The sequence below is a fragment of the Kocuria sp. KD4 genome (assembly GCF_011769905.1).
Lineage (GTDB): Bacteria > Actinomycetota > Actinomycetes > Actinomycetales > Micrococcaceae > Kocuria > Kocuria marina.
Map to the genome: position 1 here is coordinate 1661322 of NZ_CP050449.1, position 57671 is coordinate 1718992.

47 protein-coding genes, 1 tRNA gene and 1 pseudogene (2 of these 49 cut by a window edge) are annotated in these 57671 nt (G+C 69.5%); 18 read left to right on the top strand and 31 right to left on the bottom strand.

What is annotated here, in order from left to right; all coding sequences use genetic code 11:
- The 3 genes from acnA to HBK84_RS07460 form a co-directional block, all read right to left on the bottom strand.
- Positions 1-1340 carry the 5' end (the start) of an aconitate hydratase AcnA gene (acnA, locus tag HBK84_RS07450; protein ID WP_167318562.1) on the bottom strand. 1468 nt of this gene lie to the left of the window's left edge, so only the first 1340 of its 2808 coding nucleotides appear in the window; its start codon is at positions 1338-1340; the stop codon falls past the left edge of the window.
- Positions 1341-1510: 170 nt separating this feature from the next.
- Positions 1511-2941 carry a class I SAM-dependent RNA methyltransferase gene (locus HBK84_RS07455; RefSeq protein ID WP_167318563.1) on the bottom strand — a complete coding sequence of 477 codons (1431 nt, stop codon included), beginning with the start codon at positions 2939-2941 and terminating at the stop codon, positions 1511-1513.
- A complete protein-coding gene (locus HBK84_RS07460) occupies positions 2938-4911 on the bottom strand; it encodes an APC family permease (protein ID WP_206069138.1) in 1974 nt (657 codons plus the stop codon). The genes HBK84_RS07455 and HBK84_RS07460 overlap by 4 nt, the downstream gene beginning before the upstream one ends.
- A 63-nt stretch (positions 4912-4974) precedes the next feature.
- Between HBK84_RS07460 and HBK84_RS07465 the strand changes: the two genes are divergently transcribed.
- Both HBK84_RS07465 and HBK84_RS07470 read left to right on the top strand, forming a co-directional pair.
- Entirely contained in the window at positions 4975-5694 is a 720-nt protein-coding gene (locus tag HBK84_RS07465) for a TrkA family potassium uptake protein (RefSeq protein ID WP_064846787.1), read from the top strand.
- Positions 5694-6440: a TrkA family potassium uptake protein gene (locus HBK84_RS07470; protein ID WP_098056176.1), complete on the top strand. Its 747-nt coding sequence runs from the start codon at positions 5694-5696 to the stop codon at positions 6438-6440. The genes HBK84_RS07465 and HBK84_RS07470 overlap by 1 nt, the downstream gene beginning before the upstream one ends.
- Here the strand turns inward: HBK84_RS07470 and HBK84_RS07475 are convergent.
- Genes HBK84_RS07475 through dut form a run of 4 tightly spaced genes read right to left on the bottom strand, consistent with a single transcriptional unit; the run spans position 6358 to position 8696 of the window.
- Entirely contained in the window at positions 6358-7065 is a 708-nt protein-coding gene (locus tag HBK84_RS07475; protein WP_167318564.1) for a DUF3159 domain-containing protein, read from the bottom strand. The genes HBK84_RS07470 and HBK84_RS07475 overlap by 83 nt on opposite strands.
- Entirely contained in the window at positions 7062-7424 is a 363-nt protein-coding gene (locus tag HBK84_RS07480) for a hypothetical protein (protein ID WP_085105961.1), read from the bottom strand. Before HBK84_RS07480 ends, HBK84_RS07475 begins: the two co-directional genes overlap by 4 nt.
- Positions 7425-7429: 5 nt before the next feature.
- The gene (locus HBK84_RS07485) at positions 7430-8194 is read right to left on the bottom strand and encodes a DUF3710 domain-containing protein (protein ID WP_167318565.1); all 765 of its coding nucleotides are present in this window, start codon (positions 8192-8194) and stop codon (positions 7430-7432) included.
- A gap of 49 nt (positions 8195-8243) precedes the next feature.
- Entirely contained in the window at positions 8244-8696 is a 453-nt protein-coding gene (dut, locus tag HBK84_RS07490) for a dUTP diphosphatase (protein ID WP_131333054.1), read from the bottom strand.
- Between the two features lie 85 nt (positions 8697-8781).
- Here dut and HBK84_RS07495 point away from each other — a divergent pair, with 85 nt between their 5' ends.
- Complete coding sequence (locus tag HBK84_RS07495) at positions 8782-9333, top strand: DUF3093 domain-containing protein (RefSeq protein WP_239321972.1); 552 nt, start codon at positions 8782-8784, stop codon at positions 9331-9333.
- Positions 9334-9418: 85 nt separating this feature from the next.
- On the opposite strand, the gene HBK84_RS07500 is transcribed toward HBK84_RS07495, so the two are convergent.
- On the bottom strand, positions 9419-9718 hold the full coding sequence (locus HBK84_RS07500) for a DUF4193 domain-containing protein (protein WP_064847393.1): 300 nt from the start codon (positions 9716-9718) through the stop codon (positions 9419-9421).
- 318 nt (positions 9719-10036) lie between these two features.
- Here HBK84_RS07500 and sepH point away from each other — a divergent pair, with 318 nt between their 5' ends.
- The gene (gene sepH / locus HBK84_RS07505) at positions 10037-11464 is read left to right on the top strand and encodes a septation protein SepH (RefSeq protein ID WP_167318566.1); all 1428 of its coding nucleotides are present in this window, start codon (positions 10037-10039) and stop codon (positions 11462-11464) included.
- A gap of 705 nt (positions 11465-12169) precedes the next feature.
- Here sepH and HBK84_RS07510 read toward each other — a convergent pair.
- From HBK84_RS07510 to HBK84_RS07525, 4 genes are all read right to left on the bottom strand, one after another.
- On the bottom strand, positions 12170-13240 hold the full coding sequence (locus tag HBK84_RS07510) for an alkaline phosphatase family protein (protein ID WP_167319164.1): 1071 nt from the start codon (positions 13238-13240) through the stop codon (positions 12170-12172).
- A 71-nt stretch (positions 13241-13311) separates the two neighbouring features.
- Entirely contained in the window at positions 13312-14022 is a 711-nt protein-coding gene (locus tag HBK84_RS07515; protein ID WP_035961403.1) for a DUF5998 family protein, read from the bottom strand.
- Positions 14023-14110: 88 nt separating this feature from the next.
- Positions 14111-15691, bottom strand: coding sequence for a serine/threonine-protein kinase (locus HBK84_RS07520; RefSeq protein WP_167318567.1), 1581 nt, complete (start codon positions 15689-15691; stop codon positions 14111-14113).
- A gap of 18 nt (positions 15692-15709) precedes the next feature.
- Entirely contained in the window at positions 15710-18400 is a 2691-nt protein-coding gene (locus tag HBK84_RS07525; RefSeq protein ID WP_167318568.1) for a GNAT family N-acetyltransferase, read from the bottom strand.
- 70 nt (positions 18401-18470) lie between these two features.
- Here HBK84_RS07525 and HBK84_RS07530 point away from each other — a divergent pair, with 70 nt between their 5' ends.
- Positions 18471-21011 carry a DNA topoisomerase (ATP-hydrolyzing) subunit A gene (locus HBK84_RS07530; RefSeq protein WP_167318569.1) on the top strand — a complete coding sequence of 847 codons (2541 nt, stop codon included), beginning with the start codon at positions 18471-18473 and terminating at the stop codon, positions 21009-21011.
- A 163-nt stretch (positions 21012-21174) separates the two neighbouring features.
- On the opposite strand, the gene HBK84_RS07535 is transcribed toward HBK84_RS07530, so the two are convergent.
- Positions 21175-23283: a type IIA DNA topoisomerase subunit B gene (locus tag HBK84_RS07535; RefSeq protein WP_064847256.1), complete on the bottom strand. Its 2109-nt coding sequence runs from the start codon at positions 23281-23283 to the stop codon at positions 21175-21177.
- Between the two features lie 228 nt (positions 23284-23511).
- Here HBK84_RS07535 and HBK84_RS07540 point away from each other — a divergent pair, with 228 nt between their 5' ends.
- Positions 23512-23712: a hypothetical protein gene (locus tag HBK84_RS07540; RefSeq protein ID WP_035961388.1), complete on the top strand. Its 201-nt coding sequence runs from the start codon at positions 23512-23514 to the stop codon at positions 23710-23712.
- 117 nt (positions 23713-23829) lie between these two features.
- Here HBK84_RS07540 and HBK84_RS07545 read toward each other — a convergent pair whose 3' ends face one another.
- The 5 genes from HBK84_RS07545 to HBK84_RS07565 form a co-directional block, all read right to left on the bottom strand.
- Positions 23830-24555, bottom strand: coding sequence for a ubiquinone/menaquinone biosynthesis methyltransferase (locus tag HBK84_RS07545; protein WP_240918870.1), 726 nt, complete (start codon positions 24553-24555; stop codon positions 23830-23832).
- Complete coding sequence (locus tag HBK84_RS07550) at positions 24555-26174, bottom strand: RNA polymerase sigma factor (protein WP_085105950.1); 1620 nt, start codon at positions 26172-26174, stop codon at positions 24555-24557. Before HBK84_RS07550 ends, HBK84_RS07545 begins: the two co-directional genes overlap by 1 nt.
- A gap of 207 nt (positions 26175-26381) precedes the next feature.
- Positions 26382-27815: a DUF4192 family protein gene (locus HBK84_RS07555; protein WP_064845179.1), complete on the bottom strand. Its 1434-nt coding sequence runs from the start codon at positions 27813-27815 to the stop codon at positions 26382-26384.
- A 232-nt stretch (positions 27816-28047) separates the two neighbouring features.
- Complete coding sequence (locus tag HBK84_RS07560) at positions 28048-29343, bottom strand: nitrate/nitrite transporter (protein ID WP_064845178.1); 1296 nt, start codon at positions 29341-29343, stop codon at positions 28048-28050.
- Positions 29344-29401: 58 nt separating this feature from the next.
- Positions 29402-30331, bottom strand: a complete 930-nt coding sequence (locus HBK84_RS07565; protein WP_179861265.1) for a proteasome assembly chaperone family protein — start codon at positions 30329-30331, stop codon at positions 29402-29404.
- Positions 30332-30537: 206 nt separating this feature from the next.
- On the opposite strand from HBK84_RS07565, the gene HBK84_RS07570 reads away from it, so the two are divergent.
- From HBK84_RS07570 to HBK84_RS07585, 4 genes are all read left to right on the top strand, one after another.
- Positions 30538-32061, top strand: coding sequence for a leucyl aminopeptidase (locus HBK84_RS07570; RefSeq protein ID WP_167318571.1), 1524 nt, complete (start codon positions 30538-30540; stop codon positions 32059-32061).
- A gap of 171 nt (positions 32062-32232) precedes the next feature.
- Positions 32233-33600 (top strand): dihydrolipoyl dehydrogenase, encoded by a 1368-nt coding sequence (lpdA, locus tag HBK84_RS07575; protein ID WP_098054531.1) that lies wholly within the window; start codon positions 32233-32235, stop codon positions 33598-33600.
- A 119-nt stretch (positions 33601-33719) separates the two neighbouring features.
- On the top strand, positions 33720-35597 hold the full coding sequence (gene sucB, locus HBK84_RS07580; RefSeq protein WP_167318572.1) for a 2-oxoglutarate dehydrogenase, E2 component, dihydrolipoamide succinyltransferase: 1878 nt from the start codon (positions 33720-33722) through the stop codon (positions 35595-35597).
- A gap of 124 nt (positions 35598-35721) precedes the next feature.
- On the top strand, positions 35722-36072 hold the full coding sequence (locus tag HBK84_RS07585) for a hypothetical protein (RefSeq protein ID WP_035961358.1): 351 nt from the start codon (positions 35722-35724) through the stop codon (positions 36070-36072).
- Positions 36073-36349: 277 nt separating this feature from the next.
- Here HBK84_RS07585 and HBK84_RS07590 read toward each other — a convergent pair whose 3' ends face one another.
- On the bottom strand, positions 36350-38308 hold the full coding sequence (locus HBK84_RS07590; protein ID WP_167318573.1) for a protein kinase: 1959 nt from the start codon (positions 38306-38308) through the stop codon (positions 36350-36352).
- A gap of 74 nt (positions 38309-38382) precedes the next feature.
- On the opposite strand from HBK84_RS07590, the gene lipB reads away from it, so the two are divergent.
- From lipB to HBK84_RS07605, 3 genes are all read left to right on the top strand, one after another.
- Positions 38383-39120 carry a lipoyl(octanoyl) transferase LipB gene (lipB, locus tag HBK84_RS07595; protein ID WP_167318574.1) on the top strand — a complete coding sequence of 246 codons (738 nt, stop codon included), beginning with the start codon at positions 38383-38385 and terminating at the stop codon, positions 39118-39120.
- Positions 39121-39235: 115 nt separating this feature from the next.
- Positions 39236-40243, top strand: a complete 1008-nt coding sequence (lipA, locus tag HBK84_RS07600; RefSeq protein WP_085105942.1) for a lipoyl synthase — start codon at positions 39236-39238, stop codon at positions 40241-40243.
- A gap of 174 nt (positions 40244-40417) precedes the next feature.
- The gene (locus HBK84_RS07605; RefSeq protein WP_167318575.1) at positions 40418-41167 is read left to right on the top strand and encodes a DUF4191 domain-containing protein; all 750 of its coding nucleotides are present in this window, start codon (positions 40418-40420) and stop codon (positions 41165-41167) included.
- A gap of 35 nt (positions 41168-41202) precedes the next feature.
- On the opposite strand, the gene HBK84_RS07610 is transcribed toward HBK84_RS07605, so the two are convergent.
- Complete coding sequence (locus HBK84_RS07610) at positions 41203-41649, bottom strand: RDD family protein (protein WP_064845162.1); 447 nt, start codon at positions 41647-41649, stop codon at positions 41203-41205.
- Positions 41650-41884: 235 nt separating this feature from the next.
- Between HBK84_RS07610 and glnA the strand changes: the two genes are divergently transcribed.
- Positions 41885-43309 carry a type I glutamate--ammonia ligase gene (gene glnA / locus HBK84_RS07615; protein ID WP_064845161.1) on the top strand — a complete coding sequence of 475 codons (1425 nt, stop codon included), beginning with the start codon at positions 41885-41887 and terminating at the stop codon, positions 43307-43309.
- 55 nt (positions 43310-43364) lie between these two features.
- Here glnA and mptB read toward each other — a convergent pair whose 3' ends face one another.
- A complete protein-coding gene (mptB, locus tag HBK84_RS07620; RefSeq protein WP_240918873.1) occupies positions 43365-44846 on the bottom strand; it encodes a polyprenol phosphomannose-dependent alpha 1,6 mannosyltransferase MptB in 1482 nt (493 codons plus the stop codon).
- A gap of 269 nt (positions 44847-45115) precedes the next feature.
- Between mptB and orn the strand changes: the two genes are divergently transcribed.
- The gene (gene orn / locus HBK84_RS07625; RefSeq protein WP_098054541.1) at positions 45116-45739 is read left to right on the top strand and encodes an oligoribonuclease; all 624 of its coding nucleotides are present in this window, start codon (positions 45116-45118) and stop codon (positions 45737-45739) included.
- Between the two features lie 107 nt (positions 45740-45846).
- Positions 45847-45922, top strand: a tRNA-His gene (locus HBK84_RS07630).
- A gap of 260 nt (positions 45923-46182) precedes the next feature.
- On the opposite strand, the pseudogene HBK84_RS07635 reads toward HBK84_RS07630, so the two are convergent.
- The 3 genes and pseudogenes from HBK84_RS07635 to HBK84_RS07645 form a co-directional block, all read right to left on the bottom strand.
- Positions 46183-47109 (bottom strand): annotated as a pseudogene (locus HBK84_RS07635) (transposase).
- Positions 47110-47405: 296 nt separating this feature from the next.
- Entirely contained in the window at positions 47406-47717 is a 312-nt protein-coding gene (gene yidD, locus HBK84_RS07640; protein ID WP_231885405.1) for a membrane protein insertion efficiency factor YidD, read from the bottom strand.
- A gap of 48 nt (positions 47718-47765) precedes the next feature.
- Entirely contained in the window at positions 47766-48950 is a 1185-nt protein-coding gene (locus tag HBK84_RS07645) for a zinc-dependent alcohol dehydrogenase (RefSeq protein ID WP_098054543.1), read from the bottom strand.
- Positions 48951-49037: 87 nt separating this feature from the next.
- Here HBK84_RS07645 and HBK84_RS07650 point away from each other — a divergent pair, with 87 nt between their 5' ends.
- Complete coding sequence (locus tag HBK84_RS07650) at positions 49038-49973, top strand: SDR family oxidoreductase (RefSeq protein WP_167318577.1); 936 nt, start codon at positions 49038-49040, stop codon at positions 49971-49973.
- A 129-nt stretch (positions 49974-50102) separates the two neighbouring features.
- Here HBK84_RS07650 and HBK84_RS07655 read toward each other — a convergent pair whose 3' ends face one another.
- The 7 genes from HBK84_RS07655 to HBK84_RS07685 all read right to left on the bottom strand — a co-directional run bounded on the left by HBK84_RS07655 (position 50103) and on the right by HBK84_RS07685 (position 57317).
- Positions 50103-51350, bottom strand: coding sequence for an APC family permease (locus tag HBK84_RS07655; RefSeq protein ID WP_167318578.1), 1248 nt, complete (start codon positions 51348-51350; stop codon positions 50103-50105).
- A gap of 114 nt (positions 51351-51464) precedes the next feature.
- Positions 51465-52373: an SDR family oxidoreductase gene (locus HBK84_RS07660; protein WP_085105936.1), complete on the bottom strand. Its 909-nt coding sequence runs from the start codon at positions 52371-52373 to the stop codon at positions 51465-51467.
- Between the two features lie 84 nt (positions 52374-52457).
- Positions 52458-53111 carry a response regulator transcription factor gene (locus HBK84_RS07665; RefSeq protein WP_167318579.1) on the bottom strand — a complete coding sequence of 218 codons (654 nt, stop codon included), beginning with the start codon at positions 53109-53111 and terminating at the stop codon, positions 52458-52460.
- A gap of 21 nt (positions 53112-53132) precedes the next feature.
- A complete protein-coding gene (locus HBK84_RS07670) occupies positions 53133-53981 on the bottom strand; it encodes a glycosyltransferase family 2 protein (protein WP_167317862.1) in 849 nt (282 codons plus the stop codon).
- On the bottom strand, positions 53978-55054 hold the full coding sequence (locus tag HBK84_RS07675) for a glycosyltransferase (RefSeq protein ID WP_167318580.1): 1077 nt from the start codon (positions 55052-55054) through the stop codon (positions 53978-53980). The genes HBK84_RS07670 and HBK84_RS07675 overlap by 4 nt, the downstream gene beginning before the upstream one ends.
- Positions 55051-56112: a glycosyltransferase gene (locus HBK84_RS07680; RefSeq protein ID WP_098054551.1), complete on the bottom strand. Its 1062-nt coding sequence runs from the start codon at positions 56110-56112 to the stop codon at positions 55051-55053. Before HBK84_RS07680 ends, HBK84_RS07675 begins: the two co-directional genes overlap by 4 nt.
- Positions 56109-57317, bottom strand: coding sequence for a glycosyltransferase (locus HBK84_RS07685; protein ID WP_167318581.1), 1209 nt, complete (start codon positions 57315-57317; stop codon positions 56109-56111). The genes HBK84_RS07680 and HBK84_RS07685 overlap by 4 nt, the downstream gene beginning before the upstream one ends.
- Positions 57318-57442: 125 nt before the next feature.
- On the opposite strand from HBK84_RS07685, the gene def reads away from it, so the two are divergent.
- Positions 57443-57671: the 5' end (the start) of a peptide deformylase gene (gene def, locus HBK84_RS07690; protein WP_035961308.1), read on the top strand. It continues 341 nt past the right edge of the window; the window shows 229 of its 570 coding nt (coding positions 1-229); the start codon lies at positions 57443-57445; its stop codon lies off the right edge, out of view.

Genomic DNA, 57671 nt, shown 5'->3' on the forward strand with positions numbered 1-57671 from the left:
CGGTGCTCGGGGCGCTCCTTCATGTCGTCCGCGGAGCTCTCGCGCGGCGCGTCCTGGGGGTCCTGCTCGTCGGTCGCGTCGTGGGAGGGGGCGTCGGAGGCCGGGAAGGACTCGACGACGTCCGGGTCCACCTCCACGGACTTGTCCTCGGCCACGTAGTTCACGAGGTCGTCGCGGAACTGTCCCTTGGATCGGGTCAGCTCGATGCGGTCCTGGGGACGCTTGGGCCCGGAGATCGAGGGGACCACGGTGGACAGGTCCAACTCGAGGTACTCGGAGTAGGCGACCTCGTGCTCGGGGTCGTGCCACATGCCCTGTTCCTTGGTGTACGCCTCGATCAGGGCGATCTGCTCCTCGGAGCGGCCCGTGAGCGCCAGGTAGTCCAGGGTCACCTGGTCGATCGGGAAGATCGCCGCGGTGGAACCGAACTCCGGGGACATGTTGCCGATCGTGGCGCGGTTGGCCAGCGGCACCGCTGCCACGCCCTCACCGTAGAACTCCACGAACTTGCCCACGACACCGTGCTCACGCAGCATCTCCGTGATGGTCAGCACCACGTCCGTGGCGGTCGCACCGGAGGGGATCTCGCCAGTGAGCTTGAAGCCCACCACGCGCGGGATCAGCATGGAGATGGGCTGACCGAGCATCGCGGCCTCGGCCTCGATGCCACCCACACCCCAACCGAGCACGCCGATGCCGTTCTCCATGGTGGTGTGGGAGTCGGTGCCCACACAGGTGTCCGGGTAGGCGCGCAGCGTGCCGTCAACCTCGCGGGTCATGACCACGCGGGCCAGGTTCTCGATGTTGACCTGGTGGACGATGCCCATCCCGGGCGGGACCACCTTGAAGTCATCGAACGCGGTCTGACCCCAGCGCAGGAACTGGTAGCGCTCGCCGTTGCGCTGGTACTCGATGTCCATGTTGCGCTCGATCGCGTCCGCGGAACCGAACGCGTCGATCTGCACGGAGTGGTCGATGACCAGCTCGGCCGGGGCGAGCGGGTTCACGCGGGAGGGGTCGCCGCCGAGATCTGCCACGGCCTCACGCATGGTGGCCAGGTCCACGATGCAGGGAACGCCGGTGAAGTCCTGCATGATCACGCGACCAGGGGTGAACTGGATCTCCGTGTCGGGCTGGGCCTCGGGGTCCCAGTTGCCCAGGGCTTCAATGTGCTTGCTCGTCACGTTGGCACCGTCCTCGGTGCGCAGCAGGTTCTCGAGCAGGACCTTCAAGCTGTAGGGGAGCTTCTGGGCTCCCTCCACGGCGTCCAGTCGGAAAATTTCGTAGTCGGTGCCCTTGACGTTGAGAACGTCCTTGGCTCCAAAGCTGTCCACAGTCATGGTGTGGAACTCCTCTCGCCACCGTCGGTTGCGTTCGGCGCGCGCGGCACACTACAGGTGTCCCCCGCGCGTGGAACAGTCCCTGTCAGTGTAGCCCGTGCGCTCCGTCACTCCAGGGATTCCCGGGCGTCCGCGTCACGATGACGTGGGCCGTCGTTCGGCCGCCCGGTTCAGCCCTCGCAGTTGAGCACCGCGACGGCTTCCACGTGGTGCGTGTTCGGGTACAGATCGAATGCCTCGACGCCCTCGATCCGCCAGCCCCGGCGCCGCAAACGCCCCAGGTCCCGGCCGAGCGCGGCGGGATCGCACGCGACGTACACGATCGAGCGCGGTGCGGCACGGTCCACCGCGGCCAGGACCTCCTTGGCCGCACCGGCGCGCGGCGGGTCCAGGACGACGACGTCCGGGCGCGGTGGCCGCGGTGTGGAACCACGACCCCGCCGGGACGACGCCGCTGCGGCACCCCGGCCCCGGTGTCCACCCCGCCCGCCCGGTCCAGTGAGCACGCGCGCCACGTCCCCGCGCACGCTCGTGACGTGTGGGGCGCGGGCGAGGTTGTGGGCGGCGTCGGCGGAGGTCACGGGCGAGCCCTCGACCGCGAAGACGCACCCCGTGGGGCCCACGGCGCGCGCGGCCACCGCGGTGAACAGACCGGCGCCGCTGTACAGGTCCCACACGCTGTCCCCGGGGCGCAGACCGGCGCCGTCCAGTACCGCGCGGGCGAGGGTCCCGGGAGCGCCGCGATGGATCTGCCAGAAGCCCGTGGGACTTACGCGCCAGCGCAGCGGCTCGGGATCGGTAGCGCCGGGCAACTCGAGGGTCTCCTGGACGTGGTCGGTGCCCGCCCACAACTGGGTGTCCCGCTCGTGCGGCGAGCGCGCGGTGACGCTCACCCCGCGGTCCCCCGCCCATGCGCTCAACCGATCCCGCAGGGCGGTGACCTGCTCCGGCGCGGCATCCGGGCGCAGCCCCACGTGCAGCAGCGGTGCCGCTCCCCCTGCCGGCGCGGCGACGTCCACGCGGGCCGCACCGGGGTACTCCAGCGACCACGGGGCCAGGGCGCGGATCGCGTCCGTGGCCAGGGGCATGTCTGTGACGGGACCGAGCTCGGTGCTGCGGTGGGGGTACATCCCGGGTGTGCCGTCGGGGGCCACGTCCAGGTGCAACCGGGTGCGCCACCCGGTGCCGTCGGGGCTCTCCCCCGCGACGGGTTGCACCTCGCCGTCCCAGTCGTGGCCGGCCAGGTGGCCCAGTTGCTCGGCGATCACGTGGCGTTTGAGTTCGCGCTGGGTCGTCAGATCCGCGTGCCCGAACTCGGCCCCGCCCAGCGGTGACCGGTCCGCGCGCGCCGCGACGAGCGCGTCCGCCTGCTCCCACGGGTGTACCTCCCGGCGCCCGGGGACGGGTTCGAGCACGTCCGTGACGTCAGCGCGCCAGAACGACGCCGCGGGGTCCCGGTCGGTGAGCCGCACCCGAACCAGCTCCCCCGGCAGCCCGTGGCGCACGAAGACCACGCGCCCCTCGTCCGTGCGGGCCACCACGTGGCCGCCGTGGGCCACGGCGCCCAGGCGCAGCTCGAGGTGATCGGGGGACTCGGTCATTCGTTGTTCTCCGTGAGTCGTAGTTCGCGCACCGATTCGAGGTGCCAGGGTACGGAGGCGATCATGACTCCGCGTTCGTAGTGCAGCCGCGTCCGCAACGGGCGGATGGCCTGGTTGTGCAGGAAGCGTTCCCATCCGCGGCCCACCACGTACTCGGGCAGGTACACGATCACGAGGTCCCGCGGGGACTTGCGGCGGATGCCGCGGATGTGGGCGACGACGGGTCCCACGGTATCGCGGTAGGGCGAGGCGAGGACCGTGATGGGTACGGGGATCTCCAGGGCCTCCCACTGCTTCACGATCTGTTCGGTGCGCGCGCGGTCCGTGTCCACCACCACGGCCTCGAGGCTGGACGGACGGGAGGCCCGCGCATAGGTCAGGGCGTGCACCACGGGCTTGCGCACCGAGGTGACCACGATGATCGAGTGCACGCGGGACGGCAGGGCCCGCACCGCCGAGTTTTGGTGCACCTCGAGTTCGGTGTCCACCGAGCGGTAGTGGTGCCCGATGGCGCGCATCAACACGGTGATCAGGGCGATCGCGACGATCGTGAGCCACGCGCCCTGGGCGAACTTGGTCACGAGTACCACCACGAACACCGCCGCGCACGCGATCAGGGCGATCACCGCCACGGCCCAGCGCCCGGCGATCTGGCGGTGCGGACTCTGCGACGTGCTCGTGCGGCGCACCCTGGCCCAGTGCCGCACCATGCCCGCCTGGGTCAGCGTGAACGCGAAGAACGCCCCCACCACGTAGAGCTGGATGAGCCCGTTGACGTTCGCGCCGAACACGATCGTGAAGACCGCCGCGACCACGGACAACAGGATGATGCCGTTAGTGAACGCGAAGCGGTCCCCCCGGCTCTGCAACTGCCGGGGCAGCAATGCGGCGGACGCGAGGCGTGAGGCCAGCACGGGGAAGCCCGAGTACGCCGTGTTCGCGGCCATGAACAGCACGCCCACGGTCACGAGAACGAGGATCACGAACCACACGGAATCCGCCCCCGCCACGGCCTGCGCGATCTGGCCCAGGATGGGCACCTGGTAGAAGTCGGGCTCCGGTGCGCGGCCGTCGATCAACAGTTGCCGCGCGGGGTCCATCACGACCACCGCGCCCGTGCGCCGGGTCAGGTAGAGCACCCCGAGCAGCAACACCGCCGACAGCGCTCCGAGCACCGCGAGCGTGCGCGCCGCGTTGAGGGCCTTGGGCTTGCGGAAGAACGGCACGGAGTGCGTGATGGTCTCCACGCCCGTCAGGGCCACGGCACCCGAGGAGAACGCGCGCAGCACGAGCATGGCCCCGGCCAGGCCCATGAGCCCGCCGTCCATGCCCGCGGCCGGGACGACGTCGTAGTCCGCCGACGGCGCGCGCTGCAGTGTTCCCGTGAGGTCCTGGACGAAGCCCACGAGCACGAGGATCAGCACGACCCCCACGAACGCGTACGTGGGCACCGACGACGCGCGACCCATGAACTTGAGTCCGCGCAGGTTGAGCAAGCCCACGAGCGCGATCCCCGCGACGGCCACGACCGTCTGGTGGCCCACGAGCCACGGGACGGCGGCGGCGAGGTACTGCGCGGCGGCGGCCATGGACACGGCCACGACGAGCGTGTAGTCCACCATCAGAGCAGCACCCACCGCGGCACCGGCGGGCCGACCGAGGTTCTTGGACGCGATCTCGAAGTCCGCCCCGCCCGAGGGGTACGCGCGCACGTTCTGCCGGTACGCGGTGATGATCACCGCGAGCACGGCGAGGACCGCGAGGCCCACCCACGGGGACAGCAGGATCGCCGCGGAACCCGCGAGGGCGAGCGTCAGGACGATCTCATCCGGGGCGTACGCGACCGAGGACAGGGCATCGGACGCGAACACCGGCAGGGCGGTGCCCTTGGAGAGCACCGTGCCCGCGGCGCGCTCGTTGTGGATCGGTTTGCCCACGAGCGCGCGGCGCAGCATTTGGGACACATACACGTGGGAACACGCTAGTCCCTCGGCCGGGCCTTGTCCCGTGCCGCGGGCCCTATGCTGTGGCTCATGGCGCATTTCGTGATCATGGGCGTGGGCCGGGTGGGGATCACCCTCGCGCACGCCCTCGAGGACTCAGGGCACACGGTTGCCGTGATCGACCAGGACGACCGGGCGTTCCGCAAACTGCGGCCCTCGTTCAGCGGCAAAAAGGTCACGGGCCACGGTTTCGACCGCGAGGTGCTGCAACGCGCGGGGATCGCGGACGCCTACGCGTTCGCCGCGGTCTCCTCCGGGGACAATTCCAACATCATCGCCGCGCGCGTGGCGCGGGAGACCTTCAAGGTCAAGCACGTGGTCGCCCGGATCTACGACCCCACCCGCGCGGAGTTCTACCAGCGCATGGGCATTCCCACGGTCGCGTCCGTGCGCTGGAGCGCGGACCAGGTGCTGCGCCGCATCCTGCCCGAACACGCCATCACGGGTGACTTCCGGGAGGCCTCCGGCCGCCTGCAGCTCGGGGAACTGCCCCTGGACGACGCGTGGTCCGGACTGCACCTGGACCGGATCGAGGAGGCCGCCGGTGTGCGGGTCGCGTTCGTGACCCGGTTCGGGGAGGGCATCCTGCCCGCGAGCGACACGAGCTACCAGCAGGGGGACATCGTGCACGCCATGATGCGCGTGGAGGACGTGGAACGCGTGGCCCGGGTACTGTCCCGACCGCCGTCGGACGAGGTCATGGAGGCCGTGGCGCTCGCCGCGACCCCCGGAACGCGGGGGCGTGACTGATGCACGTGGTGATCGTGGGCGGAGGGTCCGTGGGATCCTCGATCGCTCGGGAACTGTTGTCGCACGGCCACGACGTGGTCGTGGTGGATGCCACCGCGGAGGTGATCGGACGCTCCAACCTGCGCGGTGCGCAGTGGGTCGTGGGGGACGCGTGCGATCTCCAGGTCCTGCAGCGGGCGCGTGCGGAGGAGGCGGACGTGGTCGTGGCCGCGACCGGTGACGACAAGGCCAACCTGGTCGTCTCGTTGCTCGCGCGCAGCGAGTTCGGGGTGCCCCGCACCGTGGGGCGTGTCAACCACCCCAAGAACGAGTGGCTCTTCGACGACGCGTGGGGCGTGGACGTGGCCGTATCCACCCCGCGGTTGATGACGGCGCTCGTGGAGGAGGCCGTGGAGGTGGGCGACGTCGTGCGCCTGCTGAGCTTCCAGACCGGCTCGGCCACGCTCTCCGCCTACACGGTGCCCCGGGAACACCCCGTGGTCGCGAGCACCGTGACCCAGGTGCCGTGGCCCCAGGACGTGGCGCTCGTGGCGATCCTGCGCGACGGCGTGCCGATCGCACCGTCCGGCGACGATGTCCTGGAGAGCGGGGACGAGTTGTTCTTCATCACCACGGCGGAGGGTGAGGACCAGTTGCGGGCCATGTTCACCACGGCCCGGGACGTCAACCTGCAGGCTGCTCGCGGCGAGGGCGGCTCCACAGCCATGCCACCCACAGCACAGCGGCGTACAGCGGGGCCCCCATGACCAAGCGCGTGATCCCGAGCGCCGTGACGTTCTCCGCGACGTACAGCGGGACCTGCACGAGCAACCGGGTCGCGAACATCGCGATGAGCAGACCGTTGACCCGCTGATAGGCCACGCGCCGCAGCGGGTCGCGGCGCCATTGCACGGATTCACCGCGCACGTAGCCGAAGACGACGCCCAGCAGCGGCCACCCAACGGCCGCCGAGATGCTCAACAGGACCAGCGCCACGACGTTCGTGATGAACCCGGGCACGTAGTAGTCCAGCGCCTGCCCGCCCGCGCGGGCGAACAGCGTGCACACTCCCACGCCCATGAGCCCGGCGATCGCCTGGGTCACGGCCTGGCGCTGCGCCAGCCGGAGCACGGTGAACACGGCGGCCGTGCCCAGTGACGCCAACAACGCCGGGACCAACTCCCCCGTGAGCACCACGCACGCGAGGTACACGAGTCCCGGGAGGATGGATTCGATCACGCCGCGCCAGCCGCCCACGGCGCTGAGCACGTCCAGTTGGCCGTTGGCGTCCCGGCGCAGACCCGAGCGCCGGGCGAGATCCTCGGCGGCGCGGCCCATGCGGTCGCCCGCGCTCTGCGGTGCGGGTTCCGTCGGCTCCGGCGGGGACGTCATCGCACGGCCTTCTTGGGGGTGATGATCTCGTAGCGCGGATTGTACATGGTGGCCACCCCGTCCGGGAAGCACACCACGGCGAGGCAGCGCAGCTTGGTACCGGCGGTGACGCCCGGGACCACGTGCTGACCGTGCCACAACAGTTCGAGCGTGCACGGCTGCGCCCCTGGGTTCGTCACGCGCAGCAGCGCCCGGTAGTACGGCGGCGCGGTCACGGGCGCGATCGTGACCTCCACGACCACGCCCTCCACGACCGCACGGCGCCGCTGCCGCGCCCGATGCTCCGGGGTCAGGTCCTCCGCGTGGGCCTCGGGTTCGGCGACGACGTCGATCGCGCCCGTGAGCGGGTTGTTGACCACCCGGGTCAGCCGATCTCGGTAATCTCGGGGCCGCGCCGCGGCTCCTGCACCGCGGCGGCTGGCTCCGCCGGGGTCCGACCCGCGTCCTCGTCCGCATCGGTCGGCGCGCCCGCGGGGTGCACCTCGGCCTCCTCGGGGACCGTGAGCGCGAGCAGGTCGCGCGGCGGGTGCGGGTCCTGGCCGCGGACGACGACGAGCCCGCGCACGGCGTCATCGAGCACCTCCGCGGTGGGCCCGGGCAGCGCGGCGTCGCCTGTGTAGACGCAGCGCAGGAACCAGCGCGGACCGTCGATGCCCACGAAGCGTGCGAGCCGGAACCCGTTCTCGCCGGAGGGCGTGACGCCCGCGAACTGCGCGTTGACCTGCATGCCCAGGGGACCGTCGGAGACCGTGGGGTTGCCCCCGTCCCGCCGCAACCCGGCCACGAGCTCGGCGCGCACCTCGTCCCACAGCCCGGAGGACTTGGGGGCCGTGAAGACCTGCACCTGGACGGAACCGCCCCCGAAGTCCATGTTCACGGCCCGCGGCACCCGGTCCCGCGGATCCAGCTCGACGCGCACGTCCACGCGCGCGACCGGCTTCAGCAGCAGGGCCCCGAGATCCAGGTACTCGGCGCGCTCACCCGGCATCTCGCTCTCGTCCCACGGGCCGTTGGCGCGAGGATCCGGCGCGTCCTGGTCCGGGGCGGCCTCGGTGGCAGCCGACGCGGTCGTGGACTCGGTCGGTGTCTGCTCCGAGGCCTCGCGGTTGCGCTTCTTACGTCCGAACATCAGTTGCTCCAAGAGTGGGTGGGGAATCTGCGGGGGCGAGGGCCGGCGATCAGTGGGCCCCCGTGGACCCGAATCCGCTCGCACCGCGCTCGCTGTCGGGGAGTTCGGTGGTGAGCTCGAAGCGGGCGGTGACCACTTCCTGGATCACGAGCTGGGCGATCCGCTCACCGCGGCGCACCGTGTAGCTCTCATGCGGATCCGTGTTGAGCAGGCACACCTTGAGTTCGCCACGGTAGCCGCTGTCCACGGTGCCCGGTGCATTGACCACGGTCAGCCCATGCTTGGCCGCGAGCCCGGAGCGCGGGTGCACGAGACCTACGTACCCCGCGGGGATCGCGAGCGCCACCCCTGTGTCCACGAGCGCGCGCCGGCCCGGGCCGAGTTCGACGTCGTGGCGGGCGCGCAGGTCCGCTCCGGCGTCACCGGGACGTGCATAGGCGGGGGCGGGCAGGTCCGGGTCCAACAGGTGCAGGGCCACGGTCACCGCGGCCGACTCGCTCATTTCGGTCACAATGCCCCACTGTAACGCGCGGGCCTGACGGCGCGGACGCGGGCGGCGTCCAGGGGGAATGTGTCAAGGTGGGGGCATGAGTTCCCACCCAGATTTCGGGGCGGCCGCGGCGTCCTCACCCGCAGAGCACCCGTCCCAGGCCCAGGAGAACGTCCGAGCGGACGTGCAGTACGAGGAGAAGCTGATCGTCGCGTGGTGGGTATGGCTCATCGTGGTCTTCGTGGGCGCGGCCGGATTCGTGGCCGTGGCACCCATCAGCATCGCCGTGGGCGTGATCGTGGCCGTGGTGCTGATGGTCGTGATCGGGCTCGTGCTGCACCTGGGGGCGCCGAGCATCGTGGTCACCGACCAGGACCTGCGCGTGGGCCGGGCGTACATCGAACGGCAGTACGTGGGCGATGCTCGTCCGCTGGTCGGCGCCGAGGCGCGTGCTGCGCGCGGACCCGACCTGGACGGGCGCGCCTTCATGAACTTCCGTGTGTCGATGCCGGACCTGTGCCGGATCGAGATCGTGGACCCGGTGGACCCCACCCCGTACTGGCTCACCGCGACTCGCCACCCCGAGCGGTTGGCCGACGCGATCAATGCGGGCTCCCGTTCGGCGGGTAACCGCGGCGACCGGGTCTGACGAGCACGATCACGGACGAGCAGAAAGACGACGGGCGCTCACCCGAGGGTGAGCGCCCGTCGTCATGCGGTCGTGGACCCGGGGCTCAGCCCAGGCACTCGTGGCAGTACTTCACGCCATCGCGCTCCTCGGCGAGCTGCGAACGGTGGCGCACCAGGAAGCACGAGCCACACGTGAACTCGTCGTCCTGGGCCGGGAGCACCACGACGGACAGTTCCTCGTTGGAGAGGTCCGCGCCGGGGAGTTCGAAGCTCTCCGCCGCGGTGGCCTCGTCCTCGTCAACGCTTCCGGACTGTTGGTCCGACCGCCGGGACTGGAGCTCCTCGATGGAGTCTTCCTTGAGGTCTTCGTCCTGCTTACGCGGTGCGTCGTAGTCTGTAGCCATGTGTCTATCCGCTCCAACCGGTCTTCACGAAAATCCCTGCGAAAAACAACTCCCGAGGGCTCTACCCCCGGGCCGTGTCGCGTAGATTGTTCACCATGGACGCGGAAAAAGCCAGTGGCGACGCCGAGGTTTTCTCGCAGAGCAAGATTTCCACCTCGGGCGGTGGATCCGCTCGTCCGGATGACACACGCGGTGCCTGTGCGGGTGGCCGTCCCGCCGGTCCCGGACGGCGCCCGGGCGTGCCACTACACTGACGCTACGAGCGCGCCGAGCGCACCCCGGATCGCGTGGTGCCCCCGACGGCGAGGGAAGGACAGCATGGAGCAGTTGCGCCTGGTAGGAGTGCACGACGACGGTGAGCACCTCATCGTGGAGACCCCCGATTCAACCCGGTACCGGCTGAAGATCGACCAGCAATTGCGTCAGACGATCCAGCACGCGCGCCGCAAGCCCCCCTCTCATGGGCGCGGCGGAGGGTCTTTCGGTCCGCGTGACATCCAGGCCCGCTTCCGCGCCGGCGCGAGCGTCGAGGACGTCGTGGCCGAGTCCGGGTGGGAGGCCGAACGCGTCAAGCGGTACGAATGGCCCATCCTGGCCGAACGCTCCCACATGGTCGCCGAGGCGTGCCGGGTCACGGTCTCCGGAACCAACCCCTCCCACGAGGGCTACCGCTCCGTGTTCGAGGGCGAGCCCCGCACCCTGCGCGAGACCGTGGACGAGCGTGCCGCCGAGCTCGGGGTGGACCGCTCGTCCTTCGACTGGGACGCGTGGTTGCGCGAGGACCAGTTGTGGACCGTGCAGCTGAGCTTCTCCGCGGTGGACGCCTCGCAGGACGCCCCGGACATCCCGGGTCCCGCGCAGTGGAGTTACAACCCCGCGAACCGGACCGTGCGTCCGGAGAACGACTGGGCGCGCGCGCTGGGTCAGGAGCACCAGGAAAGCGGCCCGCTCGGCGCGGCCGCCCACGCGCTACCCACCGCACCCACCGCGACATTGCGGCAGTTGCAGCACGAGGCGAGCCAGGCGGACGATCTGCTCGACGTCCTGCAGTCGCGCCGCGGACGGCGGATCGGCTCGGACGAGGCGGGTGACGACCGGCTCGCGGAGATCCTCGGCCGCGGCATGGGCCAGGTGGACCAGCGCCCGCGCCCCATCGACGCCCCGGAGGATTCCACGGTGTTCGACCGGCCCATCCAGCCGGCCGCCTCGCAGGTCGCCGAGGCCCAAGCCCTCGCCCAGGACGACGGGATCGAGATCGTCGACGATTCGACCCCCCTCGAACACGACGACGCCACCCCCTCCCGGAACGCAGCTGCCCCCGCCGTGCCGTTCGGGAAGGGCTCGTACGATGACTCCCCCGCAGCCTCCCGGAACGAGAACGTCCCCTCCGCCGTCACGGACCACCAGCCTGCGGATTGCACGTCCGAGGATCCCGCGCCTGAGGACTCCGGGTCGGAGAACTCCGGTGAGGACGAACACGCGGCCACGGAGACCGAAGCGCGCGACACGACGTCGGATAGCGCGTTCGCCGTCGACGCCTCCGGCACGGCCACGGACGTGGCGGACGAGGACGAGCCCGCCGCGCAGGGCACCGACGAACCGGCCCGTTCCGGCGATGCGGACACCACGGACGAATCGGGATCGAGCGACCGTCCCGCCCCGGGCCCACGGGGTCGCACCCCCAAGGCCAAGCGGTCCTCCGTGCCGAGCTGGGACGACATCGTCTTCGGGGCCAACCGGTCCTGACGTCGGCGCTGCGCTCTCACGAGCGGTTGTGCGCGGGGAAGCCGGCACGCGGTAAAGTCACGTGAACGCACCGGGCCCGGGGAGAACACGGTCCGGTCGTGGACACGCACGGGCGATCTCGAGGGAATTTTTGCATGGGCAACTCCATCCAGGACGATTTATTCGGTGAGGACACTCAATCCCCCGAAGGCGCTGCGACTCCGGCCCGCTCGGGTGCCCGGCGGTACATGGCCCCCGTCACGCTCGGTGGTGCGGCCCTGCTCGTCCTGGTGGGTGTGGGGGCCGTGGCTTTCACCGGTTTGTCGGGTTCGTCCGACGACGACCCCGCGAACTTCGCGACCGAGTCCCCCACCGTGACCCCCTCCCCCACGCCGAGCGCCACCCCGAGCGTATCTCCGACGCCGTCGCCGCAGATCACGCCGTTGGTGCCGCCCTCGAGGCCCGCGGAGCAGTACTACGTGCCCGCTCCGCCCCCCGTGGTTCCCGCACCCCCGGTCGCTCCCGCACCGCCCGTCGCGCCGGTACCCCCGGCTCCCACGAGCACCCCTCGGCCCGTTCCGTCCACAGCTACGCCCGAGCCCACGAAGAGCCAGGCACCGGAACCGACCCGCGCACCTCGGCCGCCCCAACCACCGGCGCCCACGCGGCCGGCGGCGCCGACCGCCGATCCGGACCCCGCGCAGAAGGGGACTAAGCCCGCGCCGATCACCACACCAGGGAAGGGACAAACCTCTCCTGGTCGGTGAGCGACCCGTGCTGGCCCACCATGGCCAGGGGCCGGGTTCCCTGCCGGGAGACGTCGTACAGGGCGATGTCCTCGCGGGCCAGCACCCACACGTCGCCTGCTCGTTCGAGCAATCCTTGATCCGGCTCGGGGCCGAAGTACCCGTGCGCCGCAAGGTGCTGCTTGGTGGCCACCCACACCACGTCCCCGTAGTGCGCGCTCCAACGGCTTGCCAGTTCTTCCGGATCGGTGTCCGCGTCCGTGTGCAGCTGTACCGCCCGGGGCTCACCCGCGGTGAGCCGCACCCCGGCCATGAGCTCGGGGACCGCACTGTAGTCCACGCGGTGCTCGGGGGCCACGTCCACCATGCCATGGTCCGCGGTGAGGATCACCCGGGTGTTGGCGGGCAATTTGGTCACGAGCCGCTTGAGCGCGGAATCAAGTTCCTCGAGGGAGCGTAACCAGTCGTCCGAACGCCACCCCGCTTTGTGACCGGTCTTGTCCAGCTCGTCCCAGTAGAAGTACACGAGCCCGTGCCTGCCCTCCCGCAGTTGCTCGAGGGTGCGCGCGGTGCGGGCGTACACACCGTGGGCGCCCACGAAACGGCCACCACGCAGCACGGCCCTCGTAAGGGCGGAGGACTCGAAGCGTGGTGAGCTCACCGTCACGGCGTCCGCGTGCTGCGCGGCGCGCTCCAGGACCGTGGGCTCGGGTTGCCAGGCAAGCGGGTCCACGTCCGAGGGCCAGTTGCCGAGCATGTTGACCACGCGGTCGGAGGCGGGGTCCACGACGTCGTAGCCGAGCATGCCGTGACGCCCCGGTGTGGCTCCGGTGCCCAGGCACGAGAGCGAGACGGACGTGGTCGTGGGGAACGCGGCATCGAGCTCACCGAGTGACTGGGCCGCGCGCAGGGTGGGCGCGTAGCTCGCCGTCTCCCTCAGCAAGCGCGAGCCGAGACCGTCCACGAGCACCACCACATAGCGTTGGGCGGACGGCAAGCTGAGGGCGTTGCGGAAACCGGGGACGCCCAGGGCCGCGGCCGCGGAACCCATGACCTCCGCGACGCTGTGCGAACCGTAACGCGGCGCACGCGGCAGCTCCGGGGCAGCGGGATCCTCCACATTCACGCGTTGCGCCCCGAATCGCGGCCGTTGAACCGGTGACCGAACCGCGGTCGCGGTGCCGGTGGTTCGGGACGGGCCGCGGTGGGGTGCTGCGGCGGGGACTGCGCGATCTGCGCACCGGAATCCGTCAGCGGTGCCACATTGGCCCGGCGCAGCGTGCGCGCGAACTCGCGAGCGCCCTCCACGGCCTCCTGCCCGTCCGCCTCGGAGCTGATGCGCATGACCACGTCCTCGCTCGCGGCAGTGCCCGTGTAACCGTGGTCCGCCTGGCACTCGGGGTCCTCGCACATCGCGGGATACAGCTCGAGCTGTTGGGTCCCGGTCCAGCTCACGGCCAGGTTCAGCTCCATGATCGCGGTGCCCGGGACGTAGTTCTGCGGCTGGTGGTACGCGTAACTCAGCGTGACCGAGCGGATCTGGGAGATCGGCACGGTCTCGGACGAGACCCGAGCCACGGTGTCCGAACCGTTCTCGTCATACTGTTGGTCGTCCACGTGCGTGATGTGCAGGACGTCCTCCGCGAGCACGAGGGCCGTGATGTGCCGGTGCAACTCCGTGTTGGTGAAATGGGTTTCCAACTGCACCAGGTGGGACACCGGGCGCCGCCCGTCCAGGGAGTCCATGACCACGTCCGTGACCAGTTGCGGATAGAAACCCGCCTTCTCGATGTCCTGGACCAGGCGCGATCCATCGGGTGCTGAGTATGTCATGGCGCCATTGTCCTCCACCGCGCCGCCCGGGGCACATTGCGACCCTTCGCGGTCCGGCACACGGCGCAACCCTCCGCCGCCCGGCGCCTCACGGGGCCACCACGCACGAAACCGTGCCGTCCTCGAGCTTCGAACAGATCGGGGTCACGTCCGTGGTGGGCGCCGGTTCCGGGTCCCTCGTGGGAGAGATGGTGGGGGCCGGTGTCTGCGCCGGTGACGGATCACCGCCCCACTGCACCAGCACGGGGCCGAGCCACAGGTACCCCGCGGCGAGGGCCAGGAGCGCGAGCGTGAGCGCTAGGACCCACCACGGCCAGCGGACCGCTCGCCGAGCGTGCGGCTCCCGTTCGTCCGCCGTGCCACCCGGGTCCACGACGCCGCCGGCTCCCGTGTCCGCTTCCCGCCCTCTGGCAGCCAGGCCGGTTGCGGTACCCACGGCAGTGATACCGGTGGGGTGCACGCCCGTGAAGCCCGCAGGATCCACGATCGTGATCTCCTCGGACCGGTCCGGGGCGCTCGCCCCTTCCGAGGTGCCCACGGGGTGCCTTTCGAGCATCGTGGGCGCGCCCTCCACGGGGTTCAGCCACTCGGTCGTGTCCTGCCCGGCACCGGTTCCGATCGCGTGCGCAGCGGTCACCTCGTTCACGGGGGCGAAGGGGCGCAACCGGTCACCGCCGCGCTCGGCCATGGGCCGGTGCTCACCCCCGGCGATCACCTTCCGGTGCACCGCGTGCCACGCGATGGGCGCCTCCGTGGTCCCGCCCGCCCCGGGAGGTAACCGCGCGGCGTCGAGCACCGGGGACAGCTCACGCTCCGTGGTGGGTTCGAGGACGTCGAAGACCTCGAACGGCTCGCCATCCACCGTCTCGCTGGGCCGGTCCCGGCGGGCGGCCGCCGTGGCCGTGAGACTCGCGAGCAGCTGGTCGGCGGCGCGCGTGCGCTCCGCGGGCACGATGCTGAGCAGTCCGGCCACGCCCGCGCGTAACAGCGGGGAAGCCCCGAACAAGCCGAGGCGGGCCACGTCCTCCGGGCGCAAGGGGTCGCCACTGAGATCCACCTCGGGCAGGACCATGCGCACCGCCGTGACCCCGGCGGCATAGAGGTCCATGGTGCGAGACGGATTCCCCGGGGCGTACGCCTCGGTCGGCAGGTACCCGGGGGTACCCACCACGGTGCCGGCGTGCGTGAGGCGCGCATCGGTCACGCGCACGGCGATCCCGAAGTCCGCGAGCCGGGCCACGGGGGTCCCCGAACCCGTGGGTTCGAGCAGCACGTTGGCGGGCTTGACGTCCCGGTGCACCCAGCCGTGCTCGTGGACGAAGCGCAGTGCCTCGAGCAGCTGACACATCAGCTCCTCCGCGAGCCAGTCCGCCACGGGACCGTTGTCCTGCAGCGCGGCCTCGAGGGTGCCCCCGGACACGAGCTCCATGGCGATGGCCACGTGTTCGTCCTCCGCGGCCCAGCCGTACGGAGCCACGACGTGCGGGTGCTCGAGGTCCACGGACTGTTCCCGCACGAAGCGCAACAGCTCCGCCGAATCACGCTGCCGCAACACCTTGGCCGCGCATTCCCTGCCCCGGCGCAGGTCGTGGGCTCGCCACACGGCCCCGCTGCCACCCTCGGCGATGGGTGTCAGCAGTTCGAAGCGTCCGGCTATCGTGTCCCGCACTCGGTTCGCGGTCCCGTGCTAGCCCAGCATGGTGCGCCGGGCACTGTCCGTGCGTTGTCCCGGGTCCCCGATCTTGACCGCGGCAGAGAGCACCGTGACGACGGATCCGGAGAGCACGACCGGGTTCAGTTCCAGGAACGCGATCTCGGGGAAGCGGTCCTTGAGAAAGGCCACATGGTTGATCAGCTGCTCCAATCCGGTGGTGTCCACGGGCGGGACGCCCTGGTAGCCGAACAGTTTCCGCGCGGCCTTGGGCGCGCGCACCATGCGAGTGATGTCCCGGTCGGTCAGCGGGGGCACGCGGTGGGCCCAGTCGTCCAGCAGGTGCACGGCGTCCCCGGCCATCCCGAAGGACAGGACGGGACCGATGAGTGGGTCCTCCGCGGCGCGCACCACCACGGTCTGACCCGTGGGCGCCATGGACTGCACCTCGAAATCGCTCGCGTTCCAGCCCGCAAGCGTGCGCTTCATGGTCTCGATCGCGGCACCCAGTTGGTCCGCGTTCGCGATGTTGAGCACCACGCCACCCAGGTCCAGGCGGTGGCGCAGGAACGGGTCCGTGGACTTCAGGGCCACGGGGTAGCCGAGCCGTTCGGCGGCGGCGTACGCCGCCTCCGGGTCCGTGAACCGCACGGACTCGAGCACGCGGATCCCCGCGAGACCCAGCAGCTCGTTGCGCTCGGCGATCTCCAGTTCGTAGAGCGCGTCCCCGCTGATCTTCTCGCGCAGCCGTTCCAAGAACTTCTCGACGCCGTCGGAATCGAACTCCTCGGGCGACACCATCACGCCCTGGTCCTGCGAGCGCCATGTCATGTAGTCCACGACGCTCGCAAGCGCGCGCAGGGCGGCGCCGGGCGAATCGAAGCACGGCAGGGCGGCGTCGTCCGCGGTGTGCACGGACGTGGTCATGGCCTCGGGGCCGTGCTGACCCGTGAACACGACCACGGTCGTTCGGTCGGCGTCGCGCGCGGCCCGGGCGACGTCGCTCGCGAGCGTCGCGGTGTCCAGGCCGCGCACGGGCATGAGCACGAGCACGACGCTATCGACCGCATCCGACGAGAGCTGAGCGCGCACGGCGTCCAGGACGGCCTCGTGCGCCCGCTCGGGCCCGTTGGAGGTGTCCACGGTGCCGTCCACGACGGCGGGGTCGAGCCGTAGGCGCAGGGCCGTGTCCTCGGCGAGCTGCGCGAGCGCGAGCGCGTTCGAGACCACGGCCACGCGCGGGGAGGCGGGCAGCGGCTGGCTCTCCGCGATCGCGGCGATGTCGAGCAACTGCTCGGCCGTGGTCGCACGGATCACCCCGGCCTGGCGAAACATCGCGTCGAGCGCGCCGGTTGGGGCCTGGGTGACCCGACCCGTGTGGCCCGGCGGGAGCCGCAGGCCGGTGACCTCGGACTTCGCGACGATCACGGGCTTGCTCAGCGAGAGCCTGCGCGCAATGCGCGAGAACTTGCGCGGGTTGCCCACCGACTGCAGGTAGAGACCGCACACCGTGGTGGCGGGGTCGTCCTCCCAATACTGCATGAGGTCGTTGCCGGAGACGTCCGCGCGGTTCCCCGCCGAGAGGTAGCTGGACATCCCCACGCCGTGGCGCTGCGCGGCACCGTAGAGCATGGTGCCGATCGCCCCGGACTGGGAGAACAGTCCCAGTCCTCCGCGGCGCGGCAACTCGGGCAGAACGGACGCGTTGAGCGAGACCTCCGGATCGGTCGTGAACAGACCCAGGCTCGCTGGGCCCACCACGCGCATCCCCGCGGCGCGGGCGATCCGCACCAGGCGGCGCTGGGCGGCCGCGCCCTCCGCACCGTCCTCGGCGTAACCGCCCGTCATCACGACGACGGCGCGCACTCCCGCCCTACCGCACTGCGTCACGGTCTCCTCCACCGATTCGCGCGGCACCGCGATCACCGCGAGGTCCACGGTGCCCTCGATCTCGTCGAGGGACGAGACGAAGTGCAGCCCTTCGCGCTCGTACGGGGAATGACCTACGCCGTAGAGCGTGCCCGTGTACCCGCCCGTGAGGATACCCTCGACCGCGTGGAACCCCGCGTGGTCCCGGTTCGCGGACGCCCCCACGACCGCCACGGTGGCCGGTGTCAGCAGGTCCGTGATGGACCGGGCCTCCGCGCGGTGCTCGCGCGCGGCCATCACCGCGAGCGACTTCTCGGTGGGGTCGATGTCGAAGTCCACGACCACCACGCCGTCCTCGAACTGACGGGAGACGTCGTAGCCGGCCTCCACGAAGACGTGGAGCATCTTGCGGTTCTCGGGCAGCACCTCCGCGGTGAAGCGGTCGATCCCGTTCTCGCGGGCGGCGGCGGCCAGGTGCTCCAACAGGATGGACCCGATTCCCCGCCCCTGGTGGTGATCGGAGATCATGAATGCGACCTCCGCCGAGCGCTGCGTGGTGCGGTCGTAGCGGCCCACACCAATCATCCGCTCCCCCAGGATCAGCACGAAGCACACGCGGTCCCGGTGGTCCACCGTGGAGAAGCGGTCAAGTTCCCGCTGGGACAGGGTCGGTTTGTAGGAGAAGAACCGCAGGTAGATGCTGTCCTCGGACTGCCCGGAGTGGAACTCCTGGAGCAGGTCCTGGTCCTCGGGGCTGATGGGGCGCAGGTGCGCGGTGGCGCCGTCGCGCAGGATGACGTCCGCCTCCCAGTACTCGGGGTAGGTCTGCTGCGGCGCGGCGTCGTCGGTGGTACCCATAGACTTCAGAGTAGCCAACCGCATGCTCCGGTCACAGGAGCACGCCCTGATTTCAAGGAGTTGCCCTTCGATGGCTCGTCGCCGCTCAGCCATGCGTTCTCCCCAGGACGAATTGCCCAAGGACTTCACCGAGCACATCGTGGACGTGGACGTCACGCAGGAGATGGAGACGAGCTTTCTGGAGTACTCCTACTCCGTGATCTACTCCCGCGCGCTGCCGGACGCCCGGGACGGTCTCAAGCCCGTGCAGCGGCGGATCCTGTTCATGATGGACCAGATGGGCCTGCGCCCGGACCGCGGCCACGTCAAGAGTGCGCGCGTGGTGGGCGAGGTCATGGGCAAGCTGCACCCCCACGGTGACGCCGCGATCTACGACGCCATGGTCCGCATGGCGCAGTCCTTCGCGATGCGCGTGCCACTCGTGGACGGGCACGGCAACTTCGGGTCGCTCGACGACGGTCCGGCGGCCCCGCGCTACACGGAGGCCCGGATGGCCCCGGCCGCGCGCACGCTCACGGGTGACCTCGACGAGGACGTCGTGGACTTCGTGCCCAACTACGACAACCAGTTCCAGCAGCCCGCGGTGCTGCCGGCCGCGTACCCCAACCTGCTCGTCAACGGGGCCACCGGGATTGCGGTGGGCATGGCCACGAACATGGCACCGCACAACATGCGCGAGGTCGCGGCCGGGGCCCGGCACCTCATCCTGAACCCCGAGGCCACGCTCGAGGAACTCATGCGGTTCATCCCCGGTCCGGACCTGCCCTCCGGCGGTCGGATCGTGGGCCTCGAGGGCGTGCGGGACGCCTACCGCACCGGGCGGGGTTCGTTCCGCACGCGCGCCACGGTCTCCGTGGAACAGGTCTCGCCCCGCAAGCAGGGCATCGTGGTGACCGAGCTGCCGTACATGGTGGGCCCCGAGAAGGTCACCGAGAAGATCAAGGACGCGGTCCAGGCCAAGAAGCTCGCCGGGATCTCGGACGTCGTGGACCTCACCGACCGCACCAACGGGCTGCGCCTGGTCATCGAGCTCAAGAACGGTTTCAACCCGCAGGCCGTGCTCGCGCAGCTGTACAAGCACACACCGCTCGAGGAGTCCTTCGGGATCAACAACGTGGCTCTCGTGGAGGGTCAGCCCCGCACCATGGGGCTGCTCGAGCTGTTGCGGGTCTACAGCGACCACCGGATCAGTGTGGTGCGCCGGCGCACCGCGTTCCGCCTGGCCAAGCGGCAGAACCGGTTGCACCTCGTGGAGGGGTTGCTGATCGCGATCCTCGACATCGACGAGGTCATCCAGATCATCCGTTCCTCCGAGGAGACGGCCGAGGCCCGGGACCGGTTGATCGCGGTCTTCGACCTCTCCCGCGCGCAGTCCGAGCACATCCTGGAACTGCGGTTGCGTCAGCTGACCAAGTTCTCCCGGATCGAGCTCGAGGCCGAGCGGGACACCCTGCAGCGGGAGATCGCCGAACTCGAGGCAATCCTGGGCTCGGAGACCGCGCTGCGCGGCGTGGTCGCGGACGAGCTCACCGAGACCGCGGAGAAGTTCGGTGACGAGCGGCGCACCGTGCTGCTCGAGGCCGAGGACCTGCCCGCGGTCACCGCGGAGAACGCGCGCGGGAAGAAGAACGCGGCACCGTCCGTGGCGCTCGAGATCAGCGACGACCCGTGCTGGGTGTTCCTGTCCACGACCGGGCGGATCGCCCGCAGTGCCGTGCGCACCCCGCTCGCTGACGGCTCGCGGCGCTTCAAGCACGACGCCCTGACGAGCGTGGTGCCCTCGACGGCGCGCGGGGAGATCGCCGCGATCACGTCCACGGGCCGGATGCTGCGCGTCTCGTGCGTGGACGTGCCCGTGCTGCAGGAGTTCGACGGCGTTCCCCGCCTCGCGGACGGCGTGCCCGCCGCGGACTTCCTGGGTCTGGACAAGAACGAGACGCTCGTGGGACTCGTGCCCAGCAATGCCGTGTTCGCGATTGGGACCGCGGACGGCGTGGTCAAACGCGTGAACCCCGACTACCCGCTGAACCTGGACCAGTGGCCCGCGATCAAGCTCAAGGACGGGGACTCGGTGGTGGGTGTGGGTGCCGCGCCGGTCGACGCGGAACTCGTGTTGGTCTCCTCGGACGCCAAGCTGCTGCACTTCCCCGCATCCGCGGTGCGCCCCCAGGGCCGAACGGCCGGTGGCGTGGCCGGGATGAAACTCGCGGCGGACGAGCACGTGATCTTCTTCGGGGCGGTGGCACCGAGCGAGTCCACCGTGGTGGTCACCCAGGCCCGCAGTGACGGTCAGCTGCCCGAGATGGGCGAGGCGTCCGTGAAGGTCACCCCGCTCTCGGAATTCCCCGCCAAGGGCCGCGCGACCGCCGGTGTGCGGGCCCAGCGACTACTCGCGGGTGAGACCGGGTTGACCCTGGCGTGGGTCGGCCACGGGCCGGGCAAGGCCGTGTCCGCGGCGGGCGTCGCGCGATCGCTCCCCGTGGAGTATGGGCGCCGGGACGGTTCCGGTGTGGGCATCGACCGTGCGGTCGCAGCCGTGGGACCCGCGCTCAGAGGTCTCCCCGTGCCGGGGACCACGACGAATGGGGAGTCAGCCGCGGAGGACGAATGACCCGCGGACCGGGCGCCGCGGAGGAGGATGGATCGGCGACGGTCGGCGACCGACCCGCGCACGGGGCGACGGCGGCGTCACCCGCGGACGACCGACCGTCCGGGGCGTCGCGCCGCCCGGCGCGTGAGACGGCGCCGCTGCCCGAGCACACCACCTGAGGCGCTCAGGCGTCGATCTGCTCCTGGTTGAGCTGGGCGGCACCGGCTACGATGAAGTCCTTGCGCGGGGCCACCTGCGAGCCCATGAGCAGGGAGAACGCGCGCTCGGCGGCCTCGGCGTCGGACACGCGCACGCGCCGCAGGACACGGTGGCGGATGTCCATCGTGGTCTCCGCGAGCTGATCGGCGTCCATCTCCCCCAGGCCCTTGTAGCGCTGGATGGGCTCCTTGTACCGACGATCCTGCTCTTCGAGGCTGCCCAGCAGCGTGTCGAGTTCGCGCTCCGAATACGTGTAGACCATCTCGTTGGGCTTGGAGCCCGGGTTGACGATCTGCACCCGGTGCAGCGGGGGCACCGCGGCGTAGACCCGTCCGGCCTCCACGAGCGGGCGCATGTAACGGTAGAAGAGCGTGAGCAACAGGGTGCGGATGTGGGCGCCGTCCACGTCCGCGTCCGTCATCATGATGACCTTGCCGTAGCGGGCGGCGTCCAGGTCGAAGCTGCGACCCGACCCGGCCCCGATTACCTGGATCAGGGCCGCGCACTCGGCGTTCGCGAGCATGTCCGTGATCGAGGCCTTCTGCACGTTCAGGATCTTGCCGCGGATCGGCAACAGCGCCTGGTAGTTGGAGTTGCGGGCGAGCCGGGCGGTGCCGAGCGCAGAGTCGCCCTCCACGATGAACAGCTCCGAGCGGTCCACGTCCGCGGAACGGCACTCCACGAGTTTCGTGGGCATCGACGACGTCTCGAGCGCGTTCTTGCGCCGCTGGGTCTCCTTGTGCACTCGGGCCGAGATCCGGGACTTCATCTCCGCGACGACCTTCTCGAGCAGCTGACCGGCCTGGGCCCTGTCGTCCCGCTTCTTGGAAGTCAGCTGCTTGGTGAGCTCCGCCTCCACGACCTTAGCGACGATCTGGCGCACCGCAGGGGTGCCCAGCACCTCCTTGGTCTGCCCCTCGAACTGGGGTTCGGCCAACCGGACCGTGAGTACCGCGGTGAGCCCGGCCAGGACGTCGTCCTTCTCGAGCTTGTCGTTACCCGCCTTGAGCTTGCGGGAGTTGGTCTCCACCTGCTTGCGCAGGGTCTTGAGCAGCGCATTTTCGAAACCGCTCAAGTGGGTGCCACCCTTGGGCGTGGCGATGATGTTGACGAACGAGCGCACCGTGCTGTCGTACCCCACGCCCCAGCGCAGGGCCACGTCCACCTCGCACGTGCGATCGACGTCGGTGAGCCGGGCGTGTCCGGACTCGTCGAGCACAGGGACCCGCTCGGTGAAACTGCCCTGCCCCTGCAGCCGCCACACGTCGGTGACGGGCGCGTCCGCGGCGAGGAACTCCGCGAACTCCGAGATCCCGCCGTCGTACTGGAAGACCTCCTCCACGGGACCGTCCGCGCCCGGTGTACCCGGCAGGCGGCGTTCGTCCTGCACGGTGATCTTCAGCCCGGGGATCAGGAACGCGGTCTGGCGGGCGCGGCGCACGAGCTCCTCGGTGGAGAAGCGCGCGTCCGGGGTGAAGATCTGATCGTCGGCCCAGTAGCGGATCCGTGTGCCGGTGACGCCGCGCTTGGCTCTGCCCACGACCTGCAGGTGCGAGTCGGTCGTGAACGCCTCGAACGGTGCACTCGGGGACGGCGCCCCCTTGTCCGTGAACGTCCCGGGCTCACCGCGTTTGAACGACATCTGGTAGGTCTTGCCGCCACGGTCCACCTGCACGTCCAGGCGCGCGGACAGCGCATTGACCACCGAGGCACCCACGCCGTGCAGCCCGCCCGACGCCGTGTACGAACCGCCGCCGAACTTGCCGCCGGCGTGCAGTTTGGTGAACACGACCTCCACGCCCGTGAGGCCCGTGCGGGGTTCGGTGTCGATGGGGATGCCGCGACCGTCGTCGTGGACCTCCACGCACCCGTCCCGGTGCAGGATCACCGTGATGTCCTGGCCGTACCCCGCGAGCGCCTCGTCGACGGAGTTGTCGATGATCTCCCACAGGCAGTGCATCAGACCGCGCGAGTCCGTGGAGCCGATGTACATGCCCGGGCGTTTGCGTACCGCCTCGAGGCCCTCCAGGACGGAGAGGTGGCGGGCGTTGTATTCGGAACGGGACGGTGTCACGGTCGTGCTACTCCGGGGTTCGGGGGCGGCCCGCGGGCGGTGCGGGACCATCCCACTGTAGTCGGCACCCGGGGTTTGTGCGCGGTGGGCGAAACAGGGCCTTCGTGGGAAGCATTGACTGCACGCGTGGGTTGTACTGGTACGTGTGATCGGGGCGTGACACCCCTGATGGCCGTGCGGCGGCTCAGATGAGCGCCGTCGCATTCCGTACCCCGTGAGGAGGATCCCATGAACGCGACACTCGAAGCGCGTGAACTTAACGCGACCCACCGTTGCGACGCCTGCGGTGCCCAGGCATACGTCCGCGTGGTCCTCGAATCCACCGGTGGCGAGCTGCTGTTTTGCGCCCACCACGCTCGTGCGAACGAGGAGAAGCTGCGCCCGTTGGCCGCCACGTGGCAGGACGAGACGCAGCACATCGGCGCCTGAGCGACAGGCCCATCCCGCGGCGTTCCGGTCCCCTGCCGGAAGGCCCGGACACGAAGGAAGGCGCGCATCCTCGGATGCGCGCCTTCCTTGTCATGTGTCCTTCACATCATGTGTCCCTCACGGGCCGGGCTTGCGGCCCCACAGGATCACGTTGGTGCCCAGGTACTTGGTCTCGAAGTCCACGTCCGTGAAGCCGACCTCGCGCATGAGCTGCGCGACCTGCGCGGGCTGCATGAATCCGAGGGTGGAGCTCTCCAGGTAGGAGTAAGCGTCCTTGTCCTTGGCGACCACCCGTCCTAGCAGGGGCAACACAATCCGCATCCCCGCGGTGACCGCGAGCTTGAGCAGCCCCCGGGGCGGTGCCGTCTCCAGGACGACCACCCGCCCCCCGGGCGAGAGCACACGGAACTGTTCGCTGAGTACGCGCGGGACGTCGCTCACGTTGCGCAGCAGGTAACCGTGGGTCACCGCGTCGAAGGATTCGTCCGCGTACTCCAGCGAGTGGGCGTCCGCGAACTCCCACGCGATGCCGTCCGCGCCGGGCTTCGTGCGGGCGCGCTCGAGCATGTTCTCGGAGAAGTCCACCGCCGTGATCTCGGCGCGGGGTTCACGACGCCGCGCGGCCAGCGCGATCTCCCCCGTGCCCGTGGCGATGTCCAGCAGCCGGCCGCCCGGCGTCACGGCCGCCCGCCGGGCCACCTCGCGGCACCACTGGGCGTGCCGACCCAGGGTCATCAGCGTGTTGATCCGGTCGTAGGAGTCCGTGATCCGGTCGAAGATGCCCTGGACCTTCGTATCCCGTTCGGTCATGGAGTGCTTACCGTTCTTGTTCACCGAGGACATCAGTCCAGGTAGTCCCGCAGCACCTGCGAGCGGGACGGGTGACGCAGCTTGGACATGGTCTTGGACTCTATCTGGCGAATCCGCTCACGGGTGACCCCGTAGACCTTCCCGATTTCGTCAAGGGTCTTGGGCTGACCGTCCGTGAGCCCGAAGCGCATGGCCACCACACCGGCCTCGCGTTCGGAGAGCGTGTCCAGCACCGAGTGCAACTGCTCCTGCAGCAGCGTGAAGGACACGGCGTCCGCGGGGACCACGGCCTCGGAGTCCTCGATCAGGTCGCCGAACTCGGAGTCACCGTCCTCACCGAGCGGCGTGTGCAACGAAATGGGTTCGCGACCGTACTTCTGGACCTCCACGACCTTCTCGGGGGTCATGTCGAGCTCGTTGGCGAGCTCCTCCGGGGTGGGTTCGCGCCCCAGGTCCTGCAGCATCTGGCGCTGCACGCGGGCCAGCTTGTTGATGACCTCGACCATGTGCACCGGGATGCGGATGGTGCGGGCCTGGTCCGCCATGGCGCGGGTGATGGCTTGGCGGATCCACCACGTGGCGTACGTGGAGAACTTGAAGCCCTTGGTGTAGTCGAACTTCTCGACCGCGCGGATCAGGCCCAGGTTGCCCTCCTGAATCAGGTCCAGGAACAGCATGCCGCGGCCCGTGTAGCGCTTGGCCAGAGACACCACGAGGCGCAGGTTGGCCTCGAGCAGGTGGTTCTTGGCGCGGCGGCCGTCGTGGATCACCCAGCGGTAGGCGCGGCGGGTGTCCGCGTCCATGGAGTCCTGTTCGTCCGCGAACTTGTGCTCGGCGTACAGCCCGGCCTCGATGCGCAGGGCCAGGTCCACCTCCTGTTCCGCGTTGAGCAGCGCGACCTTTCCGATCTGCTTGAGGTAGTCCTTGACGGGGTCCGCGGTGGCACCGGCGACGACCACCTGCTGGGCGGGAGCGTCGTCGTCGTCGTTGTTGGTCAGCACGAAGCCGCGCGCACTCTTGTCCTGGCGGCCCTTCATGAGCGGGGCCGATTCCTCCACTGAGGCCTGCTGGGACTCCTGGGTGTCCTCGTCCTCGAGGTCCTCCGGGGTGTCCTCGGGCACCAATTCGTCCTCGGCGAGCGCCTCCTCGACGGGATCCGCCTTCTTCCGACCGCGTCCGCCCGCGGGGGCCTTGGCGGCGGGCTTCGCGGCGGTTTTGGTGGTCTTGCGGGTGCCCGTGGACTTGGCGGTGCCCTCCGCGGAGTCCGCGGTGGTCTTGGTGCGGGTCGTGGACTTGGTCGCCGCGTTCTTGGTCGCGGCCGTCTTCTTGGCGGCGGTCTTCCGGGTGGCGGTCTTCTTCGCCGCGGGCGCGGCGGTGTCTGTCTCGTTCGACGCCGCCGCGTCCGATGTGGCAGCGGTGGTCTGCGACGACGCCGCGGCGGTCCCCCGCGTGGCGGAAGCGCTCTTCTTAGCGGCGGTGCTCTTGCGCGCCACAGTCTTCTTGGCCGCGGCGGCCCGCTTCACGGCGGGCTTCTTAGCAGCGCCACTCGTGCTAGCGCCGCCCGTGCCTGCCTGAGAAGTGGTCTCAGCGGGGTCCGTCTGCGCCGTGGAGGCCTGAGAAGCGGACGCGGTCTTGCTGGCAGCTGGTGACACGGAGAACCTTTCGTTGGACAGATCTACGGGTGCGCACCGCATCAGCGGCCAACACACCTATGACCCTGTCAAGTCCGGCGTGGTGACACGGGGTCCCGCCGAGACTCTGAGGGCCTTATTCGCCCTAACACCGACCCTTCGCAGTTTGTTCCCGCACACCATGAAAAAATTTCGCCCGCCCCCGTTACCTCTAGCGATGTGCCCCCATCACCCCTGGTCCGAGGCACCGCGTTCCCACACGCCCCGGCCTGGCCACGCGGTACGCCGGTCCACGCACCACCACGGCGTGGGCTGGTGCCGCAACCGGTGCGCCACGTCGGCCGCCGCGGAACGGCCGGGCATCGCGGATCGTTCGGACCCCGCGGCACCCTCCCGGTTCGCGCAGCGTGCGAGCAACCGCGACGCCGTGTGGGCGCGACCCCGGTACACCTCGAGCTGCGCCAAGGTGGCCACGACGCTCGCGGCAGCCGCGGTCAAGGGTTGCCGGTCACTCGAGGGGTTTGGGTCACTTGACGGCTCTCGGTCACCCGACGTCTCCCGGGAATCCGACAAATCTCGAGGACCCAACGACTCCCGCGAGCCCGCCACGATCTCGGTGGGGTCGGCGAGCGGGTCGCGCCCCGCACCCAGGATCCCGTCCAGCACCTGCAACACCCGGTACGCACCGTCCAGGGTGTCCCAGTCCGGCGGGCCGTCCCATTCCCCGGCCACCGCGACCACGCAGCGCAGGGCCTCGTCGATCTCGTCCTGCGAGGGCTCGGACCCCGCGATGCCACCGCCCAGTCGCACCATGGCGGCCCGCAACCCTGCGAGCGCCGCCGCGGCCCGAGCGGTGCTCCCGCTCAACCACGCGTACAGCAGCGCGTCCCTGACGAGGTCGTCGTGCACCCCCTCGATCAGCAGCGCGAGATGTCCGTCCGACAGACCCAGGACGGCATCCACCCAGTGCTGCCTGTCCGCCTGGACGCAACGCACCGCGCGGTGCCACGCCGTCAACGGATGCCGCGGATCGGGGTCGATGGTGGGCGGCGTCGGACCCGGCACCGTGGTCCGCGCAGGTGCGGAATCGCCGTCGTCCGTGCGCAGTCGCTCCCACGCACGCGTGACATGCTGTGCCCTCCGGGCGAACCGGTGCCGCCACCGCGGATGGTGCTCGGGCGCATCCGGTTCGGCAGCGCTACCCAGTGCGATCATCTGGGCGTTGACCGCGCTGTCCCGGATCAGCTCGACGGGCAACGCCCGGTCCGGTTCCGCGAGGTCCCACCAGTGCTGCGGACCCACCACGAGGGCGCGTAACACGGTGAGTCCCGCCCGTTCCACGGCGCACTCCCACCGGGCCGCGGCCACGGCCTCGCGATCCATCCCGCCCTCGAGGGCCTGGTCCGAGTACACCGTCACGACCACCTCCCCGCAGTGACGCACACGCGCGAGGACCTCGGCGAGCTCCGCACCGAGCTCGTACGGATCGGTCTCCACGGTGGGTGAGTTCATGCTCAGGCACAGGGCGCTGCTGTCGGCCACGGGGAAGAACAGCACCGAGGTGTTACGGGGCTGGCGACCCACCTGATGAGGGATCAGCGCGAGGAGGTCCTCGGTGCTGCGGATGCGAACGGTGTCGGCGGCTTCATGGGAAATGGTCATGACGCCACCCTGGCGACCGGACGCCCCTCGGTGGGGTCGGTCCGCGCGCATGTGCACGAGCTCGCTCCCGACACACCCCGGGGCGGTGCTGTGGAGGGCGCTTGCCGCGGTGGACGAAGTGGGGCGCCGTCGGCGGTGGGCGAAGTGGGGTGCCGTCGGCGGTGGAGCGGTAGGGCGTGGCGAGCCGGAGCCGAAATGGGACGCGCGGCGCGGGTTCCCACTCACCCAGGGGTCAGACGGAATCGGGGCCGTGCACCCGGCGCACCTTGCGTGTGCAGCGAAGGATCGCGACCGTGCCCACGAGGGCCACGAGGGCCTGGGCGGCGATCGCGGGACGGAACGCATCGGCGTCGTACAGCGTGGGTGTGATCCCGGCGCCGAACAGCAGGTCGAGCACGAGCCCCGTGACGTAGATCGCGAGCAGGGACGCCGCGAACCCGCCCACGTTGGCGAGTCCCGTGGCGGTGCCGTTGCGCTGCGGCGGGTTGAAGGAGCGCACGATGTCGAACGCCAGCATGGACGCGGGCAGGGACAGAGCGATCATGCACACGGCCACGTAGACGACCACGGCGGGGGCGTGGCCCGGCCAGACGAGCAGTGCCGTCCACCCGGCCCAGCTCACGAGCACGCATGCCAGGGACAGTGTGGAGCGCCGGCGCGCGAAGCGCGCACTGAGTTTGCCGATCACCGGCGCCACCGCCACGTTGAACACCACGTACACGGTCATCACGGCGGAGGCCTGCGTGGGGTCCAGCCCCTGTGCGTTCTGCAGGTACGGGTACGCCCACATGAGGGCGAACGTGTTGCCCACGAACTGCACGGTGAAGTGGACCCAGAAGCCCAGCTGGGTCCCCGGTTCCTTGATGGCCTGCCCCATGGAGGTGCGCACGGTCGCCAAGGAGATCGCGTCGTTGAGCTCACGCGCGCCCGGCGGGTTGCTGCGCAGGAACAGGCCGGAGAGCACCGCGGCGAGCAGGGCGATCGCCGCCATGACCGCGAAGGACGGCACCCAGCCGACCACGTGGAGCAACGCCGCGAACGGGATCACGGAGAAGAGCTGGCCCAGGTTGCCCGTCATGCCCACGACCTGGGTGAGCATGGGTACCTTCAGCGCGGAGAACCACACGGGGAGCAAGCGCATAACGCACACGAACGTGGCGGCGTCGCCGGCGCCCACGAGGATGCGACCCACCACGCCCTCGGCCACGGACTGCGCCGCGGCCAATTGCAGTTGTCCCGCCGCCATGGCCACGGCCCCCACGGTGATGAGGATGCGCGGGCCGAACCGGTCCACGAGCACCCCCACGGGCACCTGTAGTGCCGCATAGACGAGCACCTGCATCATGGAGAACAGGGACAACCCCGAGGCCGCGGTCTGGAACCGGTCGGCGGCCTCCACCGTGGCCACGCCGAAACTCGTGCGCTGCGCGACCGCGGAGAAGTACGCGAAAACACCCACCGCGAAAATCAACCATGCGGTGGGTGAGTCCTTGTACCGGGACGGACGGGGTGCAACCGGTTCGGGCATGCGGATGGGCCTCCCACGGGCTCGGCGACGGAGGCCCGTGCATACCGGGTGCGGGGCCCTACTCTCGGTGGTCCTCCGGGTCGCTCTGCGCGGCCAAGAACGCCTCCGCGGCGGCACCGAGGTCGTCGGCGTCGGGCAGGTCGGCGTCGTCGGGCCCGGCGAGAATCGAACGACGGGCGGACGCGTCCACCACGTCATCGTATCGCCGTTCCATGTTCTGGATGACACCCTGGACCTCGGGCGAGGAGTTCGCCTGCGCGTCGATCTGACGGATCACGTCCCGGGAGGCCTCCCGCAGCTCGTCCGTGGGCAGAGTGCGCCCGGTCACGGCACTGAGATACTCGAGGGCCGCGACGGCCGCCTGCGGAAGGTAGGACTCCGCGAGGTACTGCGGCACGTGCACGGACAACCCCACGTGATCGATCCCACCCTCCTGCAATCGCAGTTCGAGCAGGTGCGAGGCGGATGCGCTGACCTCGAACGTGGGCTTGTTGCCGTCGATCCGGGGCAGCAGATCCGCACGCGGACCATGGGCGGTCACCAGGATGGGCCGCGTGTGCGGCACGGGCATGGGGATCCCTCCCACGAGCGCCACGAGACTCACCCGCAGTCGTTGCGCGAGCCCCACCACGGCGGAGCTGAACCGCTCCCACTGGGTGTCAGGCTCGGGTCCGGTGAGCAACAAGAAGTGCCGGTCCAGCCCGTCGGTGACCACATGCAGGTTCAGCTCGGGCGCCTCGAAGTCCTCGAAGTGGTCCTCCGAGAACTTCACGTGGGGGCGCCGGGAGCGGTAGTCGTAGAGCTGGTCCAGGTCGAAACGGACCACGGTCTCGCTCGGCATGGAGTCGAGGATGACGGCCTCGATCTGACCGGCCAGGTGGCCGGCTTCCACGTATCCGGACAGCGCCACGATCATGGGCAGCCCACGCAATCGCTCGTCTCCCAGCAACGCGGGATTCCCCAGATACAGGGCCGTGGGATCCAGCACACTTCCTCCTCGTCGAATCATGGGCGCGGCACAGGGGCGCCGACGCTCGTGAGAAGGGAACGCCCGGAGCGACCCCGCCTATTCCCCGCTTCCCCGGGGCTGTGCTGGCTAGGATCGGAGTCGTGCGCGCCACACGAACGCCGCGCACGTCGCGGCCATCCGTACCGCGCCGCATCGTCGTCAGCCACCCGTGAAAGGACACGACAGTGACCACACCGCAGGACATCCTGGCCACCCACGAGGTACGCCTCGAGACCAGCACCAAGCCCCTGGGCACCTCCGCAGACGCCCTCGTGCTGGGGGTACGCCACGACGGCGAGCTCGCGGTACCGAGCGACGTCAAGGCGGGCGTGCGGCGTCGTCTGACGGAGCTCGCCGAACGGGCCCGGGTCTCCGGCGGGCTCGACCGCGTGCTCGTGGTGCCCGCCCCGGACGAGGTGGACGCGCGGTCCGTCGTGTTCACGGGACTGGGCCGTGGTGAGGACGACGAGCGTGGCGAGAACCTGCGCCAAGCGGCCGGTGCTGCGGCGCGGACCCTGCGCGGAGCGGCCGAAACCGCCGTGTTCGCGCTGCCCGTGGCCTCCGAGACCGAGGTCCAGGCCGTGGCCGAGGGGATCGGGCTGGGCGCGTTCAACTACGTCACGCAGAAGTCCCGCACGGCCTCCGAGGCCGACGTCCCGCTGAGCGCGGCGACCGTGGTCGTACCCAAGAACCTCGGCAAGACCGCGAAGGACGCCGTCATCCGGGCCGCCCACGTGGCGCGCGCCGTGCGCCTGACGCGCACCCTCGTGGACCTCTCCCCCGACACCGCGACCCCCGAGTTCGTCGCGGCCGTGGCGACCACTGCGGCGAAGGGCACAAAGGTCTCGGTCGAGGTGCTCGCCGAGAAGGAACTGACCCGCGGCGGTTACGGCGGCCTGCTGGGCGTGGGGCGGGGCTCCGTGAACGGGCCGCGCCTGGTCAAGCTGCAGTGGTCCCCGGCCCGCGCCAAGAAGCACGTGGCGCTCGTGGGCAAGGGCATTACGTTCGACTCCGGCGGCCTGTCGTTGAAGCCGCCGGCCTCGATGATGACCATGAAGTCGGACATGGCCGGTGCCGCCGCGGTGCTCAGCACCGTCCTCGCGGCCGCTGCGCTCCAGTTGCCCGTGACCGTGACGGGCTGGCTGTGCCTCGCCGAAAACCTGCCCTCCGGCTCCGCGACCCGTCCGGGTGACGTGTTGAGCATGTTCAGCGGTCACACCGTGGAGGTGTTGAACACGGACGCCGAGGGCCGCCTGGTGCTCGCGGACGGGCTGTGGGCCGCGGGCCAGGAGAACCCGGACCTGTTGCTCGACATCGCGACCCTGACGGGCGCGCAGATGGCCGCGCTCGGCGTGCGTACCGCGGGCATCATGGGCGACGACGACGCTCGCGAACGTGTCGTGCGCGCCGCCTCCCGCGCCGGCGAACCCGCGTGGCCCATGCCGCTGCCCGAGCACCTGCGTCCGTCCCTCGACTCGTTCGTGGCGGACCTGAAGAACATGGGCGACAAGTACGGCGGGATGCTCGTGGCCGGGCTGTTCCTGCGGGAGTTCGTCCCCGAGCAGCGTGGCCGGCGGATCCCGTGGGCGCACATCGACATCGCGGGCCCCTCCTTCAACGAGTCGCAGCCCTGGGGGTACACACCCAAGGAGGGGACCGGCTTCGGGGTGCGCACCATGCTCGCGGTGGCCCAGGACCTCGCCGAGTAGGCTTCCCTCGATCGTGCGCCACGCTGCGGGGGTCCACCGGGATGCAATGTCTGGTGAGCCCCCCCGGGGTGGCGTTAGGCTGGACCCCAACCGTGACCGCCCCACACACACCCAGGATCGGGACCCGGGCGGGCATCAGAAACCAAGAACTCGAACCCCGAGGGAGCCAACGTGGCCGACAACCAATACGACATTCTGGTCCTGGGCGGAGGATCCGCCGGGTACTCTGCCGCACTGCGCGCGGTGCAGCTGGGTTACAGCGTGGCGCTGATCGAGAAGGAGAAGCTGGGCGGTACGTGCCTGCACTGGGGTTGCATCCCCACCAAGGCGTACCTGCACTCGGCCGAACTCGCCGAAGGCGCCCGGGAGTCGGAGAAGTACGGCATCAAGGCCTCCCTCGAGTCCATCGACATGGCGGCCGTGCGCGAGTACAAGAACAAGGTCGTGCAGGGCAAGTACAAGGGTCTCACCGGGCTCATGAAGATGCGCAAGGTGGACGTGATCCAGGGCAACGGCAAGCTCACCGGCCCCAACACCATCGACGTGGACGGCACCACCTACACGGGTGAGCACATCATCCTGGCCACTGGTTCCTTCTCCAAGACCCTGGGCATCGAGATCGGCGGTCGCGTGATGACCTCCACCGAGGCCCTCGAGATCGACTTCGTGCCCAAGTCCGCGATCGTGCTGGGCGGCGGCGTGATCGGCTGCGAGTTCGCCTCCATGTGGCGCTCCTTCGGCGTGGACGTGACCGTGATCGAGGGTCTGCCCCACCTCGTGGCCAACGAGGACCCGGCCATCGTGAAGATCGCTGAGCGCGAGTTCAAGAAGCGCGGCATCAAGTACAACCTGGGCACGTTCTTCGAGAAGGTCGAGCAGAACGACGACGGCGCCAAGGTCACCCTCGCGGACGGCAAGGAATTCGAGGCTGAGATCGTGCTGGTGGCCGTGGGCCGCGGCCCCAACACCGAGGGCATGGGCTTCGAGGACCAGGGCATCCCCATGGACCGCGGTTTCGTGACCCCCGACGAGCGCCTGCACACGGGCGTGGCCAACATCTACGCGATCGGTGACATCGTCCCCGGCGTGCAGCTCGCCCATCGCGGCTACCAGCAGGGCCGCTTCGTGGCCGAGGAGATCGCCGGGCTCAACCCCGTGGTGGTCCCGGACATCAACGTCCCCAAGGTCACGTTCACCGAGCCCGAGATCGCCTCCGTGGGCTACTCCCAGCCCAAGGCGGAGGAGAAGTTCGGCAAGGACAACGTGGAGACCTTCGAGTACAACCTCGCTGGCAACGGCAAGAGCTCCATCCTAGGCACCGGCGGCATCATCAAGCTGGTGCGCGAGAAGGACGGACCCATCGTGGGGTTCCACGCGATCGGGACCCGCATCAGTGAGCAGATCGGTGAAGGCCAGCTCATGGTGAACTGGGAGGCCTACCCCGAGGACGTGGCGGCATTCATCCACGCCCACCCCACCCAGAACGAGGCCATCGGTGAGGCAGCGATGGCATTGGCCGGCACTCCGCTGCACGGCTGATCCACTGCACCGGGTGCCCGCCCCACGGGGTGGGCACCCGGCCCCTCACCACCCCGGGACCGCACGGACCCGGGACACGTTGCACATTTTCCGATCTTTAGAGAGGGACGGACGACACAATGTCTGAAACCGTTAACCTGCCCGCGCTGGGCGAGTCTGTCACCGAAGGAACCGTGACCCGCTGGTTGAAGCAGGTGGGCGACGAGGTGGCCGTGGACGAGCCCTTACTCGAGGTCTCCACCGACAAGGTCGACACCGAGGTCCCCTCCCCCGTGGCCGGCGTCGTCGAGAAGATCCTGGTCGAGGAGGACGAGGACGTGGAGGTCGGTGCCCCGCTGGTCGTCATCGGTGACGGCTCCGGTTCGGGTTCCGATGACTCCTCGGACGCTTCCGCTGACTCCTCGGACGCTTCCGCCGAGGAGGTCGAGGACGCCGCGACCGAAGCCGATTCCGGTGAGAACACCGAACAGGCCGCGGAGACCGAGACCGAGCAGGCCCCCAAGGCCGACACCAAGCAGTCCTCGGGCAACTCCGTGGAGGTCACCCTGCCCGCGCTGGGTGAGTCCGTGACCGAGGGCACCGTGACCCGCTGGCTCAAGGAGGTCGGCGAGCAGATTGAGGTCGACGAGCCCCTGCTGGAGGTTTCCACCGACAAGGTCGACACCGAGGTCCCCTCCCCCGTGGCCGGGACCCTGCTGGAGATCAAGGTCCAGGAGGACGAGGACGCCGAGGTCGGCCAGGTCCTGGCGATCGTGGGCGACGAGTCCGCCGCCGGCTCCGGTGACTCCGACTCCGACTCCGACTCCGACTCCGACAACGGTTCCTCCGACGAGTCGGGTGAGACCAAGGCCGAGCAGATCGAGGACGCCGCGACCGAAGCCGATTCCGGTGAGAACACCGAACAGGCCGCCGAGGCCAAGGCTCCCCAGAAGAGCTCCGGCTCCGAGGAGAAGCCCACTCCCGCCAAGCAGTCCGAGTCCGGTGCGTCCTCCGATTCCGGTGCCAAGTCCTCGGACTCCGGCACCAAGGACGTCCCCGGCTACGTGACCCCGCTAGTGCGCAAGCTGGCCCGTGAGAAGGACGTGGACCTGTCCACGATCACCGGCACGGGTGTGGGTGGGCGCGTCCGCAAGCAGGACGTGCTCGCCGCCGCGGAGGAGGCCGCCAAGCAGTCCGAGGCTCCCCAGGTCCAGGACACCGGCGCCAACATGGCACCGGCCGTGTCCCGCCAGGGCTCCGAGGCCCAGCCGGCCTCCGCCCCCGCCCCGGACGCCAAGCGCGGCACCACGGAGAAGGCCCCCCGCATCCGGATGACCATCGCCAAGCGCATGCGCGAGTCCCTGGACGTCTCCGCCCAGCTCACTCAGGTGACCGAAGTGGACATGACTCGCGTGGCCCAGCTGCGTCAGAAGGCCAAGGACCAGTTCCAGAAGCGCGAGGGCGCCAAGCTCACGTTCATGCCGTTCTTCGCCAAGGCCGTGGCCGAAGCATTGCAGGCGCACCCCGTGCTCAACGCTACGTTCAAGGAAGAGTCCAAGGAGATCGTCTACAACGCCTCCGAGGACATCGCGATCGCGGTGGACACCCCCCGCGGGTTGCTTGTGCCGGTCGTCAAGAACGCCGGTGACCTGAACCTGGGTGGTCTGGCCAAGCAGATCGCGGAAGTGGGTGCCGCCGCCAAGGACGGTTCCATCTCCCCGGATCAGCTGACCGGTGGGACCTTCACCATCACGAACATCGGTTCCTTCGGTGCCCTGTTCGACACACCCATCATCAACCAGCCGCAGGTCGCCATCTTGGGCACGGGCACGATCGTCAAGCGCCCCATGGTGCTCACGGACGCGGACGGCAACGACACCATCGCCATCCGCCACATGTGCTACTTGTCCCTGACCTACGACCACCGTCTCGTGGACGGCGCGGACGCCGGCCGGTTCCTGGGCACGCTCAAGAAGCGCCTGGAAGCGGGTCAGTTCGAATCGGAGGTCGGCCTGTAAGGGTTGCCCCGTGACCCACCGCGGTCAACCGTTCGGTTGATTTCCCGGCCGCCGGGATGTGTTCTGGATCACTCAGAACGCATCCCGGCGGTTTCGTGTGACGGGGCTCCGATAGGCTCGAATCATGTCTTTCCTCTTCAGCCTGATGTTGTTCCTCCACTTCCTCGGTCTAGCCGTCATCATCGGCACGTGGCTCTTCACCATGAAGCGCCCCACCGTCACGTCCGGTCAGTTCTGGGCCGCGATCGTGATGCTGCTGACCGGTTTGGTCATGGTGGTCTTCCGCGAAATGCAGGACGGTTTCGCGGTCAACCACATGAAGATCGGCGTCAAGCTGATCATCCTGCTCGTCGTGGCCGTCGCGGCGTTCATCGGGATGCGCAAGACCAAGCGCGGTGAGCCCGTGTCCACCGGGCTGGCCCACGCGGTCGGCGGTCTGGCCGTGATCAATGCCGCCGTCGCCGTGTTCTGGTGAGCCACCCGCTTCCCTGAACGTCCCCCGTTCCCACCGCACGCCCCGGTGCCGCGCGTTCCCTTCAGATTGCGACGGCACAGGGGCTTCGCGTTGCTCACGACCCGCGGGTCAGCGCCTCCGCCCATGGGCGGCGGCTGCCTCGCAGCCACCCGTTGCGGGCCTGTCGATGCCGTCGGCGCGCGGCAGCCTCCCTCGGCGATCCGACCCCCATGACGAGACCGTCACGAGCCGACCCTCATGTCGCGGCCGCCGCGCGGGGGCCGTCATGGGCTGACTCTCACGGAGCGGCCTCGACCGGTGTGACGTCGGCGAGCCGCCACCCCCGCGGGGTGTGGGTCACCGAGATCCGCAGGGTCTGCAGGGCCTCGCCCCCCTGTCGGGTCACGTGGGAGCCCGTGGGTAATTCGCCGTGCCAGCCCCGCGTCCGGACCTCGGCGTCGTAGGTGCGAGTGCGGGCCGCCTCGGCGGGCGTGAGACCCGACCCGGCGCGGGGCCGCTGTTCGGTCAACCGGACGACGTCCATGCTCACACCGGACAAGGCCGTTAATCCCGATCCCGAGGTGTCCTGGGCCTTCGCGCGCCGGATCAGGTCCCGATCCCGCGCGGCGAGTCCCGAATCCGCGACGTACACTTCCGCGACGGCCGTCTCGTCCCCGGCCGCGAGCGCCGCCGCGCGGGCGGACACGAGGCCTTCGACGGCCCTTCGCGCCTCACCGTCCTTGTCCTGCATGGTCTCTCCTGGCGCGGTGGCCGATCGCGCGGTGGCTTCCCTGGACGCCCCCGCAGCGTCCGGCACGGGGGTCGCCCCAGGGGACCGCGAGCTCGTTCCGGAGGGTGTCCCGGCGGCCGCATCCGGGGGCGACGACGCCGTCCCCGCCTCGGCTGCCGACGTCGCACCGGATTCGGCGGGCCTGGCGACGGGCCCGCCACCGTCCCACGCGAGGAATCCCCACGCCAGGGCCGCTGCACCCAGGACTCCGGCGGCCGTGAGCCACGCCCTGCGCCGCACGGACGTGTCCACCCCGGCCACGGCGACGCCGCCCGGACTCATCCGAATCCGACGCGGGGGAACGAGCCGACGGGGAACGGGGCGCAGGGGCATGAGGCGGCGGGGCCGCGCCACGGTGCCGTCCGCGCGGATGACCTCCGGGGTCATGCGTTCGGGTGGCCGGCCGACCGGTTTGCTCCGCGGTGCGGAGGCCGAGAAACCCGCGGCGAGTTCCTGCGCGGAGGGGCGCGCGGCGGGATCGTCAGCCAGGGCGGCTTCGAGCATCAGCACGAGGTGACGCGGCGCGGCGGGACACATGAGCGTCAACGGCACCCGGTGCGACTCGGGGCCGGGGTGCCGGCCCGTGAGCGCGAGCCACCCCAGCACGCCCAAGGCATGCACGTCCTGCACCGCGGTGTATGCATCCTCCGCGGGGCCGAGCGCCACCCCGGGGTGCGCGGACCGATCCGCGACACCCCATGGCACGGGCCCCACAGAGCTGCCCGCGGGAACGCCGTAGCCGTCCACGAGCGCGCGCCCGTCCGGTGTGAGGAGGACGTGATGCGCCGCGAGGTCCCCGTGCACCCAGCCGCGCTCGTGCAGGTGCGAAAGCACACGAGCGACCGCCGCGAGAACCGGCGCGGTGTCCTCAGGCCGCAGCCGTCCCCGGTCGCGCATGGTGTCCTCAAGGGTCTTGCCGCGGACGTGGTCCGCCACGAGCGCCCGGGATACGCCGTCCCCGCCGAGGGTCGCGCGCACGCTCACGAGCTCGGGATGCGGTGACTCCGCCCATGCCTCGACGAGGGCGGCGATCTGCTCCTCGCCGGCCCGCCGGTGTTCGCGGTCCTCGGTCACGACGAACGTGACGGTGTACTTCTCATGGGTCGTGCGTTCCCGGGCCAGCCACGTGCGGGACCCACCGCCCTCCCCGAGCTTCTCCACGAGTTCGAGACCGTCGCGCTCGACCGTCTCGGCGGCCGGATCGCTCATCGACTCAAGCGACTCCGCACGGTCGGCGGGCTGCACACGGTGGGCGGGTCCCGAATGGCCGGCGGATACCGCACTGGCGGTGGGGGCCGCACTCGGGGCGGCCGCGGCGTCGTCGTGTCCCTCGAGACCGTGACGACGCCGCTCACCCGCGCGCACGGCCCGCACGCGGTCCCGGGCGCTGTGACCACGCGACGGCGCGGACGCGTCACGGGTCCTGGACGGCGCCTCGAGCTGCTCCGGTTCCTGCTCTGCGTTCATGACCTCACTGTGCCGTGAAACACGGCGGCCCGCTCACGTTATCCACAGACGGGCGGAAGGGATAGGCTGGCGGAATGGCTCTGCACTTCGAACGCATCGGTCTGGCACCGGACTTCGTGAACTACCGCGAGTGCTTGGACCTGCAGCGGGAGGTCCACGGCGAGGTCGTGGCCGGAACCCGCGGCAACACGGTGCTGATGGTGGAACACGAACCCGTCTACACCGCCGGGCGCCGCGCCGAGAAGCACGAGTACCCGTGGGACGGCACGGACGTGGTCCCGATCGGGCGGGGCGGGAAACTGACCTACCACGGCCCCGGGATGCTCGTGGGGTATCCCATCGTGCGCTTGCCGATCCCCTTGGACGTGGTGCGCTTCGTGCGTGTCCTGGAAGAGGTCATCATCGCCGTGGTCCGCGACTTCGGCGTGCCCGCGACCACCGTGGAGGGCCGGTCCGGCGCGTGGGTGCTCGCGGACGAGCGGGGCCCCGATCGCAAGATCTCGGCGATCGGTGTGCAGGTCTCCAAGCGTGCGACGATGCATGGTTTCGCCTTGAACTGCTCGAACGACCTGCGCCCGTTCGGCAAGATCATCCCGTGCGGGATCACGGACGCCGGCGTGACCTCGATCAGCCAGGAGACCGGGAATCGGATCGACCCGGCGGACGTTGTGCAGCGTATGGAGCAGGAACTCGCGGCCCGTGAGGCGGACCTGTGCGTCGCCTTCGAACCCGATGTCCCGGCACCGCCCGTGCGACTGCCGCACACGGGTGACTCCCGAGCGAGGGACGCGTCACCCACCGCGGTGTCCTGACCGGGCCACAGCCACCGCACGAATCGCGGATCGTCGAGAACAGACCCCTGAGAACGGCCCGTACCGCTCATCCGCGTGGACCGGGCCCCGCCAGCGCCACCAGCGAGGAGTACTCATGACCATCGCCCCCGAAGGCCGCAAACTGCTGCGCGTCGAGGCACGCAACGCCGAGGTGCCCATCGAGAAGAAGCCCTCGTGGTTGAAGAACACCGCCAAGATGGGACCCCAGTTCACGGAACTGAAGTCCATGGCCCGGGGTCGCGGGCTGCACACGGTGTGCGAGGAAGCCGGGTGTCCCAACATCTACGAGTGCTGGGAGGACCGTGAGGCCACGTTCCTGATCGGCGGGGACACGTGCACGCGCCGCTGCGACTTCTGCGACATCGCCACGGGCAAGCCGGGCATGGTGGACGTCGCCGAGCCTCGCAAGGTGGCCGAGTCCGTGCGTGACCTGGGACTGCGCTACGCGACCGTGACCTCGGTGGCCCGTGACGACCTCGCGGACGGCGGCGCATGGCTCAACGCCGAGACCATTCGCGCGATCCACGCCCTGAACCCGAGCACGGGTGTGGAGATCCTGATCCCCGACTTCAAGGGTCAGCCGGACGCCCTGCAGCAGGTCATCGACGCCCAGCCCGAGGTCTTCGCGCACAACCTGGAGACCGTCCCCCGTATCTTCCGCCAGATCCGTCCCGCGTTCGCGTACGAACGCTCCCTGGACGTGCTGACGCAGGGCAAGGAGAACGGGATGATCGTGAAGTCCAACCTGATCCTGGGAATGGGCGAAACCGACGACGAGGTCTACGACGCCCTGTGCGACCTGCACGACGCCGGGTGCGACATCATCACGCTCACCCAGTACCTGCGCCCCGGGCCTACGTTCCACCCCATCGACCGGTGGGTCAAGCCCGAGACCTTCGTGGAGCTGTCCAAGCAGGCCGAGGAGATCGGCTTCCTGGGTGTGATGGCAGGGCCCATGGTGCGTTCCAGCTACCGCGCGGGCAAGCTGTGGGCACGCGCCATGAAAAAGATGGGCCGCGAGATCCCCGAGCACCTGTCCCACATCGACGACTCGGGTTCCGCGAGCCAGGAAGCCTCCTCCCTGTTGGCCCGCCTGGGCTGACGCCCGCACCAACACCGCTCCGCGAACGACGCCGCCCACTTCCGGGCGGCGTCGTCCGTTGCGGGCGCCGCGCGGCACCCGGGAGGGCTTCCCTACGGACGAGACGCCGCGTCGTCGGGCCTCAGCGGATAGAATGGCGGGGATCCCCTGTGTCAGCGAGTGCGAGGAAGAACTGTGTCACCAGCCACGTCCATCAAGGCCAAGGCCGCCGAACGCGACCGTAAGCGCGAGGAGAAGCGCCAGCGCAAGGCCGCCAAGGGCCCGGGCATCTTCGCGCAGATGAAGCAGGTCTTCCAGATGACTCGCGAGCGCGAGCCGAACATCCTGTGGTGGATGATCCTGCTCGGCCTAGGCGTGCTGCTCGTGTTCCTGCTCATCGGTGTGCTACTCGGCAACTGGATCACGTGGTTGCTCATCGGCATCCCGTTCGCGGTGCTCGCCGCCGTGATCCTGCTGTCACGGCGGGCCGAGAAAGCCGCATTCTCGCGCATTGAAGGACAACCCGGTGCCGCGGGGGCCGCGCTGTCCACCCTCAAACGCGGGTGGATCGTGGAGGAGGAACCCGCCGCGATGGATCCCAAGTCCAAGGACCTGTTGTTCCGCGCCGTGGGCCGCCCCGGTGTCGTGTTCATCACCGAGGGCCCGGTCAACCGCGTAGACAAGCTCGTGAAGAAGGAACGCCGCCGCATCGGCCCGGTGATCCAGAACGTCCCCATCCACGTGCTCAAGTCCGGCAACGGCGAGAACCAGATCCCCCTGAGCAAGCTCACCAAGGAGATGAAGCGCCTGGAGAATAAGCTCACCAAGCAAGAAGTTCAGGTGGTCCACCGCCGGATGAACACCCTGCAGAACAAGCTGCCGATCCCCAAGGGCGTGGATCCCATGCGTGCGCGCCCAGATCGTAAGTCCATGCGCGGTCGCTGAACCAGCGCCCACGCGCCGTGGGGCGATCCTGCTGATCAGCGCACGCGCACCAGGACGGTGTCGACCGCGCGATCGTGCAGACCCCGTTGGTCCTCGTCCGCGATCAGCGCGGGGATCACCAGACACAACAGCAGCGTGCGAAGGGCCGCTCTGCCGAAACCGGCGGGGCGGCCCTTCATCGTCTGGACCTGCAACCCCATGATCCAGTGCCCCGGGGTGCGCCCGAAGAACCCAACCATGAGCACGCTGATCACGAAGAACACCGCGAGGTTCATCAGCCCCGACCCGTTCCACTGCGCCAAGAACAGCCCCGCGAGAACCACCGCGAGCACCCAGTCGATCACCAGGGCCACCAGGCGCGCAGGGAAGCGAGCGATCGAGCCCGGCCCCTCAGCGGGGCGACCCAGACGACGACCGGGGTATGGCTGGCTTCCCTGGGGGGCGCCGTCGAGCCACGAGCCCATGTCCTGGCGAGAAATCATGACTTCACCCTAACGGGCCGACGTGGGAGCTCGCGCACCCGCCGGTAGACTGGGGCTCGTACTGACCGGTCGGCGAGCCCTCCGTGCATCACGCTCCGGGCGTTACACGGACGAAACATTCGTGTCATGGACGGGCAACGCCAGGTTCCTACGCTGGACATCAGAACCGAACGACCGCGGTGGTCCCCGCCACCGCGGCGTTGATCGGACGCCCACACAGAAGGAGAACAGGTCCATGTTCCAATCAGCCGAAGAAGTGCTCGCGTTCCTCAAGGACGAAGAGGTCATGTTCGTCGATCTGCGTTTCACGGACATGCCCGGTGTGCAGCAGCACTTTAACCTCCCGGCCAAGGCGGTGGACGAGGACTTCTTCACGGACGGGCAGTTGTTCGACGGTTCCTCCATCCGTGGTTTCCAGGGCATCGCCGAGTCCGATATGCAGCTGATCCCGGACCCCCAGTCCGCGTTCGTGGACCCCTTCCGGCTCGAGAAGACGCTCGTGGTCACGTGCTCGATCGTGAACCCGCGTACCGGCGAGCCCTACCACCGCGACCCGCGCGGTGTAGCCGAGCGCGCCGAGGCGTACCTGGCCTCCACCGGTATCGCGGACACCGCGAACTTCGCGTCCGAAGCCGAGTTCTTCGTCTTCGAGGACGCCCGCTTCCAGGTCTCCCCCGAGCACACCTTCTACCGGATCGACTCGGACGAAGCCTCCTGGAACAGCGGCCGTGAGGAAGAGGGCGGCAACCTCGCGAACAAGACCCCCGTGAAGGGCGGCTACTTCCCCGTGTCCCCCGTGGACAAGCAGGCGGACCTGCGCGACGCCATGTGCGTGGCCCTGGACGAGGTGGGCCTTGAGGTCGAACGCTCCCACCACGAGGTCGGTGCCGCGGGTCAGGCGGAGATCAACTACAAGTTCTCCACGCTGACCGCCGCCGCGGACGACCTGCTCAAGTTCAAGTACGTGATCAAAAACACCGCGGACTCGTTCGGCAAGACCGTCACGTTCATGCCCAAGCCCGTCTTCAACGACAACGGCTCGGGGATGCACTGCCACCAGTCGCTGTGGAAGGGCGGGGAGCCGCTGTTCTACGACGAGAAGGGTTATGCGGGCCTGTCGGACGTGGCGCGCTGGTACATCGGCGGCCTGCTGGAGCACTCCTCCGCGGTGCTCGCGTTCACCAACCCCACCGTGAACTCCTACCGCCGCCTGGTCAAGGGCTTCGAGGCCCCCGTGAACATGGTCTACTCGCAGGGCAACCGCTCCGCGGGCATCCGGATCCCCATCACGGGCACCAACCCCAAGGCCAAGCGCCTGGAGTTCCGCGCGCCGGACCCCTCGTGCAACCCGTACCTCGCGTTCGCCGCGCAGCTGATGGCCGGGTTGGACGGGATCCGCAACCGCATCGAGCCGGCGGACCCCATCGACAAGGACCTCTACGAGCTGCCCCCGGAAGAGGCCAAGGACATCAAGAAGGCCCCGGGCACCCTGTCCGAGGCGCTCGAGGCCCTCGAGGCGGACCACGAGTTCCTTCTCGCCGGTGACGTGTTCACCGAGGACCTGATCGAGACCTGGATCGAGTACAAGCGTGAGGTCGAGCTCAAGCCGCTCTCTGTGGTCCCCCACCCGCTGGAGTTCCAGATGTACTTCGGCGTCTGATTCCCCGCTCCACACCAACGCGGCCCCGCTCCTCGTGAGCGGGGCCGCGTTCGCGTCACAGCACGGGCGACGTCGCCCGCTCGCCACGTGGGGGCCGCGCCACACGTCGGGTGGCCGGGTCCAGTAGCCACAGGTAGATGCCGTACGTCAGGGCCACGAGCGCGGCGATGACCCGCGCCGCGAAGAGGTTCAGGTCCAGATAAGGGAACACGTCCAGCTGGTCCGCCACGGCGTAGACCATGAAGAACGCGGTCACGAAGAACAGCACGTCCACCTGCCAGTCGTCGCGGATCCCGGAGATCGCGAACAACGGGATGAGCCACACCACATACCATGCCTGGATGATGGGGGCCAGCAGCACGAACGCGGCGAGCGCCCACGCGAGCCGGCGGAATAGTTTGGCGTCCCGCCCCACGAACATCAGCACGACCACCACCGCGGCGGAGAGCACCGTCCCGGCCGTGTGCACGGCGTCCATCCACGCGGAGCCGTTGAACCCCCACGAGCTGCCCACGAGCTGCGCGAACAACCCCAGCAGTCCGATCGGCGCGTACCAGATGTACACGGTGCCCGGTGTGGAGACCGCGGAGACCCACCCGAAACCGAAGCCGTTGACGAATCCCATGAGCGCCAACAGGGCCACGGAGTAGGCCAGCGTGAGGGCCCAGATCGCGAACCGGCGCGGCCACGACGCACCGCGCCCGGCCCAGAGCAGGCCCACGAACGGCAGGAAGATCAGTGTGATGGGCTTGATCGCCACAGACAGGGTCACGAGGGTCGTGCCCGCGATCCCACCCTTCCAGTTGCGGTGCATTGCCGCCACGTAGGTCCCGATCAGGGCCAGGGCCAGCATGATCGCGTCGTTGTGGGCGGCCACCACGAAGTTCGTGAGGAACAGCGGATTGGCCACCGATAGCCACATGGCCCGCCGCGGATTGACGCCGTGCAGCCGGGCCAGGCGCGGGATGACCCACATGCACGCGATCACGGACACTACGCACAAGGCCCGAAACAGCAGCACGGAGGCGTCCGGGTCCGCACCGGTCACGAGGACCACGAGCTGTTCGAGCCACAGGAACACCGGGCCGTACGGGGGCGGGGATTCCGCCCATAACTGGTCCGCGCCCAGTTGGAAGAAGTTGTCGATCGTGGAGACCCCGGACTCGTACGGGTTCAACCCGTTCGCCATCACGCGGCCCTGCCCGATGTACGAGTACACATCCCGACTGAACAACGGGATGCTCACGAGCATGGGCGCCGCCCACGCCGCGATCGAGATCAGCACCCAGCGGGCGCTCTCCGGTCCCCACGGTCTGAGTTTCTGGCCCAGGCGCAGCCACTGCCGCACCAGGAGCATGGCTCCGAGGGCGAGCATCACGACCGAGACCACCACGCCCACGGTCTCGAAGCGCATCCACATGATCAGCGGGATGCGCCGCAGCGAGGACACGCTCGCGAGCCATCCCACGCCCAGGGATCCGAACAGCAACATGAGCGAGCCCAGCGAGCCCATCACCACGGTGCGGGTCAATGACACCGAGGACGTCGCGTCCCGTCCCGGGGCTGCGTCCCGTCCGGTTCCGGGGAGCGTCGGGTGACGTTCCGTCCTGGACGTGATGCGCACTACGGGCCTCCCGGTGCTTCCGCGGTGGCCGCAGATGAGGGGTCTGGGAATCGTCCGCCGCGGCGCGCGGTGCGCGGGGGCGGCGTCGGGGTGATCCTACCGTGCGACGTCGTACGCCAACCGGATGCCCGGGGCGAGGCGGCGTCGCGGGGGTGCCCGCACGACGCGATACATTGGAGGGCGTGACGACTGCAAACCGGAGAATAGTGTGGATCGACTGCGAGATGACGGGGCTGTCCCTGTCCGATGACGCGTTGATCGAGGTGGCCGCGCTCGTGACCGACGACGAGCTCAACGTGCTGGGCAGTGGCGTGGACGTGGTCATCAAACCCCCGCAGGCCGCGCTGGATCAGATGTCTTCTTTCGTGCGGAACATGCACGAGACATCCGGGCTGCTGCCGGAGCTCGAGAACGGCATGGACATGGCGCAGGCGCAGGACGCGGTGCTGGACTACATCCGCAAATGGGTCCCCGAACCGGGCAAGGCGCCGCTGGGTGGTAACTCCGTGGGGACGGACAAGACGTTCCTCACGCGGGACATGCCGCAACTCGTGGATCACCTGCACTACCGGGTCATCGACGTCTCCACGATCAAGGAGCTCGCGCGGCGCTGGTACCCGCGCGCGTACTTCCAGGCGCCCGAGAAGACGGGCAATCACCGTGCGCTCGGCGACATCGAGGACTCGATCGACGAGCTGCGATACTACCGCCACATCCTCTTCCCCGGCGATCCCGGCCCCACCTCCGACGACGCCCGCAAGATCGCCGCGCTCATCAAGGCCTCCCCGACCCGCTCGGGTTCCTGACCGGGACCTGACGCGTTCAGGCGCTCGATGCGGGAATCCGCCCGGGCGTGCGCTATAGTGGTCGTCGTTGCCCGGAGGGATCGAACGGTTCTTCCACGGGTTCAATGGTGGGCGTAGCTCAGTCGGCAGAGCGCCTGGTTGTGGTCCAGGAGGTCGCGGGTTCAACCCCCGTCGCTCACCCCATGCACGAGGTGCGAACATCGATCGGTGTACCGGTCGGGGTTCGCACCTCGTTCTCGTTGGCGGGCCAGTCCTGCATGACCTCGACCGCCCGCTTTCCAGCGGCCCGTCCGGCCTGACCACTCCCACCGCTGCGGCCATCCCCGCCACCCCGACCGCCCGCGCCCGCCGTCCACATGCACAGTGGAGGAAAAACAGCCTGGCGCGCGAATATCTGTTCTAACTCAGTAAAAGCACAGCCGGGGGTGCTCCTATGTTCTGAGTCAAACCGCGAGGGTGGTTGGTTCGGGGCTAAGGGTAGTGGTCGGGGGCTGGTAGTAGGTGCCATTGCGGAGCATCGCGTCGATGACGTTGCAGCGGCGGCGGGCGAGGCAGATGACGGCGGCGTGGTGTCGGTTTCTCTCGGCGCGCTTCCGGCCGTAGTAGGCCTTGGAGATCGGGTCTGAGTGCGAGGCGACCCACGCGGAGTAGAACAGCGCGTTCTTCAGACGTTTGTTGCCGGATCAGGCGGGGAACTCGCTCCTGATCGAGGTCCCCGACCTTCGCGTGACCGGCGCGACGCCGGCGTAGGCCGCGAGATGGCCTGCGGTCTCGAATGCGGGGCCATCGTCGAAGGCCAGGAGGATCTGGGCGGTCTTGATGCCGATCCCCGGCATGCTCATCAAGACCCCGGCGAGAGAGAAGTCCTCCAGCATAGCCTCGACCTCCCGGGCCACGGTCGCCCGCTGTTCCTTGAGTTCTTTGACCTGGCCAGCGACTCGGGGGATCACCAGTTCCACCCCTGCCGTTGCGGGGACCACCACGGTCTGCTCGCTGAGCGCCGTGAAGAGCCGATCGACCAACACCTCCGGGTCAGCGGGATGGATCTGTGTGAGCAGAGACCGGATCCGGTTCAGTGCCCGGGTGGTCTCGTGGGCGAGGTCCTCGGCCTTTCGCATCGCCAACCCGGGTAGGTAGGCCACCGCGCAGCCGACGTTGCGAGCGACTGCGATGGGCAGGGCTCCGATGGTGATGGGCTCCATCAGCACGTCGCCGTGCTCCTGCAGGTGTGTGAAGAGGTCGCGCAGCTGGGCCTCGTCCTGCGGGAGGGGCTTGTCGAAGAGCCTGTTCCCGTCGGGGTCCAGCGCGCAGGCACGATGCCCGGTCTTCCCCACGCCCAGGCCGATCACGGCCGCGAATCTGGCGTTCATGAGGTCGTCCTCGTTGAACGCATCACTGCTGGTCGCAGTCTTGAGACCCGATGCCGGCACCCACGTTGCGAAGAGACCTCAGAGAAGCTGGGCCGTGTCCCTATGAGCGGTCAACGCGTGTCTCTCGACCGGGCGGCAACACCCCCGGACCATGGATGGCTGGGCAGACAAGCCATACCCGGTCGAGCACCAAACGCCCGGCGATCGGGGGTACTCACAACGTAACTGGCGGGCACCACGAAGCCCCTCCTACCTCCGAGCGCGCCGCGAGGTGGGAGGGGCTTCCTCCATCTTTCTTAGAACCGGAACGGAATGGGGATGGGCCCGCAGCAGCAGACTCCGCTCACGTCGCCGCGGCCCGCGGGGCCGAGCATGAGTGCCGCCCGGTAGCAGGCCGCGAAACGGAGCATCGTGGGGATGATCCCTCGGATCACGCCGTACTGCGCAATGATGCCGCGCACCGCCGCGGAGCAGGACTGCCCGCCCCGTGCCACGAGATGCGCGCACGTGAATCCTTTACGCGGTGAGAGGTGGCGCTGGTATCCGCGGATGAGACGATCGACCCCACGGCGGGGTGCAGTGGCTACTCGAAGCAGTACGTCAGTCAAGGGCGACCGGCTCCTCTTCCCATGAGCATGATCGTGGTGTGCACAGGGTCATGGCTTGAGGACCACCTTGATGCAGCCGTCCTTCTTCTCCTGGAAGATCTTGTACATCTCCGGTGCGTCCTCCAAGGACACGTGGTGGGTGGCCAGTGACTCGAGGCCGAGGACGTCGTCCGGGCGGCTCGCGATCTCCAGCAGCTCATCGGTCCAGTGGCGCACGTGGCACTGGCCCATGCGCATGCTGATGCCCTTGTCGAACATCTCCATCATGGGCATGGGATCCGCCATTCCGCCGTACACGCCCGACACCGAGACCGTGCCCGCGCGGCGCACGCTGTGGATCGCGGTGTGCAACGCGTCCAACCGGTCGATACCGGCCGTCTCGATGGCCTTGCGCCCGAGCGGCTTGGGCAGTCGCGCCGCGCCGGCGACGATCTTCTCCGCGATGGGGTTGCCGTGCGCTTCCATGCCCACGGCATCCAGGACGCCGTCGGGGCCGCGCCCGTCCGTCATGTCGACGAGCGTGTCGGAGACCTCGTCCACCTCACGCATGTCCACGGTCTCGATCCCCCAGCTCTTGGCCAGGGCGAGGCGCTCGTCCACACGGTCTACGGCGATGATCCGCTTGACGCCCTGCAGCTTGGCCGAACGCACCGCGAGCTGGCCCACGGGTCCGAGGCCCAGCACCGCGAGGGTGTCCTCTTCCCCCACGTTCGCGTACTTCACGCCCTGCCACGCGGTGGGCAGGATGTCGCTGAGGTAGAGGAAACGCTCGTCGTCGAAGTCCTTGGGCAGTTTCACGGGGCCGAAGTCCGCGTGCGGGACGCGCACCATTTCCGCCTGGCCCCCGGGGACCGACCCGTAGAGGGAGGAGAAACCGAACAGCGCGGCGCCCGTTCCCATCTCGCGGACCTGGGTGGTCTCGCACGCGGCGTACAGCCCGCGGTCGCACATCCAGCAGTGACCGCACGCGATCACGAACGGGACGACCACGCGGTCACCGGGTGCGAGGTTGCTGACCTCCGGTCCCACTTCTTCCACGATGCCCATGAACTCGTGACCCATCACGTAGTCCTTCTGCAGGTACGGGCCCAGCACGCCGTAGAGGTGCAGGTCCGAACCGCAGATCGCGGTGGACGTGACCCGCACGATGGCGTCGGTGGGATCCTGCAGAACGGGATCGGGGACGTTTTCGACCCGGACGTCGCCAAGTCCTTGCCATGTGAGTGCTCGCATTCACCCAGTAAAGCACGATCACCCCGCCCGGGCACCACCCCTTCAGGGGGGTCGAACCTGGGCGCCGCACCGCGTAGCGTGTCCCGTATGACCGCATCGCATCAGGTTGCCCTCGTGGCCGGAGCCTCCCGTGGACTGGGGCTGCTCGTGGCCAAGGAACTTCTCTCGCGTGATTTCGACGTCGCCGTGTGCGCTCGCGACGCCGCCGAGCTGGCCCGCGGGCGCGAGATGCTGTCCCCGTTCGGCACGGTGCGCGACTACGTGTGCGACGTCGCCGAGGCGGACCAGGTCGAGGCCTTGGTACGGGACGTGGAGCGCGATCTGGGACCGGTGGACGTGCTCATCACGGTCGCCGGGATCATCCAGGTGGGCTCGGTGGAGGGTGTCACGGTGGAGCAGTTTCGGGACGCCGTGACCACCATGACCATGGGTCCCGTGCACACCGCGCTCGCGGTGTTGCCCGGGATGCGCGAGCGTGGCCGCGGCCGGATCGGCACGATCGCGTCCGTGGGCGGACTGGTCTCCGTGCCGCACCTGTTGCCGTACTGCACGGCCAAGTTCGGCGCGGTGGGGTTCAGCGAGGGTCTCGCGGCGTCCCTGTCGGGGACCGGCGTCACCGCCACGAGCATCGACCCCGGCCTCATGCGCACGGGATCGCACGAGCGCGCCTACTTCACGGGCGAGTCGCAGAACGAGTACGCGTGGTTTGCGCCGTCCGCGTCCCTGCCGGTGTTGTCCATGAACGCCGACCGCGCGGCCCGCTTGATCGTGGACGGCGTTCTCGCGGGACGCCCGATCGTGCTGCTGGGGTGGTTGCCCAAGGTCGCCCAGCGGGTCCGGGGTATCGCCCCCGGGCTCACGATTCGCGCGTTGGGCGTGGTGAACCGGGTGCTCCCGTCCGCGTCCCCCCAACAGACGGATCTCGTGGTGGGGGCCACCGCCAAGCAGCGCCTGGGATCCCGCGTGGTCAACGCCCTGAGCACCCTCGGCAGTAAGGCCGCACAGCGCAACAACGAGCGCTGAACGAACCGCGGTCGTCCGGCTCGCCGGTGCGCCCCGTGCCGGACGACGGCGCGCGCGGTGGCGGCAGCGCCCGGCGGCGTGGTTGGCGACGGCTGTGCAGCGTGACGTGACGCGCCCTCGCCAGCCGGGTCAGCGCCGTCGCACCCTAATCCCTCGGTACACGATGCCCAGCGCCAGTACGAGGACGCCGCCCGCCACGGACGCGATCGGGAGCGTGATCGCGAGGACCACGCACAGCACCGTGCCCAGGACGGACACCGCGCGCGGGTAGCGGCGATGCGGCCCGGTCTGCGTGAGCGCACTGAGGTTGGCCACGAGGTAGTACAGCAGCACCCCGAACGACGAGAAGCCCACCACCCCGCGCACGTCCATGGTGAACACCGCGATCACGACCACCGCTGCCACCACGATTTCGATGTGGCGCGGGACGCCGTGGCGCTCGTCGAGCACGGCGAGGGGCGCGGGCAGATCCGCCGTGCGGGCCATGGCCAGGCCGGTCCGACCGATCCCCGCCGTGAGCCCCAGCAGCGACCCGAGCGTGGCGGCCGCGGCCGCAATCGTGACCACAACCGTGGTCCACGGCCAGTCGGCGGCCGCGGCGAGGTCCGCGAGCGGCGTCGTCGTACGGGACAGGGCCTCGGGACCGAGGACGTGCAGCGAGAGCACCGCGAGTACGCCGTAGATCACGAGGACCGCGCTCAGGGAGATGATGATGGCCCGGGGGATGATCCGGGCGGGATCGCGCACTTCCTCCCCCATGGTGGCGATGCGTGCGTACCCGGCGAAAGCGAAGAACAGGAGTCCCCCGGCCTGCAGGACGCCGTACGCCCCGCCCGGCGGTGCCGCACCGAAGGTTGATGCGGCGGGGCCGGACCCGGCGAAGAGCCCGGCCACGAGGACCACGGCCAGGCCCGCGAGCACGATACCCACGAGCACCTTGGTGGCCGAAGCAGTGCGCGTCACGCCGAAGCAGTTGACCGCGACCACACCGAGCACCGCGAGAGCAGCGACGGGCCGTTGCCAGGGCTCGGGGACCACATAGGCGGCGAACGTCATGGCCATGGCCGCGCAGCTCGCGGTCTTACCGGTGAGGAAACACCACCCGGCGAAGAACCCCGGCCAGGGGCCGAGGCGCTCGCGACCGTAGACGTAACTACCGCCGGCCACGGGGTACTGGGCGGCCAGCTGGGCCGAGGACAGTGCGTTGCACAGTGCGACGACCGCGGCCAGCACGAGGGCCAGCGGTAACCAGGCGCCCGCGGAGGCCGCAGCGGGGGCGAACACCACGAAAATGCCGGCGCCGATCATGGAACCGAGCCCGATGGTCACGGCGTCCGTCAGGCCAAGTCTGCGGTGCATGGCGGAAGGATTCGTCACGAGGCTCCCGGGTTTCACATCACGTACCCGTGACACACCAATGGGCGGGCCGCGTATCGCGTCCCGCCCACGGTGGTGTCATGTGCACTTATCTGTCTGGCTCTCGAAGGTGGCCTAGAAGACGGGCTTGCCGCCGGTCACACCGATCACTGTGCCGGAGACGTAGGACGCCTCCGCCGGGCTGGCCAGGAACACGAACGCCCCGGCCATCTCGGAGGGCTGTCCCGCGCGGCCGAGCGGGGTGTCCGACCCGAACTGAGGCATGCTCTCGCCGGCCTTGGTCGCGGGCTGCAACGGGGTCCAGATGGGTCCGGGGGCCACGGCGTTGACGCGGATCCCCTTCTCCCCCAGCTCGCTGGCCAGGTTGACCGTGAAGTTGTTGATCGCAGCCTTGGTGGAGGCGTAGTCGATCAAGTTCTCGGACGGGTCGTAGGCCTGGATGGAACTCACGTTGATGATCGAGGAACCACTCTTCAGGTACTGCAGCGCCTGCTGGGAGACCCAGAACAGGGCGTACAGGTTGGTCTTGAAGACGCGGTCCATCTCCTCGGTCTTCAGACCCTGCAGACCGCCGTCACGGCGGGCCCACTGGAAGCCCGCGTTATTGACGAGGATGTCCAGGCCGCCGAGCTGCTCGGCGGCGTCGTCCACGACCTGACGGGCGGTGGCTTCCTCGCGCAGGTCCGCGGGCAGCAGGACGGCCTTGCGACCGGCCTTCTCGATCCACTGCTTGGTGTCCTGCGCGTCCGATTCCTCGTCCGAGAGGTAGTTGATGGCCACGTCCGCGCCCTCACGGGCGAACGCGATGGCCACCGCGCGGCCGATGCCGGAGTCGCCACCGGTCACGAGGGCCTTGAGACCCTCGAGGCGACCGCGGCCCACCCAGTTCTCCTCACCGTGGTCCGGGAAGGGCTGCATGTCCGTGGACAGGCCGGGCGGGGTCTGTTCCTGCTCGGGGAAACCGCCCTCTTCACCGGCGAGTTCCCGTGCTTTCCTGGCTGCTGCGTACTTGTCTTCGGTCATGTGTCCATTGTGCCCCGCCGTACCCCGGGCTGTCGCCCACCCGGAAGGATGAAACCGCTGGTCGGTCCCGGATGACGCTGCGGGTCAGACCGCGGTTGTGCGCTGCTGCTGACCCGTGGGATCCATCCCGTGCTGGACGCCCCACAACACGGCCTGACTGCGTCGCTCCACGCCCATCTTGCGGTAGGCGGAACGGATGTAGGACTTCACCGAGTTGATGCTGAGGTAGCAGTGCCGGGCGATTTCGTCATTGGTGAACCCCTGCGTGATCAGCGCGATCACCTCCGCCTCACGCGTGGAGAGCCCCTCGGGCCGGCCGGGCCAGTCCGGCAAGGTGATGTCCTCCCGCACTGGTTCGGGGGCCACCACGCGCTCCCCCTCGTGCACGCGCACGAGGGCGTCCGCGAGTTCGTCCCCGGTGAGCTCCTTGGAGAGATAACCGTGTATGCCCAGATCGAGTGCTTCGTCAACGTGCTCGGCGCGCACGTGCCACGTGTACATCACGACCTTGAGGCAGTGGGGGTCATCCAGTAGGCGCATCACGTCATGGGTGCCACGGTCCTTCGCGGCGAACGCGTCATAGAGCACCACGTCCGCGTCCGTGTGCGGCAGACACCCGGAATCGAGTTCCACGACCCGCAGGCGCGGATGACCCTGCAGCATACTCGCCACACCCTGGAGGACCACGGGATAGTCGTTGATCAGGGCCAGGGTGATGACAGGGCGTTCGGAACTCACACCCCGAGCATAATCGTATGCTCACGCATCATCGGTCGAACCCTGTTCGAAAACGTGCCAGTCCTCCCCCGCGCGTGTCAAGACCCCCAAGTTGCGGAGTTCCCGCAGCCACCCCTCCATGGGGTCGAACCCCCACGTACGGCGGAAGAGGTTGGCGTTGCGGGCGATCGCCGCGGCGTGCTGGACGGGCGGTGACTGGGTCGGGTGGTACTGGTGGTACGCGGCGGCTCCGCCGAGCCACCACAGGCTCCCCCCGCTCGCGGCCAGGCGCTGACCGAAATCCGTGTCCTCGCCCCCGTAGCCCACGTAGCGCTCGTCGAATCCGGCCGCCGCGTGCCACGTCCGTACCGTGGTCGCCATCGTCAGCGACCACAGCATCCGGGGGTCGCCCTCGACCAGTTCCCCGGGCTCCGGCAGCACGCGGGCGGCATGATCCCGTCCCGCGCGGGCGACGCCCTCGGGCGTGTAATCGGCCTCGGTCATTCCCTCCGGGAGGTACTGCACGCGCCCGCTCACCACGGCGCGCTGGTCTGCGAGCCGCTCGAGGGCGCGCGTGTAATCGGCCATCAGGTCACGGTGGGGAAGGCAGTCCACGTCCAGTAGCACCACGGTGTCCGCGCCCAGCTGCTCCGCGCGTGCCACGCCGGCATTGCGCGCGGCGGCCAATGGCAGTTCGACGGCTGGCGGCAGTTCCACGAGGTCGGTGGGCAGTTCCGGCCGTTGCTCGAGCACTCCGCGGATCCCGGGATCGCCCATGCTCACGACCACATGGGTGACCGGGGGTTCGTTCTGCGCGGCCACCCAGTCCCGTTGCCGCCGCAGGTGGGTGTGCCGTCCGCTCACGATCGTGATCAGGGCAGCGGCCGTCACGACGTGACCCCGTGCCGCAGGTCCTCGAGCGCGCGCGCCGCACGGTATGCGCCGTCGCCATGGCGCCACGCGTCCCAGCGGGAGCCGCCGAGTTGCCGGGCACGTGCGAGCAACCGGGGCCATGCGGCGGCGTCGGGCCAGTGCTGCAGGCCCACGCAGATTCCCCCGCGCTCGAGCGCGGCGGCCGTGGCGGCTTGCTCGTCGTGCGGTCGCGGCTGGGCGACGACGACGGCGCGCGAGTGCGCCGCGGACAGCTCCGCCACGGCGTTGTTGCCCCCGTGGGAGACGACGACGTCCGCCTCGTGCAGTTCGCGCCACAGGTCCGGGGAGGGGTTCTCCGGCGAGCGCACGGTCCACGACCACCCGGGGGTCGCCGCGCGAGCCGCCTCGATCTCGGTGTCCCCCACGTCGGTCCCGCCGCGGCCCCAGACCACCAGGACGCGTTGGCCGCCGACGTCGCTCGCGCCGCTCCCGCTCGCACCTCGCGTCGCGGTGCGCTCACCGGGAGCTGGTTCGCCGGAAGAGTACGCGCCGGGAACGTGCTCGGCGGAGGATCCCGGCACCCGCACGGGGACGTCGAAGCGGGAGATGGCCCCCGTGAACGTGGTCTTACGGGTCCATTCCTCGGGCCAATAGGTCTCCGCGGTCTCCCGGGACCACGGCGCGATCAGAGCGGTCGCGGCGTCGTACGCCGCACGGTGGGTGCGGTCGGTGCGATCCCCCCGCATGGCCATGACCACGGTGGGCACACCCATCAGACGCGCGAGCAGGGTGACCTCCGCGGAGGTGTCCGTGACCATGAGTTCCACATCCGAGCGCAAGCGCTGCGCCATGAGACCCATGCGTTCCCGGTACCCGGGATGCTCGAGAGGCGCCCAGTGCAGCACGTCGTTGGCGGTGGGGTCCACGGGGTCCTGGGCGACATCCGGGGGCAGCTGGACCCACTCGCCGGGCCACGCCTCCGGGCGCTCCAGGGAACTGAACCCCGTCACGGGCACCGTGAGTTCCCGGGCGATCTGGGTGGCCCGGTTGCGGTGGCCCAGGCCCTGGTGGTGGATGTAGTACCCAATCACGCGCTCACCAGTTCCCGGTAGAGCGCGGCGTAGGCGTCCACGGTGACGTTGAGGGAACAGTGCTCGAGCGCGTAGTGGCGCACCCTGGTGCGGTCCAGGGCCACCACGCGGGGCAGCTCCGCGACCGCGGACGCCACCGTCTCCACCTCGCTCGCCCCGGGCTGGGACGTGTGCCCACCGGGATCGCGCACGATCTCGCTCAGGCCGCCGCGGGCCACCGCGAGCACGGGCGTGCCACACGCCATGGCCTCCGCGGCCACGAGGCCGTAGGGCTCCTCCCATGCGGGCGTCACGAGGCTCGCGGCGCTATTGCCCACCAGGGTGCGCAGCTGCTGCGTGTCCAGGTGACCCACGTAGGTGATGTCCTCGTTGAGCAACGGCTTCAGCCGCGCCTCGAAGTAGTGCCGATCCGCGATGGGCCCGGCGATCCGCAGTTTCCACCCGGCCTTGCTCGCGATCAGCGCCGCGATGTGCGGGGCCTTCTCCGGGACCACGCGCCCGGACCACACGAGGGCATCCCCGCCGGGTCCCGGTCGCCACTCGTGCGGGTCCACGCCGTTGCGGATCACGCGGGCGGGCGTGACCTTGCTCCACATCTGGGCCACCGAATCGCTCACGGCCACCGTGGGTGCCGTGGGCGTGAGACGCAGCGCGGGTTCGAGCCACGGGGTGGCCGGGGTGTGAAGGGTGGTCAACAGGGGTTGCGGGATGGCCGGGGACATCACGATGGGCAGGAAGTGCAGCGAATTGTTGTGCACCACGTCGATGTCCGGGCGGCGCGCGAAGGCCCGCATGACCTGCAGGTACGAGAAGGTCTCCCGCACCTGCGCCTCCGGTGGCATGGCGACGTCGTTGCGCGCCTCGTCGCTGAGCACGAGCGGTTCCACGTCCAGTTCCTCGATCCCGAGCTCGGGGTCGGAACCCGGCGCAGCGAAGACCACCACCTCCATCCCGCGGCACTTGAGCCCGCGGGCCAGGTGCCATGTGAAGGACTCGAGACCCCCGGAGAACGGCGGGGCGATCGGGAACCGGTCATGCGCGAGCAGTGCCACCTTCATGCGGCGTCCCCTTTCCCGGCCTCCCGGACCACGACGGCGCGGCGGTAGACCTCGGCGTGGGCTGCGGCGATGCGACGTCGTTGTTGGGTGCGTTCCAAGGCGCTCGCCTGCCAGGGCGCGTTCCCGCGCAGACCCGCGAGCGCTTCCCAGATCTGATCGGCGTCCGGCTGACCGTCCCGGTCCCAGTCGAAACGCAGCACACCCGGATGCTGCTCGTGGTAGAACCCCACGGACGGCGCCAGGACATGGGTGCCCAGGTCGTAGCACAGTTCGAGCCACCCGGAATGGGTGCCGAAGCGGTACGCGAGCACCGAGAGATCGAGCCCGCGCAGGTACTCCCACAACTGCTCGTCGGTGTAGAACTCGTGGACGTTGACCTGGACGTTGAGTGTCCGACGCGCGGTCTCCAGTAGCTGACTCACCACGGGGTCGTGGTGCGGGGTGCCCCGGGTGACCACGTCTGTGTGGACGTCGAGCTGCAACCGGATCTCCCCGCGGGACGCGCATTCGAGCAGCACGCGGGCCACCGGCAGTGGGTTCATGTTCGCCCGCATGCTCTTGAGGTTGAGTCCCACCACGGGTACGGATCCCACGGGCGCGTGATCGCGCCACCGGTCTAGCGGGAGCAGGTGCGGGTGCGGGATGACCGTGGCCCGGCGGCCCCAGCACCGCTCGATCACGCGTGCGGCGCCGTCGGTCAGGGTAATCAGTTCGTCGGCGGCCGGGATCAGCACGTCCAGGGCGGCGTCCTGGGCAGCGGGGTCCGTCTGGTGGGGGTTGCGCAAATCGTGCACCGTGTAGACGAACGGTTTGCCCAGCTCGTGCAGGGTGTCCACGATCCGTCGCAGCTCCGCGGGTGAGGTCTGGTCGAACCCGAAGTGCAGGTGGTAGATGTCGAACTCGTGTGCGTGCCGCCGGATCCAGGCCTCGCTCAGCATCACGAGGGGCCACCACGGAGCTCCGGGGACCGGGTGTGCGGGCGCGGGGTCCGGCAACCGGTGGACGGGCTGCACGGCGCCGGGGTCACTGAGGTGCTCGACGTACACGTGACCGTGGGGTAGGGACGCGACCCTCACTCGATGTGACCTCCTGCGCAGAACTGACGTGAACGGATGGGACGCCCGCTGGCTGTGCGGACCGGGAACGGCGCGGGATCCGGCGCCTGAACCGGTTGTGTGCACGGCCCCCGGCGACGATACACACATTACTGATGGTCAGGGACACGATATATTGTCCTCCGTCCGCCCGCCCTCCGCGCGGCCGCGCGGCGTGGGTCCAGGGACCACGCCCACATATGACGTCCACCCGTGAATCCCGAGGTGCTCTCCGCATGACCGTCCGTCCCATTGTGATCTCCGGTAACCCCGTGCTGCATCGCCCCGCGGCCCGGGTGACCACCTTCGACGACGCCCTGCGCGAGCTCGTGGCGGACATGCATGAGACCATGGACGCGTCCCACGGCGTGGGTCTGGCGGCGCCGCAGATCGGGGTGGGGCTGCGGATCTTCACCTACATCTTCGAGAACGAGGACGGTGTGCCCCCGCGCGGCACGCTCGTGA

Coding starts and splice junctions, on each gene's coding strand:
- HBK84_RS07455 (WP_167318563.1), bottom strand. CDS start 2,941: ATGACCGAGTCCCCCGATCACCTCGAGCTGCGCCTGGGCGCCGTGGCC.
- HBK84_RS07465 (WP_064846787.1), top strand. CDS start 4,975: ATGGCGCATTTCGTGATCATGGGCGTGGGCCGGGTGGGGATCACCCTC.
- HBK84_RS07470 (WP_098056176.1), top strand. CDS start 5,694: ATGCACGTGGTGATCGTGGGCGGAGGGTCCGTGGGATCCTCGATCGCT.
- HBK84_RS07475 (WP_167318564.1), bottom strand. CDS start 7,065: ATGACGTCCCCGCCGGAGCCGACGGAACCCGCACCGCAGAGCGCGGGC.
- HBK84_RS07485 (WP_167318565.1), bottom strand. CDS start 8,194: ATGTTCGGACGTAAGAAGCGCAACCGCGAGGCCTCGGAGCAGACACCG.
- dut (WP_131333054.1), bottom strand. CDS start 8,696: ATGAGCGAGTCGGCCGCGGTGACCGTGGCCCTGCACCTGTTGGACCCG.
- HBK84_RS07495 (WP_239321972.1), top strand. CDS start 8,782: ATGAGTTCCCACCCAGATTTCGGGGCGGCCGCGGCGTCCTCACCCGCA.
- HBK84_RS07500 (WP_064847393.1), bottom strand. CDS start 9,718: ATGGCTACAGACTACGACGCACCGCGTAAGCAGGACGAAGACCTCAAG.
- sepH (WP_167318566.1), top strand. CDS start 10,037: ATGGAGCAGTTGCGCCTGGTAGGAGTGCACGACGACGGTGAGCACCTC.
- HBK84_RS07510 (WP_167319164.1), bottom strand. CDS start 13,240: ATGGGTTCCGCGGCCGCGGCCCTGGGCGTCCCCGGTTTCCGCAACGCC.
- HBK84_RS07515 (WP_035961403.1), bottom strand. CDS start 14,022: ATGACATACTCAGCACCCGATGGATCGCGCCTGGTCCAGGACATCGAG.
- HBK84_RS07525 (WP_167318568.1), bottom strand. CDS start 18,400: ATGGGTACCACCGACGACGCCGCGCCGCAGCAGACCTACCCCGAGTAC.
- HBK84_RS07530 (WP_167318569.1), top strand. CDS start 18,471: ATGGCTCGTCGCCGCTCAGCCATGCGTTCTCCCCAGGACGAATTGCCC.
- HBK84_RS07540 (WP_035961388.1), top strand. CDS start 23,512: ATGAACGCGACACTCGAAGCGCGTGAACTTAACGCGACCCACCGTTGC.
- HBK84_RS07545 (WP_240918870.1), bottom strand. CDS start 24,555: ATGTCCTCGGTGAACAAGAACGGTAAGCACTCCATGACCGAACGGGAT.
- HBK84_RS07555 (WP_064845179.1), bottom strand. CDS start 27,815: ATGACCATTTCCCATGAAGCCGCCGACACCGTTCGCATCCGCAGCACC.
- HBK84_RS07560 (WP_064845178.1), bottom strand. CDS start 29,343: ATGCCCGAACCGGTTGCACCCCGTCCGTCCCGGTACAAGGACTCACCC.
- sucB (WP_167318572.1), top strand. CDS start 33,720: ATGTCTGAAACCGTTAACCTGCCCGCGCTGGGCGAGTCTGTCACCGAA.
- HBK84_RS07585 (WP_035961358.1), top strand. CDS start 35,722: ATGTCTTTCCTCTTCAGCCTGATGTTGTTCCTCCACTTCCTCGGTCTA.
- HBK84_RS07590 (WP_167318573.1), bottom strand. CDS start 38,308: ATGAACGCAGAGCAGGAACCGGAGCAGCTCGAGGCGCCGTCCAGGACC.
- lipB (WP_167318574.1), top strand. CDS start 38,383: ATGGCTCTGCACTTCGAACGCATCGGTCTGGCACCGGACTTCGTGAAC.
- lipA (WP_085105942.1), top strand. CDS start 39,236: ATGACCATCGCCCCCGAAGGCCGCAAACTGCTGCGCGTCGAGGCACGC.
- HBK84_RS07610 (WP_064845162.1), bottom strand. CDS start 41,649: ATGATTTCTCGCCAGGACATGGGCTCGTGGCTCGACGGCGCCCCCCAG.
- glnA (WP_064845161.1), top strand. CDS start 41,885: ATGTTCCAATCAGCCGAAGAAGTGCTCGCGTTCCTCAAGGACGAAGAG.
- HBK84_RS07645 (WP_098054543.1), bottom strand. CDS start 48,950: ATGCGAGCACTCACATGGCAAGGACTTGGCGACGTCCGGGTCGAAAAC.
- HBK84_RS07650 (WP_167318577.1), top strand. CDS start 49,038: ATGACCGCATCGCATCAGGTTGCCCTCGTGGCCGGAGCCTCCCGTGGA.
- HBK84_RS07660 (WP_085105936.1), bottom strand. CDS start 52,373: ATGACCGAAGACAAGTACGCAGCAGCCAGGAAAGCACGGGAACTCGCC.
- HBK84_RS07680 (WP_098054551.1), bottom strand. CDS start 56,112: ATGAAGGTGGCACTGCTCGCGCATGACCGGTTCCCGATCGCCCCGCCG.
- HBK84_RS07685 (WP_167318581.1), bottom strand. CDS start 57,317: ATGTGTGTATCGTCGCCGGGGGCCGTGCACACAACCGGTTCAGGCGCC.